We start from the raw sequence: 57,671 nt of genomic DNA, 5'->3' as shown, positions 1-57,671 counted from the left end.
GGCCATAGCGCGCGCGATAGTCGGCCGGGGTCAGGCCATGGGTGGCCAGATGGCGCTTGAGCGTCTTGTACGGCCGCCCGTCGATCAGGCTCAAAATATGCTCGCGCGATGCGATACTCTTGCGCACGCTCACGGCGGGGACATGCTCGACCGTCTCCGGCTCCGCCGGCGCAGTCTCCGCGATCAGTGCGGCGCGGGTCGACTGGATCAATGTGGCCAGATCTTCGCTGGCGACTGTGTTGTTGGCGACATAGGCGCTCAGCAACTGGACGGTCAGGCTCGTATAATCGGGCTGTTCGGTGTCGGCCATGATGATATCCTATCCAGATGGTCGGCCCGTTGAGGTGGGACATGGGAATGGGCCATATGGCTTTGTGCCGTCATCCGGCGCAATTGTCAAAGCGGCATGGAAAAGGCGGGTCGCTGACAAGGAAGGATGCCGCGCTCTGCTCCAAGATTTTGCAGTGCAACAATTGATCGTTCCGATCAATCGTCATGGTTAATCGAAGCATATCATCTTGCGCTTCGAAAATGGAGGCGTGGCAATATTGAGGAGGAGGCGGATGGCGACAGGCTTCGCATCGTCCGCCTCCTGTTCGATCAGGCCGGGTCGACCGATCCGCCCAAAGCCTTGACCAGCGCGATGCTGGCGCGCATTCGCGCAAATTCCGCATTCAGCAGCGCGCTTTGCGCATCGAGCGCATCGGTCTGCGCGGTGACGACTTCCAGATAGTCCGACGCACCGTCGCGATAGCGGGTGAAGGCAAGGTCGCTCGTCCGCTGCGCCGCCTGTGCCGCGTCGCGCTGATCGACCAGTTGCACCGACAGGTGACGCAGTGCAGCGATACCGTCCTCCACGTCGCGAAAGGCGCCCAGCACCGTGGCGCGATAGCTGGCGGCCTGCTCATCATACTCCGCACGCGATAATTTGACCTGCGCCTTGCGCCGGCCGCCGTCGAACAGGGTCAGCGCCGCCGCCAGCGGCCCCAGGCCCCAGACGCTATTGGGCGTGGACAGTAATTGGCCGTGCGTGGTCTGCCACCCGCCGCTCAGTCCCAGCGTCAACGATGGAAAGAAAGCCGCGCGCGCCACGCCGATCCGGGCGTTCATGGCGAACATGCGCCGCTCGGCCGCCGCGACATCGGGCCGACGCTGCAACAGCGCGGATGGTGCCCCCGTCGGCACTGCGGGCGCCTTGAGCGCCTGAACCTGCGGCGCGATCGCAAAGCCGGATGCCACGGCACCGGTCAGCGCTGCCAGTTCATGTTCGGTCGCCGCCCGCTCATTGGCGACCGCCGAAATCCGAGCCTTGGCATTGCTCAGCGTCGTACGCGCGCGATTGACGTCGATCCCCGACGCGATGCCGCCTTCATGGCGCGTGTCGGTCAACCGATAGGCGCGATCGAACGCCTCGACCGTGCGATGCAGCAGGTCAGCCTGCGCATCCAGCCCGCGCAATCGTGCATAGGCATCGGCCACCGACGCCTGAAGGCTGAGGCGCGCTGCGGCCAGATCGGCTTCGCTTGCCTGCGCGTCGGCGTTCGCGGCCTTCACGCTGTTGCGGATGCGCCCCCACAAATCCAGCTCATAATCCAGCGTCGCGCCGACCGAATAGTCATTATAGGTCTGCGCATTGCCATTGCCCTGGAACCGGTTGCCGGACACGCGCCGGCGACTGCCATCTGCGCCCACGCCCACGGTCGGGATCAGGTCCGATGTTTCGACCCGCGCCACGGCGCGCGCCTGATCGTAGCGCGCCAGCGCCGCCGCCAAGGTTGGACTGGCGGCCTCGGCGCGTGTCTCCAGATCGTCGAGCACCGGATCGCCGAACGCGCTCCACCACGCACCGCGTGGCGCGACGTCCATCGGCGTCGCCTGGGTCCAGCCCTCCATTTCCTTGTAGCTTTCGGGCGCGGCGATCTGCGGTGGCTGATAGGCCGGCGCCATCGAACAGGCGCCCAGCAGACTCAGCCCCAAGGCCGGCAGCGCCCGCTGCACCATCTTACCCCGCATGCGCCGTGCCCTTGCCGCCCGACGCGACGCTCACCTTGTCGCCCGACTGGATCGAATCCGGTGGGGAATCGATCACCTTGTCGCCTGGCCTGATCGCGCCGGAAATCAGCACGGTCGCGCCTTCGTCGCGGGTGATGGTGACGGGGCGTACGGTCACGCGATTGTCGCTGCCGACCACCGCGACGGTCGGACCGTCATTGCCATAGAGAATGGCGCTGCCCGGCAGGGACATGCCATTGCCGCCACCTTGTCCGACATTGAAGCTGACCTGCGCAAAGGCGCCCGGCTTCAATGCCCGATCGGGATTTTCGGCCTGCAACTGCACCAGAACCGCGCCCGATTGCGCATCGACTGCGCCGGCACTGCTGGTCAGCGTGGCGGTGAACGTCCGGCCCGGATATTCGGGCAGCATCAGCGTGGCGGCCATGCCCGGCTTCACCTGCGCCGAATAGCCCTGCGGCACGCGGACATAGATGCGCATGCGATGCACGTCGGACACGGTGAAGAGCGGCTGCGACGCGGCATTGCCCGCCACCACCAGCGCACCGATCTGCGCCGCGCGGCTGGTCACGACCCCATCGAAGGGCGCGGCCAGTCGGGTAAAGCCCTGCAACGCACGCAGCCGCTTCACATTGGCCATTGCCGCGTTGGTGACCGCCGATCGCGCGGCCAGATCGCCATTCTTCTCGTCCGATTCCTGTTTGGATACGGCATCCTTGGCCAGCATCACGGCCCAGCGCTTGGCCGTCGTTTCGGCAAGGCGTTGCTGGGCCAGCGCGGTCTGATAATCGGCCTGCGCGGCGGCCAGCTGCTGGTCGACTTCCGGCGCGTCCAGCACGGCCAGCGACTGTCCGGCCCGCACATTGTCGCCGATATCGGCCAGCCACCGGCTGACATAGCCATTGGTCCGGGCATAGATGGCCGCGCTGTTATAGGCCTGGACATTGCCCGGCAGCACCAGCGCGCCGCCCTTGCCATCCTGCTTGGGCGATACGACCGCGACGGAGGGAATGGCCGCCTTTTCCGCCGTGCCGCGCAACTCGTTGGTTGCGCTGATCCGGGTCGCCACGCCAAAGCCCACGACGGCGATGGCGATCACGGCGGCGCCGATGCCCACGCGCTTGAGCGTTCGGCTGTCCGGGCCGGTGACGGGCTGATTCTGTTCCGGGGTGATATCAGACATGGCTGGGCTGCATTTCCATCTGGGGGTCGGCGGCCTTGTGGCGGCGGTGGACGAAGCTGAAGATGACGGGGACGAAGAAGAGGGTGGCGATGGTGGCGCAGACCAGACCGCCGATCACCGCGCGGCCCAGCGGCGCATTCTGCTCGCCGCCTTCGCCCAGGCCCAGCGCCATCGGACCCATGCCGATGATCATGGCCAATGCGGTCATCAGCACCGGGCGGAAACGGACCATGCCCGCCTCCATCGCGGCGGCGGTCGCGTCGCCCAGTTCGGCCAGCTTCTCTCGCGCGAAGCTGACGACCAGGATCGAGTTGGCGGTCGCGACGCCCATGCACATGATCGCGCCGGTCAGCGCCGGGACCGACAAGGTGGTACCGGTCACGAACAGCATCCACACGATGCCGGCCAGCGCCGCGGGCAGGGCGGTGATGATGACGAAGGGATCGACCCAGCTCTGGAAATTGACGACGATCAACAGGTAGATCAGCACGATCGCGCCGGCCAGGCCAAAGCCCAGACCCGAAAAGGCGGTGTTCATCGTCGCATATTGGCCGCGCATGGTGATGGTCGCGCCCTTGGGCTCTTCCTTCTCCAGCGATTTGATGGCGGCGTTGATGTCGCCCGCCACCGCACCCAGGTCGCGGCTCTGTACCGTGGCATAGATGTCCAGCACCGGCGCGATATTATAATGCGACACCACCGGCACCGTGTTCGACCGCTCGATCGTGGCAAGGCCGCCCAAAGGCTGCACCGCGCCATTCGATCCCGCCGCGGCGGACACCGGCACGTTGGACAGGTCGCTGATCGACCCGACCAGATATTCGGGCGCCTGCGCCACGACCGGATAGGACACGCCCGTCTTGGGATCGACGAAGAAGACGGGCGCGGTCTGCGCGGTGCCCGCCAGCGAACTGGCCAGGCTGGTCGTCACGTCACGCTCGGTCAGGCCATATTGGCCCGCCCGGCTGCGATCGACATCGACGTCCAGCTGCGGCGATCGGCCCGGCTGCTGGATGCGCGCATCGGCAAGCCCCGGAATGGTCGCGACCTTCGCCAGCAGCTTTTGCGCATAGGCGCGGTTGGCGGCGGCATTCTTGCCGGAAATCTGAATGTCGATCGGGGCCGGCGCGCCGAAATTCAAGATCTGGCTGGTGATGTCGGCCGGCAGGAAGGCGAAATTGGTGCCGGGGAAGCGGCGGGGCAGTTCCTCGCGCAGCTTGCCGACGATCTCGTCGGTCGGGCGATGGCCATGCTTCAGGGCGATCATCATGTCGCCATCCTGCGGGCCGATCGTGCCGCTATTATTATAGACCGTGTTGATGGAGCTGACCGGCAGGCCGATATTGTCGGTGATCGACGCCAGTTCCCCGGCCGGCACCATATCCTTGACCGCGGCGGAAATCCGCTCGAACCGTGCCGCCGTATCCTCGATCCGGCTGCCCACCGGCACGCGGATATGCATGGCGATCTGCCCTGAATCCACCGCCGGGAAGAAATTGCTGCCCAGCAGCGGGAGCAGGCCGAAGGACAGGATCACCACAGCCATGAAGCCCAGCAGGAAGGGCTTGCGCGCATTCAATGCGCCGCGCAGCAGCCCGACATAGCTGTCACGGACCGTCTCGAACCGCCTTTCGAAGCCGCGCTGGAACCGCACGAGCGGATTACGCGACTGCGCATCGCCCGACATATGGGCGTCGCCATGCTCGACATGGGGTTTGAGCAGATACATGGCCATCGTCGGCACCAGCGTGCGCGACAGGATGAAGGACGCGATCATCGCGAACACCACCGACAGCGCCATCGGCACGAACAGGAAGCCCGCAACGCCCGGCAGGAAGAACATCGGCACGAACACGATACAGATGCACAGCAGCGACACGAAAGCCGGCGTCACGATCTGCGCCGCGCCGTCCAGGATGGATTCCACCACCCCCTTGCCCTGTTCCAGATGCCAGTTGATATTCTCGATCGTCACCGTCGCGTCGTCGACCAGGATGCCGACCGCCAGCGCCAACCCGCCCAGCGTCATGACGTTCAGCGTCTGGCCGAACATCGCCAGCGCCGCCACCGCCGCTAGAATGGCGAGCGGAATGGACAGTGCGATGATGACCGTCGACCGCCAGCTGCCCAGGAACAGCAGGATCATCAGCGACGTCAGCGCCGCTGCCAGCGCGCCTTCGTGGATCACGCCCTCGACCGCAGCCTTCACGAACAGCGACTGGTCGCCGATCACCAGGATCTTCAGATTGTCGGGCAATGTGGCACTGATCTTGGGCAGCGCTTCCTTCACGCCGTCGACGATCGCCAGCGTCGATGTCGCGCCATTTTTCAGCGCGGTCAGCAGCGCCGACCGGCGTCCTTCGACATGCACCACATTGGTCTGCGGCCCGCTGCCGTCGCGGACATAGGCGATATCGCGCATGTAGATGGTCGCGCCGTTCACTACCTTGACCGGCAGGTCGTTCAGCGCCTCGATCGTGCCGGGCGCGTTGTTCAGGCGCACGCTATACTGGGTCGCGCCGATCTTCACGAAGCCGGCGGGATTGATCTGGTTCTGCGCGGCGATCGCGGTGCCGACATCCTGCGCGGTCAGTCCCTTGGACTGGAGGGCGACCGGATTGAGGTCGATCTGGATCTGCCGCTGCTTGCCGCCCGACGGGAAGGGCATGGCAAGGCCGGGAATGGTGACGAGGGACGGCCGGATCTGATTCTGGCCGAGGTCGAACAATTGCTGTTCGGACAGGCCCTGACCGGACAAGGCCAGTTGCAGGATCGGTACCGTCGACGCGCTATAGTTCAGGATCAGCGGCGGCGTGACGCCCGGCGGCATCTGGCGCAACACCGTCTGCGATACCGACGTCACCTGCGCAGTGGCGGTGCGGATGTCGGCGCCGGGCTGGAAATAGATTTTCACCACGCCGATGCCCTGCATCGACTGGCTTTCGATATGTTCGATATCGTTGACGGTGGTGGTCAGCACCCGCTCATAGGGGGTGACGATGCGGTTCGCCATGTCTTCGGGCGGCAGGCCGGCATATTGCCAGGCCACGGCGATCACCGGGATGCGGATATTGGGGAAGATATCGACCGGGGTGCGCACCGCTGCCATGATGCCGACGATCGCGATCAGGATCGCCATGACGATGAAGGTCAACGGCCTGTGCAGCGCAACCTTGACGATACCGATCAAACCAGGACTCCCGCACGCATCACGCCGGCCCGAACCGCCGGTAGTGAATATTCGCCTCTCCGTTCAATCATGGCCGCAATGGAGAACAACGCATCGAGCCGGTGGACCCGCTATCTCCTGCGTCATGCTTTGCGAAGGCGCCCATTATGGTTTCAAAACGCCACCCTTGGCAGGCGCTATGGGCAGTTGTCTATTTCGTGTCCAATATCTAATAAAGCATGATTGATATCTATGGCGACCTGATCCGATGGACCTAAGACATTTGCGGTATTTCCTGTGCGTGGCGGAGGAGATGCACTTTGGCCGCGCCGCCCGGCGCCTGGGCATGTCGCAACCGCCGCTCAGCCAGCAAATCCGCGCGCTGGAGGAGGAACTGGGCGCCCGCCTGTTCGACCGGACCAGCCGCCGCGTGGCGCTGACGGAGGTTGGCCGGCTGTTCCTGCCCGAAGCGCGCAAGACGCTGGCGCAGGCGGACCATGCCGCGCATGTCGCCCGCCGGACCCAGAGCGGCCATCTGGGGCGGCTTGCGCTGGGTTTCACCGCCTCTGCCCCCTTCGTGCCGCAGATTGCCGATGCGCTCTATGATTTCCGTCAGGGCTTTCCCCATGTCGACCTGCGCGTGCAGGAATTGGGGCGCGACGATCAGGTCGCGCTGATCGAGCGGGGCGATCTCGACATCGGTATCATTCGCGGCGTCGCGCCACCGACCCTGCCCGACGGCCTCAGCGCCACCTGGTTGCTGGAGGAAGATATGCTGCTCGCCCTGCGACAGGACCATGTTCTTGCCCGGCGCGCGGCCGAACCGTCCATCGCGGACCTCGTCGGGGTGCCGTTCGTCCTCTACGCCACCGCCAGCAGCGCGGACTTTAACGACCATTTCTTCACGCTGTGCGAACAGGCCGGATTCCGGCCCAGCATCACGCTGGAGGTCGGCAGTTTCGCGACCTTGCTGGGGCTGGTGGCCGCCGGTTTCGGCGCGACCATATTGTCGCGCTCGCTCTCGCGCCTGCATGTGGACAAGGTGATCCTGCGTCCGCTCTTTCCCACCGTGCGTACCCGGCTATGGATGATCCACAAAAATGACCTGCCTCCCACGGCGCGCGCCTTTCAGGACGCGATCCTGCGGGCGGGCGCCGTCGTGCATCCGGCCTAAGTTCTGGAAAAATAGGGACAATAGGATGGAACGTCGATCGATGGGACGGCGATTTTTCAAAAATCTTCGTTATTCAATGACTTGGATTTAAACGCGCTGCCTGAACAGCCGCTTTGGCCTGTCCAACTCGCTGTCGCATCAGCGCAGCCGAGCGGCCTCCAGCGCATCCATCGCCAGCGCCACCGCGCCCAGCGGCCCGGCCTGATCGCCCAGCGCCGGCGGGCGAACGATGCTGCCGATCGTTGCCTCGGTAACGAAGGGCAGATAGCCCGCCAGCTGCGCCACCACCTTTGCCCGCACCCGCTCCAGCAGGTCGGTCCGCCCCATGCCCACGCCACCGCCGATCAGCACCTGGCGGGCCGCCGTGGTCAGCAATATCGTACCGACCATCTGTGCGATATCATGGGCGACATCATCCCAGCGCGGATCGTCGGCCGCGATCCGGTTGCCTGCCACGCCGAACCGCTTCGCCAGCGCCGGCCCGGATACCAGCCCCTCGATACAGTCGCTATGGAAGGGGCAGGCCCCTTCAAAGCTGTCGTCCGGCGCCCGGCGCGTCATGATATGCCCCAGTTCCGGATGCATCGCGCCATGGAGCGGCCGGCCATGCAGCGCGAAGCCCGCGCCCAGGCCCGTGCCGATGGTGATGTAACACAGGCAATCGGATGGCCCATCGCCCTCCGCCCCCGCACCCCAGCGGACCTCGGCCAGCGCCGCGCCATTGACGTCGGTGTCGATCGCGGCGGGGCAGGGCAGCACCCCCGCCAGCGCGCCATAAATATCGGCGCCGGTCCAGCCCGGCTTGGGCGTCGGCAACATATGGCCGAAATCGGCCGCCGCCCGGTCCAACCGCAGCGGCCCGAACGATCCGATACCCAGCGCTTCGAACGGCCCCGCCTCATGCCAGCGCCGCAACAGCGCCGCCGCCGCGCTCAGCGTCTCCTGCGGCGTCGTGGTCGGGATCATCACCCGCTCCTCGATCGTCCGCCCCCGCGCCCGCAAAACGAAAACCTTCGTCCCCCCCAGTTCGACACCGGCCAGATAGGGCAGCGTACTCATGCGACGAGGCCTGAAAGGAGGGTAAGGAAGGACATGATGCTTGGCGCCCGAAAATGGAAATTCCGGCCCCTCATAGGCAAATGCAAGCGCCCCCGCCAGTTCCCGTCAGACGATGCGCCGCCAAACTGCCGATCGGCATATCCGCTACCCAAATGCCGCCGCCAGCGCGCGTAGTAGGCCATGGTCGGCCAGTCCTTCATCCGCCAGCGTGAAGCCCAATGTCCGGCGATGATCGAAGCCGGCCAGCGGCACATGGGCGACATCAGGGCTGCGATAGCAATCGGGCATTACCGTCACGCCCATGCCCGCCCCCACCATCTGCAACGCACGCTCGTCATTGGTGGTGCGTAGCGAGAAATGCGGCCGCACGCCGCGCTCCAGAAAATGCCGGCTGGTCTGCGATAGCAATTCGCAATGCCGTCGCACGATCATCGTCTCCTGCCGCAGATCCTCCGCATCCAGTTGCGTCCGGCCGGCCAGGGGATGGTCGGCCGCCATAACCATGGCATAGGCTTCCTCCGCCACCACCTGCTGTGCCATCGACTGTGCGCCCGGCCGCAGAATGCTGAAGGTCGCGTCGATCCGGTCGCGCGCCAGCATCGCGGTCAATTCGCGTTCGCTGGCGAAGGCGATTTCCACCGGCCCGCCGCCCTCCGCCCGATAGGCCCGCGCCGCCTGCGCGACGATCGTGCCGGCTATGCTGCTCAGCACGCCGATCCGCACCGGCCGCGCCTGCGCGATATCGGCCATCGCGCCCAGCGCCATGTTGAACTCCCGTTCGATCCGCCGGGCATGGGTCAGGAAGCGCGTGCCGGCCTGGGTCAATTGCACTCGCTGGTTGGTGCGGGTGAACAGTTGCCGTTGCAGCGCGTTCTCCAGCTTGGATATGCCTGCCGACAGGGTCGGCTGCGACACATTGCAATGCACCGCCGCGCGGGAGAAATTGCCCTGATCGACCACGGCCAGGAAATAGCGGAGAAGATAGCGTTCGATCATAGGTTCCATCTATACACTGATATGGGACTGTCAATTTTCCAGCCGGCGCCGGCTGCGCTAAGAAGGTGGCAATAGGAGAGAGACGCCGATGACCGATTTCGATTTTGCGCTGGGCGACAATGCCGACATGATCCGCGACAGCGCGGCCCGTTTCGCGACCGACCGTATCGCCCCGTTGGCGGCCGAGATCGACGCGAAGGACTGGTTCCCGGTCGAACTATGGCCGGCCATGGGCGAGCTTGGCTTGCACGGCATCACCGTGGCGGAGGAAGATGGCGGCCTGGGCCTGGGCTATCTGGAACATGTCGTCGCGCAGGAGGAAGTCGCCCGCGCCTCCGCCTCCATAGGTCTAAGCTATGGCGCGCACTCCAATCTGTGCGTCAATCAGATCCGCCGCTGGGCCAATGCCGAGCAGAAGGCGAAATATCTCCCCAAGCTGATTTCCGGTGAGCATGTCGGCAGCCTTGCCATGTCGGAAGCGGGCGCGGGCTCCGACGTCGTCTCGATGAAGCTGAAGGCGGAGAAGAAGGGCGACCACTATATCCTGAACGGCACCAAATTCTGGATCACCAACGCGGCCTATGCCGACACTTTGGTCGTCTATGCCAAGACGGGCGAGGGGTCGAAAGGCATCACCACCTTCCTCATCGAAAAGGGGATGAAGGGCTTCTCCATCGGCCAGAAGATCGACAAGATGGGCATGCGCGGATCGCCGACCGCCGAACTGGTGTTCGACGATTGCGAAGTGCCGGAGGAGAATATCATGGGTCCGCTCAACGGCGGCGTCGGCATCCTGATGAGCGGCCTCGATTATGAGCGCACCGTATTGGCGGGGATCCAGCTTGGCATCATGCAGGCCTGCCTCGACACCGTCCTGCCCTATATTCGCGAGCGCAAGCAGTTCGGTAAGCCCATCGGCGCCTTTCAACTGATGCAGGCCAAGGTCGCCGACATGTATGTCGCGCTCAACAGTGCCCGCGCCTATGTCTATGCCGTCGCCCGCGCCTGCGATTCCGGCAAGACCACCCGCTTCGACGCGGCCGGCGCGATCCTGCTGGCCAGCGAGAATGCGATGAAGGTCGCGCTGGAAGCGGTGCAGGCCTTGGGCGGCGCGGGCTATACCAAGGACTGGCCGGTCGAACGCTATATGCGCGATGCCAAATTGCTGGATATCGGCGCTGGCACCAATGAAATCCGCCGCATGCTGATCGGTCGGGAGTTGATCGGAGCATGAGCGCCCCCGTGCTCGACAGCAAGCTGTCGCCCGACAGTGAGGCCTTCCGCAGCAACGCCGCGCAAAACCGCGCGCTGGCGCAGGAACTGCGCGAGCGGGTCGCGACCGCCGCGCAGGGCGGCTCGTCCAACGCCCGCGAGAAACATGTCGCCCGCGGCAAGCTGCTCCCCCGCGATCGTGTCGAGCGGCTGCTCGATCCCGGCTCGCCCTTCCTGGAAATCGGCCAACTTGCCGCCAACGGCCTCTATGGCGACGAAGTGCCCGGCGCCGGCCTCATTGCCGGCATCGGCCGCGTGTCCGGTCGGCAGGTGATGATCGGCTGCAACGACGCCACGGTGAAGGGCGGCACCTATTATCCGCTGACCGTGAAGAAGCATCTGCGCGCGCAGGAAATCGCGCTCGAAAACCGTCTGCCCTGCATCTATCTGGTCGACAGCGGTGGCGCGAACCTGCCCAATCAGGCGGAGGTCTTCCCGGATCGCGACCATTTCGGCCGCATCTTCTACAACCAGGCAAACCTGTCCGCGCGCGGCATCCCGCAAATCGCCTGCGTCATGGGCAGCTGCACGGCGGGCGGCGCCTATGTGCCCGCCATGTCGGACGAAACGGTGATCGTCCGCAATCAGGGCACCATCTTCCTCGCCGGCCCGCCGCTGGTGCAGGCCGCGACCGGCGAAGTGATCAGCGCAGAAGACCTTGGCGGCGGCGACCTGCATGGCCGCAAGTCCGGCGTAGTCGATCATGTCGCCGAAAATGACGATCATGCGCTCACCATCGTGCGCGACATCGTCTCGACGCTCCAGCCCGATCGTCAGCCCGACCTCAACCTGCGCGATCCCCGCCCGCCGAAATTCGACGCCGCCGACCTTTATGGCATCATTCCCGACGACGTCCGCGCGCCCTATGATGTGCGCGAAATCATCGCCCGCATCGTCGACGGCAGCGAATTTCATGAGTTTAAGCCGCTCTACGGCACTACGCTCATCTGCGGTTTTGCCCATATCTGGGGCATGCCGGTCGCGATCCTTGCCAATAACGGCGTCCTGTTCAGCGAAAGCGCCCTTAAGGGCGCGCATTTCATAGAACTCGCCTGCCAGCGCCGCATCCCTTTGCTCTTTCTCCAGAATATCTCCGGCTTCATGGTCGGCGGCAAATATGAAGCGGAGGGGATCGCCAAAAATGGTGCGAAACTCGTCACCGCCGTCGCCACCGCGCAAGTGCCCAAGATCACCGTGCTGATCGGCGGCAGCTTCGGCGCGGGCAATTACGGCATGTGCGGCCGCGCCTATGGCCCGCGCTTCCTCTTCACCTGGCCCAACGCCCGGATCAGCGTGATGGGCGGCGAACAGGCCGCGAGCGTTCTGGCGACCGTCCACCGCGACGCTGCCGTATGGAGCGCTGAGGAGGCCGAAGCCTTCAAGGCGCCGATCCGCCGCAAATATGAGGATGAAGGCAATCCTTATTATGCGACCGCGCGGCTGTGGGACGATGGCGTGATCGACCCGGCTCAGACTCGCAACGTCCTCGGCCTCGCCTTCGCCGCCGCGCTGAACGCCCCGGTCGAAGACCGCGCGCAATTCGGCATTTTCAGGATGTAATGACGATGATTCAGTCCCTCCTCATCGCCAATCGCGGCGAAATCGCCTGTCGCATCATCCGCACCGCGCGTGCCATGGGCATCCGCACCGTCGCGGTCTATTCCGATGCGGACGCCAACGCCCTGCATGTCCGCTCCGCCGACGAAGCCGTGCATATCGGCCCCTCGCCGGTGCGTGAATCCTATCTGCTGGGTGACCGCATCATCGCCGCCGCGCAGCAGACCGGCGCGCAGGCCATTCATCCGGGCTATGGCTTCTTGTCCGAAAACGCCCAGTTCGCGCAGGCGGTGCAGGATGCCGGCCTCATCTGGGTCGGCCCCAATCCCGCCAGCATCACCGCCATGGGCCTGAAGGACGCGGCCAAGCAATTGATGCAGCAAGCGGGCGTCCCCACCACGCCCGGTTATCTCGGAGAAGACCAGTCACCCGACCGGCTGAAGGCGGAGGCCGACGCGATCGGCTATCCCGTCCTGATCAAGGCGGTCGCCGGTGGCGGCGGCAAGGGCATGCGCAAGGTGGATGATGCCGCCGACTTCGCCGACGCCCTGCTCTCCTGCCAGCGCGAAGCCGCCTCCAGCTTCGGCAATGACCAGGTGCTGCTGGAAAAGTGGATCACCAACCCGCGCCATATCGAAGTGCAGGTCTTCGGCGACAGCCATGGCAATGTCGTCCATCTGTTCGAACGCGACTGCTCGCTCCAGCGCCGTCATCAAAAGGTGATAGAGGAAGCGCCTGCGCCGGGCATGGACCCGGAAACCCGCGCGGCTGTCTGTCAGGCGGCGGTCAATGCGGCGAAGGCGGTGGATTATGTCGGCGCCGGCACGATCGAATTCATCGCTGATGGCGGCGACGGTCTGCGCCCCGACCGCATCTGGTTCATGGAAATGAACACAAGGCTTCAGGTCGAACATCCCGTGACGGAAGAGATTACCGGGCAGGATCTGGTCGAATGGCAATTGCGCGTCGCATCGGGTGAACCATTGCCGAAAAAACAGGAAGAACTGTCGATTAACGGCTGGGCGATGGAAGCGCGCCTCTATGCCGAAGACCCGGCCAAGGGTTTCCTGCCGTCGATCGGGCGGCTCGACACGTTCGAACTGGGTCACGGGTGCCGCATCGATACCGGTGTCGAACAGGGCGCGGAAATCTCGCCCTTCTACGACCCGATGATTGCCAAGGTGATCGCCCATGGCCCCAGCCGTGATGCAGCGCGCCGTTCGCTGGCCGCGTCGCTGGACGATACGGCTATCTGGCCGCTGCGCACCAATGCGGGATTCCTCGTCAAGGCGTTGGAGCATCCGACTTTCGTCGCGGCGCAGCTGGATACGGGCCTGATCGGGCGAGAGGGAGACGCGCTGCTCCCGCCGCACCATCCGTCCGACGAGGCGCTGGCCGACGCGGCAACGGTATTGGTGTCGGGAGACGGCTTGTCGGGTTTCCGCCTCAACGCCCCGATCAGGGCGGAGGCGGCCTTCTTGCTCGATGGCGAAGCCGTGACGATCCGCTTTGATCCGCGCGATGGAACGGATGATGGCGAAGCCCTGGAAGATGTGCTGATCGCCGAAGGTGGGCAGGTCTGGCACCTGACGCCTTGGCGCGCGAGCGGCGGCGCCGGCGGCGCGGCATCCGATGGCGCCATCCTTTCGCCCATGCCCGGCCGCATCATTGCCGTTGCCGTGACGGCGGGGGACAAGGTCGCCAAGGGGCAGAAACTGCTGACCTTGGAAGCGATGAAGATGGAGCATAGCCTGGTCGCGCCATTCGATGGCATCGTCGCCGAATTCAATGCAGCGCAAGGCGGTCAGGTCAGCGAAGGCGCTTTGCTCGCCCGGATCGAAAAGGACGAATGATCCTGTCCTACAGCGGGCGCTCCGGCCTATGGTGGTCGCCGCCAGCTCTGGTGGAAGGGTAGTTCGATAATGTCCTGTTTTCGACATAAAATGTCGAAATTGGCGGGAAATGTGCGAAGTTAAGGGACGACGATATGGCAGGCAGATATTTCGACCAGTGGCAGGTGGGCGACCGGATCGTCCATGACATCCGTCGTACCGTGACGGAGACGGACAATCTCCTCTTCACGACGATGACCCATAATCCGCAGCCCCTGCATCTGGACGCCGAAGCGGCCAAGGCCAGCGAATTCGGCCAGATCCTCGTCAACGGCACCTTCACCTTCGCGCTGATGGTGGGCCTGTCGGTGGGCGATACGACGCTTGGCACGCTGGTCGCTAACCTTGGCTATGACAAGCTCGTCATGCCCAACCCCGTCTTCATCGGCGACACGATGCGCTGCGAAACGGAAGTGACCGATCTCAAGCCCAGCAAGTCGCGCCCCGGCGCGGGCATCGTCACCTTCACCCACCGCCTCTATAATCAACGGGATGAGGTCGTGTGCCAATGTCTGCGCATGGCGCTGCTCAAAAAGTCCGACGCATGACGTTGCGCTCGCTGCTCTTCGTGCCGGGCGACCGGCCCGATCGCTTCGCCAAGGCAGCGGCCAGCGGTGCGGACGCGCTGATCCTCGACCTGGAAGATTCGGTCGCTTTTGAGAGCAAGGGAGAGGCGCGCGGGGCCGTGGCCGAATGGCTCGCAGGGGATCGGCCGGTCCCGACCTTCGTGCGCGTCAATCCGCTGGACGGCGACCAGACGCAAGCCGATCTGGCCGCCATACTGCCGGGCCGTCCCGATGGCTTGTTGCTGCCCAAGGCGGAGGGTGCGGCCAGCGTAGAGGCGTTGCTTGGGCTGCTGGGCGACGTGCGATTGCCGATCCTGCCGATCGCGACGGAAACGCCCGCCGCCATCTTTCAGTTAGGCAGCTATGCGACGGTTCGCGATCATCTGGCCGGCCTCACCTGGGGCGCGGAAGACCTGCCTGCCGCGATCGGCGCAGCAACGTCTCGCGAGGAGGACGGCCGCTATACGCCGCCCTATGAAATGGTCCGATCGCTCACCCTGTTCGGCGCCCATGCAGCCGCAACCGCCGCGATCGAGACGGTCTTCCCCCGCATCGACGCGCCGGACGCCTTGGCCGCCTATGTCGCCCGTGCCCGCCGCGACGGCTTTACCGGCATGATGGCGATCCACCCGGTTCAGGTCGCCACGATCAATGCCGGCTTCACGCCAACACCTGCCGAACTGGCCCATGCCCGCGCCATCGTCGACGCCTTCGCCGCCCATCCCGGCGCAGGCGCATTGAAGCTGGACGGCAAGATGATCGACCGCCCGCATCTGGTGCAGGCGCGTCGCATCCTCGACCGGGCGGGGGCTTGACCCCGAGAAGCTATGAAGCTGAGGCATATAATGCGTTCCCCGGCGTAGGCCGGGGTCCAGTTCCAAGCTCTGAACTGGACCCCGGCCTACGCCGGGGAACGGAAGGATATAGATTTACATCAATGCCCGCCGATATCAGTCCCGGCTAACCACGACCTCGACCCCCGCCAGCCCGCGCGTCAGGGCGAAAGGCTTGTCGACATTGACGCAGGCCTCCACCACGCCCGGCCAACTGAGGCATTCCTCGCCCAGTCGCTGGGCAAATGTCTCGATCAGCGGGATATGCACTTCCGACATGGCTTCGGCGGCGCGGACGATCCGGCGATAGTCGATCGTTTCGCCGATCCCCTCGACCGCACCGCCATCCAGCAACAATTGGACGGTGATGACCAGCGGTTGGCGCCGGCCGATCTCGTCCGGATTGATGCCGATATCGGCCAGTAAAGGCAGATCCTTCACTCGAACTCTGGTGGTGACGGATGCCATCAGCCTATGCTCCTCTGCGCGGCGGTGACGGTATTGCTGAGCAGGCAGGCGATCGTCATCGGGCCGACGCCGCCGGGCACCGGCGTCACCGCCTTGGCATGATCCAGTTCATGGGTCGCGCAATCGCCCACGATCCGGCTGTTGCCGTCATGATCGACAACGCGCGTGATGCCGACGTCGATCACGACCGCGCCCGGCTTCACCCAATAGCCGCGCACCAGATGCGGCGCGCCCGCCGCCGCCACGATCACATCGGCGGCGCGGGCGATATCGGGCAGGTTGCGCGTCTCGATATGGGTAACGGTGACGGTCGCTTCCCGCTCGAGCAACAGCATGGCGACGGGCTTGCCGACGATATTGGATTTGCCGATCACCACGACGTTGAGGCCGCGATAATCGTCGATCACGCTGTCCAGCAGCAGCATGATGCCCAGCGGCGTGCAGGGCACCAGGCTTTGCGAACCGGTCGATAGCCGCCCGACATTGACCGGGTGGAATCCATCGACATCCTTGGCCGGGGATATCCGGTCCAGCACCCGGGCCGCGTCGATTCCGGCCGGCAGCGGCAACTGCACCAATATGCCATGCACCGCCGGATCGGCGTTCAACCCGTCGATCAGGTCCAGCAGCGCCTGCTCCCCGCAATCGGCCGCCAGTCGCTTTTCGATGGAGCCGATGCCCGCCTTGCGACATTCGCCGATCTTGCGCCGGACATAGATTTCGCTGGCGGGATCATGTCCCACCAGTACCACGGCCAGCGCCGGATCGATGCCGTCGGCCTTCAGCCCGGCGACGGCATCGGCGGTCCGCTCGCCCAGCGCGCGCGCCATCGCGCGCCCGTCGATAAGCGTGGCCATGGATCAGCCCCGGAAGACGACGGTGCGCGACTCGTTCATGAATACCCGGTCCTGCAGATGCAGCCGCACCGCTTCGGCCAGCACGCGCCGTTCGATGTCGCGGCCACGGCGCACCAGTTCGTCGGGTACGTCGGCATGGCCGATCATCTCGACATCCTGATGGATGATCGGACCTTCGTCCAGGTCGGCGGTGACATAATGGGCGGTCGCACCGATCATCTTCACGCCCCGCTCATAGGCCTGATGATAGGGCTTGGCGCCCTTGAAGCCGGGCAGGAAGCTGTGATGGATGTTGATGCAGCGGCCCGACAGGAAAGCGGCCAGATCGTCGCTCAAAATCTGCATATAGCGGGCAAGGACGATCAGGTCCGCGCCGGTTTCGGTCACGACCTGCTTGATCTGCGCCTCTTGGCTGGCCTTCGTGTCCTTCGTGATCGGGAAGTGGAAGAAGGGCATGTTGCCGATCATCGAGGTGTGCAGCACCTCGCGCGGATGGTTGGAAATGATGCCGACCACATCCATCGGCAGTTCGCCGATCCGCTGGCGATAGAGAAGGTCGCCCAGGCAATGGTCGAACTTGCTGACCATCAGCACGACCTTCTTGGGCGCGGCCTGATCGGTCAGCGACCAGTCCATGTCCGCGTCCTGCGCGATCGGCGCGAACCCGTCGCGCAGGCCGTCCAGCGTCTCGCCCGCGCCGGGCTTGAACGCGACGCGCATGAAGAAGGTGTTGTTCATCGCATCGTCGAATTGCTGCGCATCGACGATATTGCAGCCCCGCGCCGCCAGATAACCGGCGACCTTCGCCACCAGGCCCGGCTTGTCGTCGCACTGAAGCCGCAGCGTATAGATAGTCGTCACGTCAATCTCCTCCCGCTCACCCATCTGCGTCAGTGCGCGCGGGCATAGTCGTTGATCCAGGCCACCGTCTTTTCCAGGCCGCCAAAGGGATAGAAGTGCAACCGCACCTTGCCATGTTCATCCCCCAGTGCCCGCTCGAACCGATCGACCAGCTTGTCAGGGCCGGCCGATCCGATCAGCTTCGTAATCGAAATTCCGTATTTTGCGAGCACGGAAGCGGATGCCCCGACACCGCAACGGGCGGCGAAGCGCATCAGCGTCTTGATGCCGGCGGGGCCGGGCACGCCGATGCGGACCGGTGCGCTGATACCACGGGCACGCAATTCGGTGAGCCAGGCGAGCACCGCGTCGGCATCGAACACGAACTGGGTGACGATCAGCGGGGCCATGCCGCGTGCTTCGATCTCGCTGCACTTGCTGGTCAGCACCGACCAGCATTGCTCCGGGGACATGTTCGGATGACCCTCCGGATGGCCACCAATGCCGATGGCGCGGATGCCGGCCCGTTCGAACGCGCCGCTGGCGATCAACGCGCTGCTGTCGAAATAGGGGCCTTCGGGTTCGGACGGGTCGCCGGCAATCACGAAGCAGCGCTGCACATCCGCTTCCGCCACCGCGGCGGCCAGATAATCCTCGAACTCCGTTGTGGAGGTGATCCGACGCGCGGAAAAATGCGGCATGGGTTCAAAACCCAGGCTGCGGACCAGCTTCGTCGCGGCGATGCGGGCGGCAAAATCCTCGCCGGGCAGGAAGGTGACGGCAACGGGCGTGTCGCGCGCGATGGCCGGCGCTGCCTCCCGCAGCGATTCCACATCCTTCGCCGTCATCTCCAGCGAATAGCCATCGACCATGTTGACGGGCGGACGTTCCCAATTCGGGTGAATGACCGGCATATTATCCCTCCAGCCTTTTTGCTTCTTGTACCTCCCTCTAAAGCATCGGATTAAATTCGCATAGACGAAAAATTCATAGATACGAAGTTATCCGTAATGGAGTGAGGCGAGTGGGTTTTCCGCCAGCCGCGCCGGGGGTTTGCCTGTCGCCTCGCTGAGCGAGTTGCACGCCCGCCGCGTCATGAACTTGTGGATTAGCCGATCGGGATGGTTGGATGGGGTCGAAGCACCATATGTTGCCACGCCGGGAGACGGCTCCGTCTAAACGACGCTTCGCGTAACCGCCCGTCACGTAAAACGCCGGCAGGACTTGTGATCCGCCGGCGTTCTTTCAGACTTTAAATGGACGGATTATTCCGCGCCGGGCGCGGCTTTTGCCGGGGTGGCGATCGGCCCGCCCTTTACCGCGGGCGCACCCTTCAGATAATGGGCCAGCCAAGCTTGGACCTCACGATAAAATTGGCGGCTGTCTTCGGGCTTGGTGATCCAATGCCAGGCATCGGGGAAGATGAGCAGGCGGCTGGGCACCTGCATCCGCTGCAACGTCGACCAGGTTTCCAGCGTATTCGACATGGGGACGCGATAGTCGCGCTCGCCAGCCGTCAGCAGCATCGGTGTCTTCCAGTCCTTGGCATAGGTGATCGGACTCTGGTCGCGCCACACCTTGCTGTCGCCCCAGGGCGGGCCGCCGCTCGCCACTTCGCGCCCATAGTTGAAGTCGCTGGTGCCCCATTGGGTCAGCAGATCGACTTCGCCCGCATGGCTGACGATACATTTATAGCGGCTGGTCGTGGCTTCCATCCAATTGGCAAGATGCCCGCCATAGCTGGCCCCACCGATGCAGGCATTAGCGGTGTCGATGAAGCTGTACCGCTTGCCCGCTTCGTCCACGGCGCGATTGATTTCCTCGGCCGGGCCACGCAGCGGGTCCAGCTTGATCGCGCGGGAGAAGGCTTCGCCATAGCCGGTCGATCCGGTATAATCGGTCATCAACACGACATAGCCCGCGCTCGCCAGCAGGTGATAGTTCCAGCGCAGGCCGATCTGGTCGGCGTTGGACGATGCCGGGCCGCCATGCATCAGCACCATCAGCGGATAGGACTTTGCCGGGTCGAACGCAGGCGGCGTCACGATCATATTATGGATGCGCCGCCCCTTGTCGCTGGTGAACCAGAAATGCTGTGGGCTGGACCAGTCGATCGTCGCGGCGAGCGCCGTATTGACGTTGGTCAGGTTGGTATGGCGCCCGGTTTTCGGATCGATCCGTACGATTTCGGCCGGGTTCACCGCGCTGCCATAGCTGGCGATCAGTTCGGTCGACTTGGCGTCCGACGGAATGTCGATCGCGCTATAGCCGCCGAACTTGGGCGCGACCACCAGTGCGGGTTTTCCGCCGGCAACGGGCAGGCGATAGAGATTTTCCATGCCTGCGTCCGGCACCGTCAGATACAGGGTACGACTGTCAGGCGTCACGGCAAAGCCGTCCACTTCGCGATCGAACGCGCCGGTCAGCAGCGTCGCGGCCCCGCCTGCGGGCCAGGCGATGCGATGCAGCCGCGCCAGATCATAGACATCCTCACCCTGACTGTTGAACTTGACGATCAGGCTCTTGCCATCGGGCGTGAATTTGGGATCGCCATATTCGCCCTGAACCGGCGTAGCCAGGGTCGGTTCGCCGCCATCGGCCGGCATTCGGTACAGGCCGTAATTGACCCGCGCATGCGCCGCATCCCATCGCTGTGTGGTGGCGATGAACAGGATTTCCTTGCCGTCGGGGCTCCAGAGCGGGGACAGGGTCATGCCACCGTCATTTTGCGGGCTGCCGCCAAAGCCTTCCGTTTGGGCCAGTTTCGTCGCGGACATCAGGTCGCGCGCCATCGCACCTTCGGTCAGAGGCTGCACCCAAAAGCTGGGCCGGCGATCGTCCAGCCAGTCGTTCCAGTAGCGGATCGGGAAATGTTCATAGACGCGCATGGAAAATTTGCGCGCCTTGCGCTCGTCCGCCGCCTTCTTGTTCGTCGCGGAATCCATCGCGCCGGGATAGACCAGAGTTTCGAACAGGATCGCTTGTCCGTCCGGGCGCCATTGCGGTCGGGCTGCGCCGGTAGGCACATCGGTCGCGCGCCGGGCCTCGCCACCTGCAAGGTCGAGGATGTAGATCTGCGCGACATCGTCACCTTCGCGCTTGGCCGAAAAAGCGATGCGGCGGCTGTCGGGTGCCCAGGCCGGGTCGCTCTCTCCCGCCTTGGTCGACGTCAACCGGCGTGGCGCCGCGCTGCCATCTGCCGGCACGATCCACAGATCGCTGACCGTTTCATCCTTCGCATAGGATGGCTCGCTCAGCGCATAGACGACCCATTTGCCGTCCGGGCTGGTCAGTGGCGCGCCGACCCGCTTCATCATCCACAGCGTTTCATGCGTCAGCACTTGCTTGGACTGCGCAAGCGCGGGTGCGGCGCCCAGGCCCGCGACCATCGCCGCGGACATTAGAAGATGTACGATCTTTCCCATCATCGACCCCATTTATAATGTCGGTGCAGCATCCAGGGGCCGCGCCGTTCCATGTGCTTTACCTTGAGGAAGAGGGGACGCGAGATGTCAACCCATTCGACCCGCGATCGCCGGGATTCCGTCGCAGCTTCTACTTCGCAATCGGCGATCGCGGCCGCGATATCCGACAGACGCTTCAGAAACTCAAAAAATCAGATCCGGTGTAGCCGGGGGGCATCCGGTTGCACTTCATAACGGACCAGTGATCGGATCGTCCCGCCCGGCCGTTCCACGACATCCATGACCTTCACGTCGGTCACCCACCGTTCGGGCGTAATATCGAACAGCTGATATCCCCGATAATCGGTATATAGGTCCAGATTGGGATTGTTGCGGAGCAAATGATCGAAGCCTTGATCGCCATGGCCATTGCCGCCCGATGAGATGGAGGTCGCCAGAAATTCCACGGCGACCGGCTTTTCATCCGGCGCATCATCGCGTTCGGGGACGACGCCGGCAGCATGTTTATGATGATCGCCGGTCGCGATCACGACATTGGTAAGGTTATGGCGGCGGATACTGTCCACAAGCCGTGCCTTGGCCGGCCGATAGCCGTCCCACAGATCCGTTTCGAACACAGGGCGCGATTGGCCGGGTGCGCGCACGTCGAATGGCATGACTATCACCTGTTGCGCCAACAGATTCCATTTGTGAACATTGTCCAGTCCCTGATCCAGCCATGCTTCTTGCGCACGGCCCAGCATGTCGGGGCTGTTATGCGCTTCCACCGTACAATTGTCGGCGCGGGCTATGTCGTTGCAGGACTGGTCGGTGCGATAGCTGCGCGTGTCCAGCACATGCGTACGCAGCAGCTGTCCATAATCGAGCCGTCGATAGGCGGTAATCCCCTGCGCGCCGGGCATCTGGGCGCGGCGGACGGGCATATTCTCATACCAGGCCTGATAGCCCGCCATGCGGCGGAGCAGGAAGATGTCGGGCGGCGTGCCGTCCTGATCATAGTCGCCCGCCCAATTATTGTCGACTTCATGATCGTCGAAGGAGGCGGCGAAGGCGCAGCTTTGATGGGCGGCGCGCAGATGCGGGTCGCTCTTATATTGCGCGTAGCGGCGGCGATAATCGTCGAGGCTGTAGATTTCGTCGCCGGCATGGTGGCGCACAGCCTTCGTATCTTCGGGGCGCCCGGCGCCTTCGTAGATATAGTCGCCATAGTGGAAGATGAGGTCGAGATCAGCTTCGCGCGCGAGCGCGCCCCAGACGTCGAACAGGCCCGCTTCCCAATGCTGGCAGCCCGCAACGGCGATGCGGGCACGATCGATGGCCGCGTCGGTGGCGGGCGCGGTGCGGGCCATGCCAACCGGGCTGACGTCGCTGCCCGCGACGCTGAAGCGATACCAATAATGGCGATGCGGACGCAGGCCGAACAGTTCGACATGAACGCTATGGCCCAGCTCCGGCCGGGCGAGCGCTTCGCCGCGGCGGATGATATGGGTAAAGCCCTGATCCTCCGCCACTTCCCATGCCACGGGCACGATCGCCTGCGGCATGCCGCCATGTTCGTCCAACGGCTTGGGCGCGAGACGCGTCCAGATGACGAACCCGTCGGGCCACGGATCGCCCGCCGCAACGCCCAGCGTGAACGGGTTTGCGCCCAGCGGACGGGTGAGCGTCGCTGCGCGAGCGGGCAGGCTGTTCAGGAGCAGCAGGCCAGCGCCCGATTGCAGGAGCGTGCGGCGGTCTATGGTCATGATGGTCTGTCCTGCGTGGAAGAGAGTTACTTGTCTTTTTTCCAGCCGAGCGCCGACATCATGATGTCGAACAGGCGGGTGTTGGGCATGAAGCCATGCACCTGATCCGAGCCGGGGCCGGAGGCGGCGACGATGACTTCTTCACCGGTATGGCTGTCTTCCACGCTGATGACGCCCGGCTTGGCCGGATCATATTGCTGGGCGAGCGGGGTGTCGCGCTTGCCGCCGGTCATGCGCAGGCCGAAACTATGGTCGGCGGTGAAGAGGATCAGCGTGTCCGGACCGGCCATGGCGCTGACACGGCGGATCATGTCGTCCATTTCGATGACATGGCGCATGCCGCCGAGCGGATCGTCGGTGTGCATGTCCCATTCGACCATCAGGAAATAGCCCTTGGGGTTGCGGGCGAGCTGGCCGATGGTCGCTTCGACGGCGGGCGTGGGCGCGAAGTCGCTGTCGCGCAGCACCGCCGTGCGCGGCGACGTGGCGATCAGGGCGGGGTCTTCGCCGAATGCGTAACCGGCCGTAGCGAAGGCCTTTTCCGGGGTGGTGCCCGCAGCGTTGAAGGCGGCTACGGCGTCCTTGCGACCCTTGCCCAGGATGATGTCGACGCCGTTGCCGAAGCGGGGTTTGAGCATCTGCGCGAAGATGTCGCCCTTGTTCGAGCGGGCGGCGACATGGGCGTAGTTGGCAGCGGGCGTCGCGTCCCAGATCGGCTTGTTGGTGACCACGCCGGTCGAAAGGCCACGCTGTTCGGCATATTCGAGCAGGCTCTTGACCGGCGTCAGCGCGCCGTCGGGGCCGGGGACCATCGACACCATGGCATTGTTGGTCTTGTGGCCCGTGACGATGGCGGTCATGCCGGCCGCGCTGTCCGTCACCCATTTGTCGAGCGCCGATGTGTCCGACAGAGCAACATGCGGCATCGACTGGATGAAGAGCGATTGCGGCTTGTCATGGGCGAGGATGCCCGCCGCGTTGATGGTCGATACGCCGCCTGCGTCACCCAGGAAGAGAATAATGTTGCGGGCCTTGGGCGCCTGCTTCGCCTCTTTCGCTTGTGCGGGGGCGGCCATGGTCGCGATCGCAGCAGCGGCGGTGAGCAGCATGGAGCGCAGGGAAAAAGCAGGGAAGGCAGGCATTGTCATCAAGTCCTTGGTTTTCAGGGCAGCGGCGCCGGGGCGGTGCCGGTTTCTGGGTCGTAATGGGCGTTGCCGGGATCTTGCGGGCGGGGATCGCCCTTGCCCGGTTTGGCGCTTTCGGCCCAAGCGCGGACCAGCAGGTCACGCAGCATGGCCGAACCTGCGGCGGCGCGGCGATAGACGAAATCGCGGCCTTCGCGGCTTTTGGGATCGGAGAGGATGCCGCGCTTTTCGAGCGCGAAGATGGTTTCGACGTCGGCGTTGCTGTCGGCGAGGAACTGCAACACATGGGTGAAGAGATCGCCATCCTGTCGGCCGGGCGCGCCGATGCGCTTGGTAAAATCGGCCGGTTGCAGGTCGATGGCGTCGGCATAGCCGATTTCGAACCCGCCATGGATGCCACCGGTGGTGACATAGCCCTTGGGATTGTCGCCGAACCAGCCTTCGCAATGGATGCTGGCATGGTGGGGGTTCGCGCCGTCGCCGATATAGTGCGACATCCATGCGGTGTAGAAGGCGAGCGTCCGTTCGATATTGGCCGTGGGTTCGCCGCGCGAGCGTTTGGCGCGTAGCGAGCGCATGCCCGCGACGATGCGGCCATAGCCTTCCATCACCGCATAAGGGAGCGTGCCGGTCCAGCGGACGTTGAGCCGTTCGGCGGCCTTGGGATCGGTGGCCTTCACCCGTTCATGCTCGCGGTAGAGGGCGAGGATGAAGGCGTGGCGCGAACGGGGGACGTCGGACCCGAAGAAGCGGAGACGCTCAAGGAACCAGGTGTGGTTGGGGTCTTCGTCGATCTTCGAAAAAGGTTCGGAGGAGGAGCGCCATGTGTCGGGCGCGCCCGCTTCTTCGCCGATATAGTCGGCATAGTTGCGCAGGAAGACGGGGCCGTCCGCGGGCAGGGTGTCGAGCGCGGCGAAATCGATCACCGCATGGCCGCGGCCGCCCCAGGCGAGGGCATCCGTGGCGGGAACGGTCGCGAGCAGCGACAGGGCGATAAGAGCAATTTTACGCATGGAAGGATCGTTTCCGTCAGGCAGGCAGAAACCGGCCGGGCACATGCTGCGCCCGGCCGGTCGGAAGATCAGAAATTATACGAGATGCCGACATAGGCGCGGCGACCCGCATAGATCGATCCGACGAAACGATCCTTGGTGTCATTGCCCAGATATTGCCACTCCTGCGACTTGGTAAGGTTGATGACCGAGGCCGTGAGCATTAGCCCGTTCATCAGTTCGTAGGAGGCGTTGAGATCCACCTGTTCATAGGGTGCGGTATAAGTGTTCAATCCTGATGACAGTCCGCCGACCACCGTGCCGCGCCGGTTGTAGGAGGCGCGCAGCAGCAGGCGCTTGGTTTCGTAGAAGACCGAGGCGTTGAACTGCGTCTTGGCGCTGCCCACCAGCGGCGAGGTGCCGACCTTCTGCCCGTCGAGCGTCACGTCCGCCGTCGAGGTGTCGTTCCAGGTGAAGTTGACCTGCGCGCCAAGCCCGAAGGGCAGGGTGTGCTGGGCGTAAAGTTCGACGCCCTGCGACACGGCGCTGGAGCCGTTGGCCACCGTCGAATAAGATTCGATCAGCACCTGCTGCCCCGCCACATCGCGGGTGACGTCCATCACCAGCGGCACGATGAAGTTCGACACATCCTTGCGGAAGGCGGTGGCGCCGATCACCGAACCGGGGCTGAAATACCATTCCAGGCCGATGTCATATTGCCATGCGCGGAAGGGTTTCAGCTGCGAATTGCCGCCGCTGCCCGACCAGCCCGCAAATTCCCCGAACTGGTCGCGGTCGAACGCATATTCGGGCGAGCGGTAGGTGAGCGAACGGGCACCCGCCAGATCGGAGATCGAAGGGCGCGCCACTACCTTCGCCACCGCGCCGCGCAGCAGCAGATTGGATGTGACGTCGTAGGACGCGTTCAGGCTGGGCAGGAAATCGGTGTAGGTCTTGCGTTCGTTGAGGCGGATATTTTCGATCACTTCGCGCTGGGTCAGCGGAAGCACCTGACAATTGCCGTCCGCGCCCAGCGGACGGTTGGGGTCGAACGGGCCGCCCGGACCATTGACGCAATAATCGATCAGGCGTTGCAGGCGGTCCGACGTTTCGTCTCGCTGCTTGGTGCGCACAACGCGCAGGCCGATATTGCCGCGCAGGCCGCCGGTGCCGAAATTGGCCTGGGCATAGCCGCCCAGCGCCTCTTCGCTGAGATAATAGACGTTGTTGGGTTCAGGCTCGCGGACCGATGGTCCATAGCGTTCGTTGATGATTTCCAGATAGCGCTTGAAATTGATGCCGGGATAGAGGTTTGCGCTGAAGCCGCCATTGATGTTGCCGATCGGCTGGCTGTAGAAATATTCCGGCTGCGCCACCGCGCCCTGCGGCGTGTTCTGATAGCGAATCTTGTTGGCGGCATCGGCATACCATTCGTTGCGGCCGGTTTCGCGATGCACTTCCAGCTTGCGCCATTTGCCGCCGAGCTGGATCGAGCGGAAGAAGCCGCCGTCATCGAAGCTGCGCGTCATGTCCAACTGCACATAGGGCTGGTCGATGGCGCTGTTGGTGAAGCTGCTGTTGGTGCCGCCGATGTCGATCTGGGCGATGCCGTTCATCAGGTTTTCCTGAAGGTTGGGCGAGAATTCCATCGCCACGCCCTTGCTGCCCAATGTCCATGCGCTCAGGAAATTGCCGTTCTTCTCCTGACCCGGCACGGTGATGCGCGGCTTTGCGGCGGCCTGGAAACGCAGCGATGGGCCGCCCTGCGACGCGGTCTTGCCGACCTTCAGCAGCGCGTCGAACCGGTCGCGCTTGTAGCGGGCTTCAGCTTCGAAGGTCTGGCTGTGCTGCTTTTCCTCGCTGTAAGAGCCGGTGAGGCGCGGGGTTTCCATCGTGCACATCGGCGTGCTGCCAAGGCAGGGCGATCCGGGCACCGCGAAGGTGGCGGACTTCATGACCGTACCGCTCTTGTCGAACACAGCGTCGCTGAAGAATTTGCCGTAACCCCATTCAGGGATCGTCAACTGATTATAGGTGAAGTCGCTGCTATATTGAAATCGGAAATAGTTGGCGGTGATGGTCAGGCTGTCGGTCGGGCGGAACTGGGCCGTCGCCTGAATGCCGAAGCGTTCGCGGTCCTGATCGAATATTTCGGTGCGGACCGATTGAGGTGCCCAGTAACCGGTATAATGGGTGCCATCATTGGTGCTTTGCCCGCCGCCGGTCCAGTAGGACACCGCCGCGTCATTGGCGATCGGCTTGCCGTTGACGTCGGTCGCGCGTTCCAGCACCTGACCGTTCGCGCCGCGGTCGCTCCACCAGCGCCATGTGCCTGCGGTCGAGCGCATTTCGCGGTTGGTGCGCTTCTGATAGACGCCGCCGATCAGGAAGCCGATGGTTTCATCGGCATTCTTCCACGAATATTGAGCGCCGATCTGCGGCTCGAACTTTTCGCTATTGTCCGAATAGGTACCCTCGGCCGAAATGAAGCCGGAGCCGGAAGGCACGTCGAAGGGACGGCGGGTGTTGAGGATGATCGTGCCGCCGATGCCGCCTTCCTCCAGCCGCGCTTCGGAGGACTTATAGACTTCGGTGCTGGCGATGAAATTGGCGGGCAGCATCACATAGTTGAAGGAACGCTGCGGATCGCCGCTATCGGCACCGGCCAGGAAATTGCCGTTGAGCAGGGTTTGCGTCAGGCCCGGCTGAAGGCCACGGATGCTGACGCGCGATCCTTCGCCGCCGTCGCGGGTGATGACGACGCCGGGCATCCGTTGCAGCGCGTCGGCGACGTTCTTGTCCGGGAATTTGCCGATGTCCTGCGCCGTGATGACGTCGACGAAGGCATTGGCCTGCCGCTTCTGCTCCAGGCTCTCCTCGATCGACCGGCGATAGCCAGTGACGACTATGGCGTCGTCGGCGGACTGTTCATTCGCGGCAGCAGGCGCGTTTCCCATATTGGTCTGCGCCAGGGCGACCAGCTGACCGTCATCACCCACCACGCGCAGGCCCGAGCCGGCGATCAGCAGCGACAGGGCAGCCTGACGGGTCATCGTGCCGCGGACGGCAGGGGCGGCCATGCCGCGAATTTCAGCCGCAGGATAGACGATCTTGATCTTGGCCTGCTTTGAGAAAGTGATCAGTGAAGCGCCCAGATCCTGCGCGGGTACATCGAAATAGACCGAAGCGGCCTGCGCCGGGCTGGCGACCAGCGCTGTTGTGGTCGCAAGGGCGGCAAGAAGCGAATGGGACATACGGAACGACATGAAAGATCAACCCCCGAAGAGCGCCATATTTGCGCGGTTCGGTGTGATGACGGGATTGGAAGGCACTGCCTCCAAGCCGGAGGAAAATAAATCTCCCGATCATTTGGTGGCGTGAAGACGCGGTCGTTTCGCGCTGCGTTTGCGACTGTTTGGAAATGCGCCCTTTGCCGTGCCGCATCGAAAATGCGCTCTTTCGCGCATTTTACGAACGGTGTCTTATCGCGCCAGGCGATAGCCGTTGGGGGTGGTCGTGACCTGTGCGTTCAGGCTGAGCGATACGGCTTTCAGAAACTGGTCGGGGCGTGACAGGTCGAAGCGGCCGCCGATTTTTTCCTGCGCGAGTGCGGCGTCGACGACGATGATTTTCCGCGGAAGGTAGCGATTGAAATCTGCCGCTGCGTCGGCGACCGATTGATCGATGAAGATGATCTCACCCGCGCGCCAGGCCATGAGCGAGGCGACTTGTTCGCTGCTGTGGGTTTCGACCCGATGCATGCCGTCGCCTTCGACGATGATCGACTGGTTGGGCTTCAACGCCTCGGCGTCTGCGGTGTCGCGCAGGGGCATGGCGGGGCCGTCCACCAGGGTTACTTTCACCCGGTCGTCCGTAACGCGGGCATCGAACAGGCCGGGTGTGAGCGACAGCGATCCCGCATCCGCGTGAAAGATGGCGCTGTCGCGGCCGCGCAGGTCGAGCGCCACTTCACCGCGCTCCAGGCGCAGCGCCCGCTGCTTTTTCGAGAACTGCCATGACAAGGACGTGTCGGTGTTGAGGTAGGCGATGCTGCCGTCCGGCAGGTTGACGCGCCGGGTTTCGCCCACGCCCGTCGTTGCATTGTCCCAGGCATAGGCGCGCTGCGCGACGAAGCCGGATCCGATGACGGCGAGCGGCACGCCGACAGCGGCGATCCGGAGCCATTGACGACGGGTGAACGCGGGCGCTTCATCCGTGCGCGGGTGAAGCGCTGCCGGGGATGCGGTGGCGATCCGCTCCCAATTGGCAACGACGCGCGCGTAAGCGACGGCGCGAGCCGGATCGCCGCGTCGCCATTTTTCGAAATCATCTGCATGTGCCGTGCCCGCCTCCAGCGCAGCGAACCATCGCGACGCTTCGGCAATGAGGGCGTCCTGACCCAGCGGATCCTTAGAAATCGTCATCTGTCGTTCGTTATATTCGCCAATCGGGCCAATCCATGAGGGGGATCAATCCCTTCCTTCTATCTAACAGGCGCTTGCCGGTCAGAGAAGCATCTTCTCCTGCGACTGTTCCGATACGTCGTCCATGGCCGGTTCGTAAGGGGTGAGGGCATGGGTCAACAGTTGGACGGCGCGGGCCAGACGCTTTTCGAATGTGGAGATACTGATGCCCAGATCGTCGGCTATGGCGCGCGGACTTTCTTCGCCGAAACGGCGACGGACAAGGGCGATGCGACAGCGGTCGGGGAGTGCGGCGATCGCCTGATGCACGCGGGCCATTTGCGTGCGGGCGGCGACGATGCGGAAACTGTCAGGCATGTCGTCGGCGACATCGGTTATGGCTGGAGCAGGCATGGGTTGCATGGTGACGACACGGGCCTGTCGGATACGGTCGATAGAATGGCTGTAGATCATGCGCATCACATAGCCGGGCGGATTGGCGATGGCGGTCCAGCCGTCGAGCGTGAACAGCTTGGCATAGACTTCCTGCACGATGTCGCCCGCTTCGTCTTCGTCACGCACGGTGCGGCGCGCATAGGCGATATAGGCGCTTTCGTGCGGCAGGACTTCGTCCACGAACCAGCGGTCAATAGGGCGAACATGAAGCGCAGTCACGACTGTGAACTCGGAATATCATGGGAGGGCGGCTGGTGAGTAGGTCGATAAAATGTAAGTTTTGCGACATCCCAGAGAGATTATTCCGCTTGCGATATCAGGCGTCGGCCTGTCCTGCCCCGATCCGATGCGCCTTAAATCCGCCGGATTGACGCGCCGCCCGCCCGTCCTTTGGCGGTAAGGACGATGCTCCGCAGGGATGGCGGTATCGTCATCCATGTGACCTCGATCAACGACGACTCCCGCTGCTGGCACCGAATATGTCATCGACGGCGGAACCGTACCGACGGCGTTATGAGGGAGGCAATATTATAGAAGCCGATCAGTCCGCTGAAGAACAATGCGGAAGTCTCTTGCGCCGGCAACATGAGAATCATAGATGGGTGTGTCGATGCGGCGCCTTTGGGAGCCGAGGAGACAAAGATCGCGTCGGTTCCCCGGAAACGGGGATTAAAATGGGAACATGGTGAGGATGGTGCGAGCCGTCCAAATCCAGGGCTGTCCCTGCAACTGTAAGTGGCGAGCGCGATATACATGAGCAGACGGCATTGCGACCGATCTGCCAGCCACTGGGCCGGACGCTAAATCATGCGAGGCCTGGGAAGGCCGTATATCAAGCGATGACCCATGAGCCAGGAGACCTGCCGGCGTCTGGTCGCTCTTGCCTTGGTCCAGGGGATGGCCGCGGCACGGTAACTCCGTCTGAGCGACGAACGAGCGGCTGGGGCCGCATCGGACGCTGTGTGTCGGCCGCCCCTGGCGTCCGGCCGATGCCGGCTGCCGACCGTTCGTGAACGGCACGCCCCCGCCCGATTGTCGTGCGATGCCGAACGGGGGTTGAATATGTTGAAATGTGCACCGGCTGCGATTGCGGCCTTCTCTCTTGTTGCGCCTGGCGCTTTTGCCCAACCGTCTGCCGAAGACACGGACGAGGCGGCCATCATCGTCACCGGCGTCGTCGATCCGCTGCGCCTCAACCAGAAAAATGACGGGGCGAGCCGGCTTGGCCTTACCGCGCTGGAAATGCCGGCCAGTGTCGAAACGCTGGATGGCGACGCCATTCGCCTGCGCGGCGACCTTACCATTCAGGATGCTGCCGCGCGCGCGACGGGCATCGTCAACACGTCGGGCGTGTTCGGTTTCGGCCTCTCTGCGCGGGGCTTTACCGGGCAGAATTCGGTCATGACCCTGTATGACGGCATGCGCATGTACAATAATACGCTGACCTTCCCCGCCGATCCGTGGATGGCGCAAAGCGTGGAGATTTTGCGCGGCCCGGCTTCAGTCCTTTATGGCGAAGGCGCGATCGGTGGCGCGGTCAACGTCGTGCGCAAGCAGCCGTCGGACAATATGCAGGTCAGCGGGCGCGTAGGCGTGTCGTCCTATGACAGCTTCAATATCGGGGTCGGCGCAGGCGGCCCGGTTACGGACGGTGTCGCTTTCCGCGCGGATGCCAGCGTTCGCCGGTCCGAAGGGTGGATGACGCGGGGCGACGCCGATGCAGTGGCGCTGGCCGGCGCTATCCGGCTGAAGCCCGCCGCGAATCTGAGCATCACTCTGTCCCATGACTATAGCGAACAAAATCCCCGCACCTGGTTTGGCGTGCCGCTCGTCAATGGCGCGCTTGATCGCTCGATCAGGAAGAACAACTATAATGTCGCCGATGCCCGGCTGCGCTTCCGCGACAATTGGAGCCAGGCGAAAATGGAGTGGCAACCGTCGGACGCATTGACCATCCGGAGCATATTCTATCATTTGTGGGCGAACAAATATTGGAAAAATGCCGAAACCGTCACCTATGTGCCGGCGACGGCCAGCAATGCCGCGCAGGTCCGCCAATCCAGTTTCCTGGAACTGTACCATATACAAAAACAGACCGGCAACCGTACCAGTGCGACGTTGAACCATGGCGTCGGCGGACTGGACAATAGTCTGGTGATCGGCTTCGACGTCAATCGCATCAGTTACAAGAATGTCAGTAACAGCGGCAATAATGCAACGCGCTTGGTCGATGCCGCCAATCCCGATCCGGGGCTGTTCCTTCATCAGCCTGGCGCACCGACCAAGCCGCGCTACACCAATCGCATCCGCCAATATGCGCTGTTTGCCGAGGATCGACTGAAGTTCAGCGAGCAATTCTCGCTGGTGGGGGGCCTGCGCTACGATCGGCCGGAAATTACCAAGACCGACTATGTGAACGCGGCCAACAACTTCGTCGCCACCCCCGATGCGGTGACATGGCGCATGGGCGCGGTCTATAATCCGGTGCCGTCGCTGGCGCTCTATGGCCAATATGCCACGGCGGCCGATCCGGTCGGCGCGCTGGTGTCCACCAGCATGGCGCAAAGCGATTTCGACCTGTCGACCGGCCGGCAATATGAGGCAGGGATAAAGCATATCTTCTGGGGGTCGCGCGGGCAGTGGACCTTGGCCGCCTATGATATCGTCAAGCGCAAGCTGCTGACATCCGACCCGTTGATTCCCACTATTCAGGTACAGGTGGGCCAGCAAAGCTCACGCGGCGTGGAGGCTTCGCTCTTCCTTGAGCCGATCGACCGTCTCAGCATCATGCTCAATGGTGCGCTGGTCCGGGCGCGCTATGACGATTTTGCGGAGTCGGTAGGCGGCGTGCTGTTCCAGCGGGCCGGTAACCGCCCTAGCAATGTGGCGGCAAAGACCGCTAACGCGTTCGTCAGTTGGGAGTTTGCCGATAATTGGGTGATGGACGGTGGCGTCAGCCATGTCGGCAAACGGTATCAGGACGCGGCGAACAGCCGGATCGTCCCGGCCTACACGCTCACCGATGCAGGGGTGCGCTGGCAATTTGTCGAGGGGGCGAGTGCCGCGCTGCGCGTGCGCAACATCTTCAATGAGACTTATGCCCGTGCCACTTATGGCAGCAGCCAGTGGGTGCTGGGCGACCCGCGCACGGTCGAGGCGACGCTGCATCTCGCTTTCTGATGTAACGCGCATGACGCGGCGGGGGCCATCGGCTCCCGCCGCGTCATCTGCACCATGTCCTTCCTGACGGACGTGATGGCGGCCGACGCACGTCCTGCATCCTCCCTTGGTATAAGGGACGTTGCGCGAGCCATGATCTAGCCTTTCGCCAAGCCCTGCAGAGGCTGGGGACTGGAGAGGATATGTGGTGACTCTGGTGGGATTTCGGGGTCTGTTCCTAACCGGTGCCATCGCCGTCGCGATGGGCCTTGGCGCTTTGCTGGGCACTATAATCTACCTGCAAGGATCGACGCATCAATTCGCGCGGCGAGCAGATATGGCGCAGCAGCAGGCTTTGCTGCTGGCACATATCGACGCGGAGTCGGCCCAGCTCTTGCTGAACCGTTCCACCACTGCCCAGACCGAATTGGGTGTGGCGGTCAAAGCCTATTTTGCCAGCATCGCCGAGGAAACGACGCTGATGGGCGATGATGCGTCGGACCTTGGCTATCAGGCGCGGGAGGAAGCCAATGCCAGGCATCTGCTCCAGCTGCTTCAGTCCGGCCCGGGTGCATTGCCTGCAATCAGACAATTGGTTCGCAGCATAGCGGCGCAGGAGAATAGTGAAGCGCAGGTCGCAACGCAGCAGGCGCAGCAAGCGCAGATCGGTGCATGGCGACTGATATCGGTCATCATCTGCCTATTGTTGGCCCTGCCATTCGGTGGGGCTTTCTTCCTGTGGCGGCATCTGGTGGTTCCGCTTGCGGCTCTGGCCAACGCGACCCGTTCCATCGCGCAAGAGGATGATCGCAAGCCGTTGCCCGGCAGCAGATTGCGGGAAGTCCGGCAATTGATCGCGCATTTCGAGGATATGGCGCTGGCGGTCGAAGACAAGGTGATCGCGCGGACACGCGAGCTGCAAAGATTGAACCAGCAGCTGGGCGAAACCGATCGCCGCCGCCGCCTTTTCCTGTCCAAAGTCAGTCATGAACTGCGCACGCCCGTCACCGTCATGCGGGGTGAGGCAGAGGTGGCGCTGCGCATGGATGGCGACGTGTCGGTTCTGCGCGATGCATTGCAGCAGATATTGGACAGCAATCTCTTTCTGGAACGGCGGCTGGACGACCTGTTGACCCTGGCCCGTGCAGAGGACGGGGCGTTGCCGATACGGCAGGATCGGGTCGATCTTGCACAATTGGCGCGTGAGGTCGGGCAGAGTGCTTTTTCCTTTGCCCATGCCAGCGGCATCCGGCTGGAACTGGAGGCGCTGGATCGACCCATGCCCATCATGGGCGACGCAGACCGTTTGCGGCAGGCGATGCTGGCGCTGGTGGATAATGGGGTCAAATTCTCTCCCCCCGGCAGCACGATCCGATTGCACGGAACCCATACAGATGGGGAGGTCGGGATCGTCATCGCCGATGAGGGGCCGGGCGTCGCGGATGGCGAACTGGACCGCATCTTCGACCCCTATGTGCAAGGGAAAGCGGGCCGATCGCTGGGCGGCACCGGGCTCGGCCTGTCGCTGGCCCGCTGGATTGCCCAGGCTCATCAGGGCCGGATCAGCGCCTATAACAGGGATGAGGGAGAAGGATTATGCGTGTCGCTCAGGCTGCCGGCGCGGGTTTGAGGATATTACTTGTGGAGGATGATCCGGGCATTGGCCGGTTCGTCCATCGCGGCCTGACGGCGGAAGGCTATGCCGTGGAATGGCAGACATTGGGGCGCCGCGCGCAGTCACGGCTGGCATCGGGTCAATTTCATGCGGCCATTCTGGATCTGGGCCTGCCCGATGCGGATGGTGCCGACCTCTGCCGAGAGGCGCGCGCTAAGGGCAACGACCTTCCCATCTGCATGCTGACCGCGCGCGCGGAACTGGAGGACAGGCTGGACGGCTTTCGCTGCGGCGCGGACGATTATCTGACCAAGCCCTTTTCGTTCGACGAGTTGCTGGCGCGGTTGAACGTAATGATCCGGCGCAGCGCCGTCCAATCTCAGGACCGGATCGTGCTGGATGGATTGGTGGTCGATGTGCGCGGCAGGGCCGCGCGGGTGGAAGAAGTATCGCTCCCCCTCAGCCGTCGCGAGTTCGACCTGCTCCACTGCCTGGCGCGTCAGGCGGGGCAGGTCGTCACCAGAGGGCAGATATTGGATGAGGTGTGGGGACAGGATGCGGAGGTCACCGAAAATGCGGTGGACGTCTATGTCGGCTATCTGCGCAAGCATCTTATCCGCCATGACGGGGCGCCCGACCTTTCGACCGTGCGCGGGGTCGGGTTCCTGCTGCGGCATCGGACCAAAGCATAAGTCAGTCTGAGCGCTTTCTCATAAAGCCATCAGGACCATCTCATAAAACGCCGCCTACTCTTGGCTTCGACAAGCGGGAATGACCGCAGTCTGGCTTTAGGAGGATGCGATGATGGGAAGACGGGGGCGTCTGATGGCGTGCGCCATGGCGGTGCTGGGTGCGGCACCGGTGGTCGGCCAGCCGGCGGCGCAGAAGCATGATTTCAAGCTGCCCGGCGTGACCTGGGAAGACATATTGGCGGATGATAAAAGCAACGACAATGTGTTGATGTATGGCTTGGGCGTGAAAGCGCAGCGCTATAGCGAGTTGACCCAGATCAACAGTGAAAACGCGAAGAAGGTCGTGCCCAAATGGGTCTTCTCCTTCGGCGACGAACGGCAGCGGGGACAGGAAAGTCAGGCGCTGGTCTATGACGGCGTCATCTATGTCACCGGTTCCTACAGCCGCGTGTTCGCGCTGGATGTGAAGACCGGCAAGAAGATATGGTCCTACACCGCCCGCCTGCCCGACGATATCCGTCCCTGCTGCGACGTCGTCAATCGCGGCGCGGCCATTTATGGCGACAAGATCTTCTTCGGCACGCTGGACGCGGGGATGGTGGCGCTGGACCGCAAGACCGGCAAGGTCGTGTGGAACAAGAAGTTTCAGGATCACAAGGCCGGTTACACCATGACCGGCGCGCCCACGATCGTGAAGGACAAGAAGACCGGCCGGATCATGCTGATCCACGGATCGTCGGGCGACGAATTCGGCGTGGTGGGCGAACTATACGCCCGCGATCCCGACACGGGCGAGGAAATTTGGATGCGCCCGATGGTGGAAGGGCATCAGGGTCGCCTGAACGGCAAGCCGTCGAGCTTCACCGGCGATCCCAAGGCGCCCAGTTGGCCCAATGACAAGGACGGCAAGAAGGTCGAGGCCTGGAATCACGGCGGCGGCGCACCGTGGCAGTCTGCCACCTATGACGAAAAGACCAACACCATCGTCATCGGCACCGGCAACCCCGCGCCGTGGAATACGTGGAAACGCTCGCCGGGCGACAGCCTCTATACGTCGGGTCAGGTCTATATCGAGCCTTCGACGGGCGAGCCGGTCGGCTTCTTCCAGCATACGCCCAACGACGCCTGGGATTTTTCGGGCAACAACCCGATCGTGCTGTTCGATCTGGAGAAGGACGGCAAGACGATCCGGGCGGGCGCCCATGCCGACCGCAACGGCTATTTCTTCCTGACCGACCTCGACAAGCTGACCAAGCGCGACGGGAGGATCAGCAAGCAGAAGGGCAGCGCGCTCGGCATTTATCCCTTCGTCCCCAATATCAGTTGGGCCAGCAAATGGGATGTCGCCAACGGGCGGCCGATCGAAAATCCGGGCCAGCGCCCGCCGCCGCCAGCGCCGGGCAAGGACAAGGGCGAGAGCATCCGCGTCACGCCCAATTTCCTCGGCGGTACCAACTGGATGCCCATGTCCTACAATCCCGGCACCGGCCTGTTCTACATCCCGTCCAACGACTGGTCGGAAGATTACTGGACCGAAAATGTCACCTATAACAAGGGGGCCGCCTATCTGGGGCAGGGTTTCCGCATCAGGAAGCAGTTTGACGACCATGTCGGCGTGCTGCGCGCGATGGACCCCAAGACCGGTAAGATCGCCTGGGAAGCCAAGGAACATTTGCCGCTGTGGGGCGGGAACGTCACCACCAAAGGCAATATCGTCATCCAGGGCACCAGCGATGGCTATGTGAAGATCTTCAACGCGAAGACCGGCGAGGAGCTTTGGAAGTTCCAGACGGGGTCCGGCGTGGTGTCCGTGCCGATCGTCTGGGAAGAGGATGGCAAGCAATATATCGGCCTCGCCTCCGGCTATGGCGGCGCGGTGCCGCTATGGGGCGGCGACATGGCAGACCTGACCCGCACGGTCAGCCAGGGCGGCTCCTTCTGGGTGTTCGAACTGCCCGACGCCTGAATTATCTTGGCGCGGCGCCGACACGCCGCGTGAAGCGCCCGGCCGGACATGCGACCTCCCTCGCGTCTTCGGCCGGGCACCCTCTTTCGCCCATGGATCGGAATATCCCATGCGCCTGATTGTCCTTTCACTGCTGGCCGTCTCGGCTGTCACGCCTGCCCATGCTCAGCAAAAGATCGTCAATATAGAAGAGCGTCCGTCCCCTTGGGTCGTGAACGGATGTACCATCGCCCCGCACACCGCCTGTCCGGGGGCGGACCTGCGGTTTGCCGATCTGGCGAACGCCGATTTGACGGGCGCCGACCTGAATGGCGCCAAATTGTCGCGCGCCGATCTGCGGCATGCGAACCTGACCGGCACCAATTTGGAAGGCGCGGATCTGGAAGGGGCAGACCTGTCCATGACATTCCTCAATGGTGCGCGGCTGACTGGCGCATCGCTGCGTGGCGCCAATCTGGCCTTTGCCCGGGCCGGTCATGCGACGTTCGACGGCGTCGATTTTACGGCGGCGACTTTGGAAAAAGCGCTGCTGAAAGGCGCGTCATTCAAAAGCGCAAAACTGATCCATGCAGATTTGCTGGAAGCGAAATTCTACGAAGCCAATCTGGAAGGGGCTATCATGGATGCGTCACGCATCCGCTTTGCGGTGTTCCAGGACGCCTGGATGAAGGATTGCTCCGGATGTCCGGCCAATTGGCAAAGTGGCGACACGGTCTGGCAGACGGAGGAAAAGGAACGGCTACGCAATCAGGTACGCTGAACGGCGATGCCTGCGCTGCTGATGCAGCGGAGGCAGTCCAGTGCGAATGAAGGGGCGCCACGATCATGCGCTTACAAGCTGCCCCTGAGCGTGAAGATCAGGCTGCGGGGCGCGGCATAGCGCGCGCTGCCAGTGGATAGGCCCGAATAATAGGTCTTGTCGAAGACATTATCCAGATGTGCGGCCAGCGTCAGATGGTCGGAGAAACGATATTGCGCCATCAGGTCCAGTGTCGCCAGGCTGCCCTGTGTGTAGAATACGCCATTTGGCCCCGCATATTCGGTGCGCCCCTTGCCCTGCCATTGCAGGTTGCCGCCGATCGTCAGCCCATCCAGATCGCCGGGCAGCCGATAGGTGGTGAACATCTTGAAACTGTCCTTGGGGGTTTGTGGCAATTGGCGCACGCCATCGCGATCTTCCGATCGCGCATTGGCAAAGCCGCCCGCAACGCGCCATCCGGGCAGAATCTCGCCATTCACTTCCAGTTCGAAACCGGACGATTTCATGCCTGATACGGCGTGATATGCGGTGCTGCCGTCGGGGGCGAAGATGCCATCGCCATCGGCAATCGCATAATTGTCCTGCTTCATGCGGAAAACTGCGGCGCTCGCAGCCAGGCGCCCGTCGAAGAAATCGGCCTTCAGGCCAGCTTCATAGGTATTCCCTTCCAGCGGTGCCAACATGTCGCCGTTCACGGTACGCGCCGTCTGCGGCTCGAACACGCTGGCATAGCTGACATAGGCCGAAAGGGTCTTGGTGATGTCGAGCACGGCACCGACATAGGGGGTCAGCACGGCCTTTTCCCGAGTGCCGGGGGTCCATGTCCGGGGACCGGTCACGCCCTGCGCATAGCTGTCCTGTTTCCACCATGTCAGTCGGCCGCCGATGATGATGGACAGGGGCGAAATCGGCTTCAGGCGCGCGACACCGGCGGCCGCGCTGGTTTTGACGCGATTGCCGGCCAGGCTGCCGGTTGCCGACAGGTCGGGTTTCAGCACGTCGCCGGTCTTGAAATATGTCAGCGCGTCGATCGACTTCATATAGTCTGGGCCGTCCCACCAGCCGGGATAGGGGGTCTGGTCGTCGTTGAACTGGGCATGGCTCAGCGTCAGCGCGATATGCTGTTCCTGTCCCAATGCGTCGAAGCTGCCGCGCAAATTGGCATAGACGGCATCCAGCTTGAGGTCGGATGCCCAGCGGGTGGCGTAGAACGTACCGCCAAGGCCCGTATTCTTGTCGATCGCCGTGCCGAAGAAATAGCCGATCGTCTCGTCATAGGAGCCAGATTTATGTTCGGCGTCGATCTGCAGATGCCATCTCGGATCGAAATCATGCGCGATGGAGGCGAAGATGTTGGTGCTCTTGCGGCTGAAGTCCGACCAATTCGCCCCGCCATTGGTCGATCGCGCGAAATGGGTCTCGCTACCGTCGGTGAAATAGAGCGGCACGCCGCCGCGCGATGCGCCGGTGCTGCGGAAATTCTGATATTCCACGCCGGCGGTCAGCAACGTATTGGGGGCCAGGTCCGCTTCGATCACGCCGTACAGCGCCTTGCGCTTGATATGCTCGCGATCGATGAAGGTGTCATTATCCTGCCAGGCACCTGCGACGCGTGCGCGCACCCGGCCGTCGGATGTCAATGCACCGCCCACATCGCCCTCGATCCGGTACATGTCCCATGATCCGACCCGGGCCGATACGCTGGCGCGCAGATCGGTGCCTGGGCGCTTGCGGATCATGTTGATCGCGGCGGCGGGATTGCCGGTGCCGGTGATCATGCCTGCCGATCCGCGGATGACCTCGACCCGTTCATAGGCGACTAGATCGGCCGTATCCTCGGTAAAGCCATAAAGATTGGTCGGGCGTGCGACGCCATCGACCAGATAGTTTTTGACCGCCACGCCGCGCGCCGTGTAGGCGGTGCCGTCCGTGCCGAGGGCGCTCGTCCGATTGGACTGGATGCCCACGACCTGATCCATCACGTCGGAAATTTCGTACAGCCCTTGCTCCTGCATGCGCAGGCTGTCGATGGCGGTCACCGATTGCGGCGTTTCGCGCGACGAAAGGTGGAGGCCGGTCGTTTCCGTCTTGCCCGTGACGATGATGGAATCGGCATCGATGTCACCTGCCGGAGCCTGCGCATAGGCATGGGCGGCGCTCAGCAGGGCCAGGGCGACGGCCGAGGCGCCGGAATTGCGGGCAAGAAGCTTGACGGTAACGGACATGGCATGGCCCCCCAAATTGATCATTTGCATTGCGATCGACTGTCTGTGCGAATCTCTCATCCGCTTGCTGCGGGCCATTAATGAGATTGACTCTCATATGCAATGTAACATTATAGAAATAATATTTCGGTCGGATTGTGAAGATGGCCAGCGGGCCATGCTGCAGCGGCAAAGGATTTGAAGGCGTTAGGTGCCAAAAAACGGGTTGGCCTTGGAAGGATGACGAGATTGATAGTATATGCTATTGCGAATCCATCGCAATTAATCTAGGCGCCGCACATCATTTTTAGGGGCGGACGATGGCAGCGCAACTCATTGCCGGTTTCCAGAATTATCAGACCGATCTGGACCGCTGTCCGGTCCGGCGGACCGGTGGTTTCGCGCTGGTGACCGACATTGCGCAGGCAGCCGATGTCCGCATAGCGCCTTCTCCCGAACCGATACGGGACGTGCCGCCCCGTCCGGAAAAGGGACAGAAGGAAGCGGCCAAAGCCGCTATCGATCAGCCCACGGTCGAGCCGCCGAAACGCGCGCAGCCGCTGCCCAAGCCACCTAAGGATGTCATTGGCGACACGATCGAACGGATCGTCCCGGTAGAGTTTTTCATGCGATGAATCTGACCCTGTTCTTTTCCAGCTTCGCCGCCGTGGCGGTAACGCCCTCCGACGATCAAGTGCGGCCGGATATGGCCACACAGCATCCCACGCACCCGCCGGTGATACCAGCCGGTCCCAATCCGGTATATCCGGCAGACTTTTACGCGCCTTTCCAGCCCCAGACGGCGCTCGACATGCTGGAACGGACACCGGGCTTTTTGCTGTCGGAAGGGTCGAGCCTGCGTGGCTTCGGCGGCGCGGCGGGCAACGTCCTGATCGACGGCCAGCGTCCCACGGTAAAGGCTGGCGGGATCAGCCAGGTGCTGCGCCGGATCAGCGCCTCGCGCGTGGAACGCATCCTGCTCTTGCGCGGCACGGACGCGGCCGAGGCGCAGGGGCAGACGCTGGTGGCCAATGTCATCCTGCGCACCGATGCCGGGGGCTCGGGCAATGCGTCCGTCACGGTGCGCCATACGTCCGATGGGCGCTTGTCCCCCTCCGCACAGATCAGCCATGCCCGCCGCATCGCCGGCTGGCAGACCAATGTCGAACTGTCCGGGGAAGTGGCGCGCTTCCCGGCCAAGGGCCTCTATTATAATCGGGATGCGGCAGGTCAATTGACGCAGACCCGGTTCGAAAAGACGACGGCCAAGGCACCCGAATGGGGGCTGGCCGCCTCCACGTCCGGCGCGGTTGCGGGCGGCGCGCTGACCGTCAATCTGCGACTGAACAAGGATGGTTTCCGCTCCCGCCGCGCCATCGACATTTTTGCGGGCGAGCGGGACGGCGCGCCCCGGGCGATGCGTGATATCGTCTACGAAGAAAAGGGGAAAAGCGCCGAATTGGGCCTCGATTGGACCCGCGCGATTGGATCGGGCTGGACCACCAAATTGGTCGGCCTCGCCCGGCTGGAGGACGGCGCCACGGATGAAAATTATGCCGAGCCGGGCTATCAGGGCGTCTCCTCGCTTCGACAAAAGCCGCTCGAACTCGTCGGCCGCAGCACGCTGACGCAGGAGGGCGACCATGTGATCCGCCCGGAACTGGGCATGGAAATCGCCTATAACCGCTTGTCGAGCCGGCTGGATTATGCGGAGGATGTGGGCGGCGGTCTGTTGCCGGTCAATCTTGCCAATGCCGATACGCGCGTGTCCGAATTGCGCGGCGAAGCCTTTGCCAATCTTACCGTCAAACTGGCCGGCACGCTCAATCTGGAAAGCGGCATGGCCTTTGAGATGTCGCGCATCCGCGTCGTCGGCGACTTTCCGAACGAACAGAGTCTGTCCTACTGGAAGCCCTCGGCCGCGCTCGTCTGGTCGCCAACGGGACGCACGCAACTGCGCGTCGGTGTTCGCCGGACGGTGGATCAACTCGACTTCGGCGATTTTGCCGCATCGGTGAACCAGGCCGATGGCAGGCCGCTTGGCGGCAATGCCGGCCTGCGTCCCGCTCGCGTGACCCGCGGGCTGGCCCGGATCGATCATCGCTGGGGCAAGGGCGGCGCGATCGCGGTCGAGGGCTATCATCAATGGCATCAGGGGTTGCTTGGCTATCTGTTGCTGCCGTCGGGGGACGAGGCTTTGGGCACGATCGGCAATGCGCGCCAATGGGGTGTCACGGCGCAGGCGACCTTGCCGCTCGACGATGCGATACGCGGCGCGCGGCTGACGCTGGACGGCACGCTGCGCGGCTCGCGCTTGCGGGATCCGGTGACGGGCGGGGCTCGGCACATGGACGATATCTCGCCGCGCAGCCTGACCGCCGAATTTCGCCATGATGTGCCCGCACTGCGATCCTCCTGGGGGATAAACTATGCGGCGGCCGAGCGCGGGTCGGTCTATTATACAGGCGAATGGCTGGCCTGGCGCGACGACGCCTTGTGGGGCGCCTATGTCGAAACGAGCGCGCTGGCCGGGTTCAAGACGACCCTGAAAGCCAGTGCCATCAACGGGCAGGATACGCACCGCCTTCGCCGCTTCTACACGCCCAGCCGCGCGGGTACGGCGTCGGGACTGGAACAGCGCGATCAATGGCAGGGCGCAATCCTGTCGCTGACTGTGGCGCGCGCCTTATGAAGCGGACCACCCTGCCGCTGCATCGCCGCACCCGGGTAGAACGCCGGGTGCTGGCCTTCATACGCGGCGAATGGTCCAGCCATCCGGACCCGCGCGCCGTCCGCTGTTTCGCCATTCTGCATCGTCTGGCAGAGCGGCGGGGCCTGGGCATCCAGCCGCCCGGCACATCCTATGTCAGCGAAGGCGAACTGGCGTTATTGTCTTGGATCGCGAGCAGCCAGCGGACAAGCGCGACCAGGCAGCCAGCAAATGATTGGCGACTGGCCGTGGTGACGGCCCGGTGCGGTCAATGGCTAAACCGGATGCGGCTTCGATTGTCGCCATTGACCCTGCACAGCGGACCGGACGGCACCGTCGCGTCGGGCCGGTGATGTGACGCCGAGGCTTGGTGCGGCCAGCCACTCCTATCCATGGGGCAAAGCGGCGACCGGATGCCGCACGCACAGCAACGTCCCTGTCAGCACGATGAAGCCTGACAACAGCAACGGCAGGGCCAGCCCCAGATGGATCACCATCACCGCGCCCAGGGCCGCACCGGCGAAGATGGCGACGATCGCCCCGACCCGGCGGGCAAGATTGGGATTCCCGCCCCCCGCCAGGCTGGAGTCCGCCGCGATTCCCGTGACTGTCAACGTCAGGACGGTGGTGGTCAGGTCGGGCACCTTCAACTGGCGGATGGTCGCATTGCGAAATCCCATGGCGATGGCGGTCAGGGTGATGATGGCGAACAGGGCAGCGGTGGGTTTCAGCGTCGGCACGTCAAAGCCCAGCGCAACGCCCGCCGCGATCCACAACAATGCCGCCTCGATCAGCGCCGCGATGGTCAGCCACTGGCGCAGCGGTCGCTTGCCAAAGCGCTGCCCCACGCGCCCGGCGACAAGAGCGCCGAGAAAGAAGGTGAAAAGCGCGACCAGATAGGGCGCGACCTGAAATCCCGGCGCCTGCGCTGCGGCAAAGCCCAGAAAGACGACATTGCCCGTCATGTTGGCCGTGAACACCTTGCCCAGGCCCAGAACGCTCACGGCGTCGATCAGGCCGGTCGTGACCGACAGCAACAGCAGCAGGCCGGGCAGGGGAGAGGGGGAAGAAGGCGAAGTCGGCATGGCGATGCTCCTGAAGTTCAAAAACGGAAATTGGCTTCGAAACCGGTCATGGCGATGGTTTTCGCCGGGCCGGTCTGGCGGATGAAGGCGCCGGGCGCAAAGAGCGACAGCGACGTGGACAGTTCCAGTTCGGGCGTGGCCTGCCATGCCAGCGTCGCTTCGGCTTCCTTGCCGATGAAGCGGGCGCGGCTGTGGTCGGCGGCGCGAATGAGATTGCCGGGAATATCGTACAGGCCGTCGTTCCAGGCATAGCGCCAATAGGCCATGGCAGCGATGCTGGCGGAAAAACCATTGCCCAGCGGCGCGCTGATCCGGGGATTGACGCTGATGATGTTGGTCGGGCCGACAGGTGACAATTCGCCGAAATATTTGCCCTTTGGAAATAGCGCGTTGAACGTGCCCAGCGTGCCGTCACCGCGATGCCGATCGCCGCTCACGATGTTGAAACGCAATGTCGCATCGGGTGACAGGGGCAGGGCGTCCAATGTCCGGCCGACTTCGGTGCCCAGCGTCCAGGCGGCAATGCGCTGCTCCTCATGATGGCCGAACTGCCCGACGGCCTCCACATTCCAGTGCCATTGGTCCCGTGCGCCATGGAAGCGCAAGCCGATGCTGTGACGCACCTCGCGCCCGATCCGTCCGCCAAAGCGCGCGGCGCGGTTGCGATAGCCCAGATAATAGAGGTCGAATTGCGGCAATGTCGCATAGGCGCCCCATAATCTGCGCGTGTCGGAGGTGCGATCGTCGAAGCTGTCGGGACCAGCCTGCACCGGATTGAGCAGGAACAGATCGATCGCGCGTCCTTTGCCCAGCGACAGGCTGCCGCGCACGCCGTCGAACGCCAGCGGCATATTGGGACCATAGCGGGTGCCGACCAGCCTCTCGGTGCCTAGCGATAGCATCTGACGTCCGCCCCGCAGCATGACCGGGCCAACGGCGACCTCCGCAAAGCCCTGAAGCATGTCGACCCGGCTCTGATCGATCGGACTGGCCGATGGCGCGACGCCCATGGCATAGCTGATGATCGGCTGGGCGAAGGCGCGCACATGCACGCCATCCGCCGCGCCGACATGCAGGTCCGCGTAGGGCATGGCTCGCGCCCAGACATAGCTGTCGTCCGGCGCTTCGGCCCCACCCCACAGATTGTCGGCATAATTTTCGTTGCGCACCCGCACTTCCACGCCGGTGGAAAGCCAGGCGTCCGGCCCAAGCGGGATATATTTGAATGGACCGGTCCAATGGCGGCGCCGTTTTTCCGCATCGGCCAGGTCCGACCAGTCTTCGTCATAGCGGGGGATCGACAGGGTCGGCGCCTGCCAGGCTTCGGTCGTCTGCGCGGCCAGCGGGCCGGACGCACAAAGCGAAAGGAGGAGGCAGGCGCGATATTTAGGCATCGCGCCGCGCCCGCCCGGCCACCAGCGCGATCAGGATAAACCCGCCGATCAGGCCCAGATGTTCGAAAAAGGCGTTGGTGGCCATGAAACGGTCCTGCCCCGCCGGCATCGTCCAGAAGGCGTTGGCCGTGAAGGCGGCCAGCAAGGTGAAGATGCCCAGCATGCCGGCGCCCAGCCAGACCAGCCGCCCGGTCAGGATCAGCAGCGGGCCGACCAGTTCTATCCCGATGGTCAACGCGGCCCATAGCGCGGGCGGGTTCATCCCGAAATGCGCCTGTTCCGCGACGGCGCCTGACCAGTCGGCCAGTTTCACGCCGCCTCCAAGCATATAGGCGCCGACCAGCAGCAACCGCGCGACGAACCAGGTCGGCCGCCAGTCCAGGATCGTCGCGACGAAGCGGGGGCTATGCTCGCTACGCATCTTATTGCGCCGCCGGGCTGTGGATTTCGGCGATGTAGCCGCCGGGAAAGCGCAGGATCGCGCTTAGCCGGCCGGCAACGGCCTTGGGCGTGACCAGCGTTTCCACGCCTGCGGCGGATGCCTTTGCCAGTGTGGCGTCAATATCGGCAACGGCATAGCCGGTCATGTCTCGGCCATAGGGCCAGGGCAATTGCCCGTCCGATACGAACAGGGTCATCTTGCCATAGCCGCTCTGGATCGCGACGCGGCGGATCGTCTTGCCGGTCTGTCCGATTTCCTCGCCCTTTGCGGCATGATCGTCGGAAAGGATCTTGCCATGGGCAAAGCCGGTCCAGCCCTTGATGAAGCGGTCGGCCGCATCGGCGGTCAGGTAGACGCGGTTTTCCGGCACGCTGGCGAGCGCTGGATAGTTGGGCTTGGCGGTGTGCCAGTATAGCTGCATGTTCACGCCGCCGGGCCACTGCACCACCGCGTCGCGGCCGATCGGATCGGGGAAGGTGGTGATGCGGCGCACGGCGCCATGGGCGACCGCCGATGCGACCGCCGCGTCCATGTCGCTCACCAGATAGCCTGTACGCTCGTCGCCGAAGGGATAGGGGATGGGCGTCTTGAAACCGAAGACGGACACGGTGCCGGCGGGGGTGAGCGCCAGTTGCGACTTGGTCAGGCTGGGCGTGGGCGTAACCTGAAATTCGCCCTGTTTCGACGTGGTGCCGCCGAATGTCGCGACGAAGCTGGTGACGAAGGCATCGAACTGGCCTTCGGGCACATAGACATGGGTCGTGTCATATTGCGGCCCGACGGCATAATCGGCGCTTCCGACGGGCTTGGCCGATAACGGCGTGGCGATAGGGGCGGCGGCGACCATCAGGGTCGCCATGATCATGGACAAGCGTGTCATGCCTGTTGCTCCGACAAGAAAGGGCGGGGTTGCCCGGTGAGGACTTGTCTAGGGGCAGCAACAAAAGCAAAAAATCCGAATAATATCGACCGTGATGTTCTATATTATCGAATAGTAGGGTGGTGCCTAACTTGAGGGCGGACGGCGGGTCTCGCCGGATCGATATGATTTCCCGTTATCGGTGATTGCGAGCGAAGCGAAGAAGTCCGAGGATGGCTTGGCCTTCGCCTGCTTTTAGCTCGACAGTCTCGCAGTGCCGGTGCGGGCCATTCTATGCCAACAGGCACCGACATAAAGCCATGCCCCTGTTCCCCGGCGTAGGCCGGGGCCAGTTCCATGCTCTCTTCTCGATAGGCGTAACATGCCTCCCATCAACCGCGCCGGGGCGCGGAGAGGCATAGATGCCGGTCTTACAGGGTCGCTTCAATCTCGCGCGCGGCCAGATCCGGATCCTCCGCCTGGCTGATCGGACGGCCGATCACCAGCATCGATGCGCCCCGATCCAGCGCTTCGCGCGGGGTCACGGCGCGCTTCTGGTCGCCCATCGCGCCGCCGATGGGGCGCACGCCGGGCACCACGAAATAACCATCATGCCAGGCCGCCTTGGCGATCGCCACTTCCGCGCCGGAACAGACGATCCCGTCCAGCCCCGCGCTCTGCGCCAGATCGGCCAGGCGGCGGACCTGATCCTCCGCTTTCCCACCGACGCCGATGTCCAGCAGGTCGCCATCGTCCAGGCTGGTCAGCACTGTCACGGCCACCACCTTGGTATTGATCCCGGCTGCGGCCTTCGCATCCTCCAGCATGGCGCGGCCGCCGGCGGCATGGACGGTCAGCACCGCCGGCTCCAGCATATGCAGCGCCTGCACGGCCTTGGCCACCGTATTGGGAATGTCGTGGAGCTTGAGGTCCAGGAAGATCGGCAGCCCGAACTTCATCATTTCATGCACGCCATGATGCCCATTGGCGCAGAAGAATTCGAGGCCCAGCTTCAACCCGCCGACATGATGCCGTACCTGACCGGCCAGCGTCTGGGCCTTGGTCAGGTCGGGCGTGTCGATGGCGACATAGATGGGGCTGCTCATGCTGGTCCTGTAACGATTGGAGTTGGAGTGGGCGAATCCGCCATGCCGGTCAGGCTGGGGGCGTCGGAAAAGGCGGGCGATGGCGGCGGCGCGGCGGTGGCCGTGGCGACCACCAGCGCACGTTCCGTGCTGTCGAGCCGACGCTTCAAGCGCCAGCGCGTCGCTCGCGCCATGATCCAGAAGGGCAGGGCGCCGAGCAGAAATGCGCCGATCAGCAGGACGGGCAGTTTGGTTTCCATCACCATGTCGCCCCACAGGCGCACGGTCACGGGCACGTAGTTCGCCATGCAGAAGAAGGCGAGCGCTACGGCGATGACCACCCAAAAGGCTGTCCGCAAAAATTGCATAGGCTAGACCCTCTTTCCGTTGCTGAAGGGCAGCTTAGGCGATTGCGGCGGATTTCGGAAGCGCTTGCTCGATTTTGTCGATGGCGATGGTCATGGACAGGCACGCCGTCTCGCCGGGCGCCAGGATCGGCATGCCGTCCCGGTTGATCGCGTCGGGCATGTGGCTCACCGGCTCCAGACAGAAAAACGCCTCGCCGGGCGGGCGATAGACATGCAGCCAGTCCGCGCCGGTGGCCGTCATCGTCAGCCGCACCCCGTCGCTGCGCTGGACGATCGCCGTCCCGTCCCAACCGGCATAGGCATTGTCGACTAGGCTGGTGCCGCGCACGATGGCGGGACGCGACCAGTCACCCAGCATGTCGGCGGGGGCCTCTCGGTCGGGTAGCATGCCGGGCGTGGACAGCCACAGGCCATGCGCGCCGAAAGTCAGCATAGCGGCCTCATCCGCCAGAAAATAGGGGTGGAAGCCCAGCCCGATCGGCATCGCCACATCGCCGATATTGGTGGCGGACAACGAGATGGACAGCTGTGATGGCGTCAGCGCCACTTTCTGTTCGGCCCGATAGGCAGACGGCCAATGGTCGTTGCCGCGATGCTCATGGATCAGCCGCGTGGACGATTTACCTGTCTCACTCGCTGTCCAACTTGCCTGCCAGCCAAAGCCATGGATGCTGTGCGGATGGTCGCCGAAATTGAGCGGCAGTTGATAATCCGCGCCTTCGAAGGCGAAGCGCCCGTCCGCGATCCGGTTGGCGTAGGGCACCAGCGGGAAACTCGCCATGGCGAGCGGATCGCCGGCCCCCTCCGGCGCGCGGCGCAGGAGATCGACGCCGTCCAGCGACAGTCCCAGCAGTGAACCGCCGACAGCGGGCGAAAAGGCCGCTTCCAGCCCTCCCGCCCGCAGGATGATGGCATCCTTGCTCAGCCTTCCATATCCTCAAGCTCGCGACCCTTTGTTTCATGCACCATGGCACGGACGAAGAAGAAGCTGATCAGCGCGAAGAAGGCGTAGCCGGTGTATGTGACGACCAGCCCCGGCGATACGGCCAGCGCCGGGAAGCTGACGGAGATGGCGGCGTTCGCGATCCACTGGGCGAAGCCGGCGACGGCCAGCCCCGATCCTCGGATCTGGTTCGGGAACATCTCGCCCAGCATCACCCACATGATCGGACCCCAGCTGAGGTTGAAGAAGATCACATAGAGGTTGGCCGCGATCAGCGCCATCAGGCCGTTATGACCGGGCAGCGATACTGCGCCGTTCGCGCCGGTGACGGCAGTGGAGAAGGCATAGGCGACGATCGCCAGCGTCACGGCCATGCCGGCCGATCCGATCAGCAGCAACGGTTTGCGACCGATCCGGTCCACCAGCATGATCGTGCCCAGGCACGCGCCGATCGACAATACGCCAGACAGGATGTTGATCTGAAGCGCATTATCTTCCGAGAAGCCGACGGCCTCCCACAAGGTCGCGCCATAATAGAAGACGACGTTGATGCCGACCAGCTGCTGGAATACGGCCAGGCCAATGCCAGTCCATACGATCGGGCGGATCTTGCCGGTGGTCTTGCTGATCAGGTCGCTCAGTTTGGGGCGATGATGATCGGCGGAGAGGCTGGCCCGGATTTCGGCGACCTTGCGCGCGGCTTCCTGCGGTCCGAACAGGCGGGTCAGCACGGCCAGCGCGCGATCGTCATGCCCGCGCGCGACGAGATAGCGGGGGCTTTCCGGGATGACGAGCAGCGCCAGGAAATAGATGGCGGCCGGGATCGCCTGCAACCAGAACATCCAGCGCCAGGCCGGGAAGTCCAGCCATAGCGGCGCGGTGGACCCGCCAGCGTAGCGGGCCAGCACGAAATTGGCGACGAACGCGCCAGTAAGGCCCGAAATGATCATCACCTGCTGCACCGACGACAGCCGACCGCGCACATTGGCGGGGGTGACTTCGGAGATATAGACAGGCGAAATGACGCTTGCTGCGCCCACGCCCAGCCCGCCGATGATGCGCGCGATGATGAAGATGGCGGAGGAACCGGCGGCACCGGCGACCAGCGCGCTGACCAGGAACAGGATCGCCGCCAGCATCATCACGCCGCGACGGCCGATGATGTCGGCCATGCGCCCCGCGCCGAACGCACCGATGGACGACCCAACCAGAATCGCGCCGACATTGATGCCGATGCCCAGCTTGCCCAGGTCGAAGGCGCTTTCCAGCCCCTTTTGCGTGCCGTTGATGACGCCACTGTCATAGCCGAACATGAACCCGCCGATCGTGGCCACCGCCACGATCGCGGCGATAAAGGCCATGTTGACCTTTTCCGCGCTCCCCTCACTCATCCGTCTTCGTCCTTCCAATTCTTATATCGTTGCGACTTACAATGCTGCGATATGGCCCGGCAACCCGGCCACGCCGGGATCGAAGGCGAAGAGATCGCCTGCCAGAGGCTGCTCTGTCAACGCTGTCATGTCCAGCCCCTTGCGCGCCGTCGTCGCATAGGCCGTGGTCAGCCCTTCGCCGCCAAAGGCGATCTTGGTGATGTTGGCGACGGGGAAGCGCACTTCGCGCATCAGCTTGCCGGCCGGATCGTAACGGCGCACCGCCCATCCACCGAACAGGCCGGTCCACAAACAGCCTTCGGCATCCACCGTCGGTCCGTCGGGATAGCCTGCATCCTCCTCGATCTTCGCGAACAGGCCGGTATTACCGACGGTGCCGTCCTCACGCAATTCGGTGCGCCAGATGCGCTTGCCCAACGTGTCGGTATGATAGAGCGTCCGCCCATCGGGCGAAACAGCCGGCCCGTTGGTGATCGACACGGCGGGCAGGCCGCTTTCGACGCATACGCCCTTGTGGAAACGGTAGAAATAACCGCTATCGGCTTCCTCCGCATCGTCCATCGACCCGAACCACAGCGCGCCATCGGGCGCGACGCAGGCGTCATTCTGCCGGTTGCCGGGCAGATGCGTTTCGGGTGCGTGGAGCAGGGCGAAGCTGCCCTGCGCCGGGTCGAAGCGATGCACGCCGGTCTGGAGGCCGACCGCAAACAGCCCGTCGTCGGTCGGGACGATCCAACCCACCTGACAGGGCGCCGCCCAGCTACGCCCGACGTCGGTCGCCGGGTCGTAACGGTGGATGCGATGCCCCTTGATATCGACGAACCACAGGGCGGCGTCGCGCGCTACCCAGATCGGCCCTTCGCCCAGCGTCGCGCCGACAGACAGCACGCTCTGCGGATCGGCACTCATGACGTCAGCGCCAGCCGGCATCGATGAAATAATCATGCGCGGTGCAATAGCGCGCATCGTCCGACGCCAGGAACATGGCCAGCGCGGCAACGTCTTCGGGCAGGATACGGCCATCCAGACATTGCGCCGCGACGATCTCCGCTTCGCCTTCGGGCGTGTACCATTTTTCCTGGCGCAACGTCTTCACATTGCCGGGGATGATGGTGTTGACGCGGATATTGTCCCGGCCAAGATCGCGGGCGAGGCTGCGGGTCAGCCCCTCGATCGCGGCCTTAGCGGTCTGGTACAGCGTCAGTTCCGGCAGAGCGAGGTGCCAGCTGATCGATCCGAAATTCAGGATCACACCGCCACCGGCGCGCTTCAACGCCGGCACCGCCGCCTGCGCCGCGAAGAAGAGGTGGCGCAGATTGACCGCCATCCGCTCGTCCCAATAGGCGGGCGTCACTTCCGCGATCGTGTGGCGATCGTCATTGGCGGCATTGTTGATCAGGATGTCGATCCCGCCCAACTGCTGCTCGACCGTGCCGATCATCGCCTGCACGGCGTCGATGTCGCGCAGATCCACGGCATGGAAGATCGGCGTGAAGGCTGCGTCGCCGGACAGGCGGGCGACCAGCGCTTCGCTCTGTTCCACGGCGATATCGCAAAAGGCGACATGCGCGCCCTGCGCCACGAACCCTTCGACCAGCCCTTCGCCAATGCCGCTGCCGCCGCCACTGATAAAGACCCGCTTGCCCTCCAGGCTGGGGTAGATGGCGCGGCTCATGCGGTTTCTTTCAGCAGGCCGCGTGCGGCCAGATTGGTGAACAGGGCGGTCAGGCCAAAGCTCCAGGGTGCGGCGTCCTTCGACGTCACGACGGTGTTGACCAGCTTGCCGAGGCGCGGGGTGGAGATGGCGACGACATCGCCGACCTTGTGGGTAAAGCCACGGCCCGGCTCGTCCCGATCCTGCACGGGCGCGAACAACGTGCCCAGGAACAGGGTGAATCCATCGGGATATTGATGTTCGGACAGCGTCTGGCGCACCAGTTCCAGCGGATCGCGGCTGATCTGGTTCATGCTGCTATGGCCTTCCAGACGATAGCCTTCCGGCCCATCAATGGTCAGTTCCAATTCGGCATTGCGCACGTCGTCGATGGTGAAATCCTCGTCGAACAGGCGGACGAGCGGGCCGAGCGAGCAGGAGGCGTTATTGTCCTTCGCCTTGCCCAGCAGCAGGGCGGAGCGCCCTTCGAAATCGCGCAGATTGACGTCATTGCCCAGCGTCGCGCCGATAGCGCTCCCAGCGGCATTGACCAGCAGCACGACTTCCGGTTCCGGGTTGTTCCAGGTGGAGTCCGACCGGATGCCGATCTCAGCACCCAGGCCCACGGTCGACAACACTGGCGACTTGGTGAAGACTTCCGCGTCCGGACCGATCGCGACTTCCAGATATTGCGACCACAGGCCATCCTCGATCAGCGCGGCCTTGAGCGCTGCGGCCTCGGCCGATCCGGGCACCACGGCGCGGATGGAGCCGCCGACCCGTTCTTCCAGACGGCCGCGAATCTCGGCGGCGGCGCTGGCGTCGCCACGCGCGCGCTCCTCGATCACGCGCTCGATCGCCGACAGGGCGAAGGTCACGCCGCACGCCTTGACGCATTGCAGATCGACCGGGCTGAGCAGCGGCAAAGCGAGCGTGTCGAGCGGCCCCAATTCTTCACCGGAGGCTGCAGCCAGCGGCAGCTTTTCGGCCAGTTGCGCCACTGTCGGCGCAACTTGGCTCATGTCGTAGGCGATGCCTTTATCTACAAGGATCGGGCTGGGGCCCGCGGCAGTCAGGACACGGCCAATAAACAGACCTTCGCGCCAGTCGGCGGGCAAGCAATCCGTCAAATTCACGGCGAGCAAGGAGTTTTCCCCCGGCATCATCAACTCCTAAAAAGGTGGTTCTAAATTGATAGCGCTACCAACATCGAACCGCCAGCGAAGTCAAGAGGTGTTGCGCAAAAGGCGCGCGGGGGAAAAGTCGTAGGTTCGATCGCGTGTTACGGCTTTTCCCCACGTCCGCTTTACGGCATAGCTGGAAGGACCATGAGCAAGACCGAAGACTCGGCGCCAGAGACTGGCGCAGCCGCCGTTCCCGAAACTCCCGCTGCCGACAAGGCGAAGGACAGGAACAGGGTCGACCTCGCCACCGCGGCGATCAAATCGGCCGGCAAGGGCGTATGGGCCGGTGCAGCCGTCGGCATCGGGTCCGCTGCGATCGTCGCGGCGTTGCTCTATACCCGCAAAAAGGGCTGATCGAACCCCAATTTTCCATGACATCGCCGTGATGATGTCTGCAGTTTCGTAATCTCGATCGAGCCATCAGGCGATCGCGCGACCGTTGCCCATAAAAAAGAGGCGGCATGGCCTTCGTACCATGCCGCCTCCCGGTGCGACCCTTTAGGCTCTTATGTCCCCGCCTTCGTGACAGGGGGGATCGGTTATGCCTTATGCAGCGCCGCCGCTCAGATAGCTGACCAACTCGGTCTTGCTGATGGACGTGCTCTTATCCTTGTCGGCCGTGGTAAAGGCGCCATTGGCCCAAGCGGTGACCTGCTCTGCGGGAAGCGCGGAACCGGTCGCCTTCATCTCCTGACTCTTCAGCGCAACCATCCAGCGCGTAAATTCGGACTGGTCCAGTTGGCCGTCATTGTTGGCGTCATAAGCTGGGAATTCCGCGTCCACGATCGACGCGACCGATGCCGCCGGGTTGGCAGGCGCGGCCGGGGTGGCGGCTTGTGGCGCAGCAGGGGTGGCGGGCGCCGCCGGAGTCGCTGGCGTAGCGCCGTCGGCCGGTGCGGGGGCCATCTGCGCCATCGCAGGCGCGGTTATCGCCAGGGCGGCGGTCAATAGGAATGTGCGGACCATGGTAATCTCCTGCCACCTTATATTGAATCGAAACAGATCATGTTTCGGAAAATCTCGTTATGCTGGAGTAATAATGAACGGGGACTGGCGAATGTTCCTGAACAGCCATTCAGGCGGGGTCATTCGTCTTGAAAATATACTCGACTCGTCGGTCTTTTCTGATCGGATCATGGAAACGCCCCGGTTGTTGCCGTCCTGTCTTTCCCGATTTGCCCCGATGGGCCGACACTGCTAGGCGCGCGGCACGTTTTCCTCCTTTCAAGACGCTAAGGATTCGCGCCATGGTCCCTCGCTACGCCCGCCCCGCAATGACCGCCCTCTGGGAACCGGAAGCCCGCTTCAAAATCTGGTTCGAGATCGAGGCTCATGCGACCGAGAAGCTGGGCGAGCTGGGCGTCGTCCCGCCGTCCGCTGCCAAGGCGCTCTGGGACTGGTGGGCGACCAACCCCGCGATCGACGTGCCCGCGATCGACGCGATCGAGGCCGTGACCAAGCATGACGTCATCGCCTTCCTGACCTGGGTTGCCGAACAGGTCGGCGACGAAGCCCGCTTCATGCATCAGGGCATGACGTCGTCGGACGTTCTGGACACCTGCCTCGCTGTGCAGCTTGCCCGCGCCGCGGACATCCTGATCGAGGATATCGACAAGTTGCTGGAGGTGATCAAGCGCCGCGCCTTCGAACATAAGCTGACGCCCACCATCGGCCGCAGCCATGGCATCCATGCCGAGCCAGTCACTTTCGGCCTGAAAATGGCCGAAGCCTATGCCGAATTTTCGCGCTGCAAGACCCGCCTGATCGCGGCGCGCGAAGAAGTCGCGACCTGCGCCATTTCCGGCGCGGTCGGCACCTTCGCCAATATCGACCCGCGCGTTGAGGAACATGTCGCGGAAAAGCTGGGCCTCGCCATCGAGCCCGTGTCCACGCAGGTAATCCCGCGCGATCGCCATGCGATGTTTTTCGCCACTCTGGGCGTGATCGCCAGCTCGATTGAACGTCTGGCCGTCGAGGTCCGCCACCTCCAGCGCACAGAAGTGCTGGAAGCGGAAGAATATTTCTCGCCCGGCCAGAAGGGTTCGTCAGCCATGCCGCACAAGCGCAACCCGGTGCTGACCGAAAACCTCACCGGCCTCGCCCGCGTGGTGCGTGCTGCGGTCGTGCCGGCACTGGAAAATGTGGCGCTCTGGCATGAGCGCGACATCAGCCATTCGTCGGTCGAGCGTTTCTTCGGTCCCGACGCCACCATCACGCTCGATTTCGCGCTGGCGCGCCTGACAGGCGTCATCGACAAGCTGCTCATCTACCCTGAGCGGATGATGAAGAATCTCGACAAGATGGGCGGCCTCGTCCACTCGCAGCGCGTGTTGCTGGCCCTGACCCAGGCGGGCGTCAGCCGCGAGGACAGCTATCGTTACGTCCAGCGCAACGCCATGAAGGTGTGGGAATCGGACGGCCAGCTGTCGCTGCTCGAGTTGCTGAAGGCTGACGAGGACGTCACGGCTGCCCTGTCGGCGCAGGAGATCGAGGACAAGTTCAACCTCGACTATCATTTCCGTCAAGTCGATACGATCTTCGCCCGCGTTTTCGGCGAGGCGTAACTATTCTTGTAAACTCCGTTCGTTTCGAATCCAGCGGCGTCGCTGGGGTAGAAACGAACGGAGGTTGGGTTTTAACGCCCGCCCAGTCGCGGCCGCATTCTCGGCGCGGCGTCGGATTGTCGCCGGATCAGCGCATGGTCCAGCACCAGATGCTCGACCTCCTCCGCGTCACCCCCGCGCCGGCTCTTCAACTGTCGCACCAGCACCTCCACCGCCGCGCGTGCCATGGCGCTGATCGGCTGGCGAATGGTGGTCAGTTCCGGCCAGATGGTGGTCGCGAGCGACGTATCGTCGAACCCGCACACCGTCAGGTCGCCCGGCACGTCCAGTCCGGTGCGATGCGCGATCGCCACGGTCGCGGCGGCCATATCGTCATTGCTGGCAAAAATGGCGGTCGGTGGATCGAGCAGCGACAGGATATGTTCGGCCGCGTCCAGTCCGGATCGGTAGGTGAAGAAGCCCTGCGCGATCAGTTCGTCCTGCACCGGCAGGCCGGATTCACCCAGTGCCTCGACATAACCCTCGAACCGTCTGGCGCTCGCGCTCTGATTGGGGTTGCCCTTGATGAAGCCGATGCGGCTATGGCCCAGCGCGATCAGATGGCGCGTCATTTCATAGGCCGCCAGCCTGTCGTCGATGCTGACGGCGTGCAGTTCTCCTGGCGCGCGCCCGGTCGCCACGGCCACAGCGGGAATGCCCGCCTCGTCCAGCGCATCGACCAGTTCAGGCAGGTCGCAGAGCGGCGGCGGCAGGATCACCCCGTCGATCCGCCCGCGCTTCAGATGCGCGACGACCGATGCGACGGACGTTTCCTCATCCCATTTTTCCACGACCAGATCGACGCTGCTGCGGCTGGCCTGATCCAGGCTGCCGACCAGAAATTCGCTGAGATAGGAGGATGACGGGTTGGAATAGAGCAAACCGATCCGCGTTTCGTCGCCCCCCGCCAAGGTCCGCGCGGCGGCGCTGGGCGCATAGTTGAGCGCGGCGATCGCCGCTTCCACTTTTTCCCGCGTAACGGGGCGCACCACCTGCTCGCCATTGATGACGCGCGACACCGTCATGGGCGACACGCCGGCATGGACGGCGACGTCGTTGATGGTGGGCGCGTTGCGCTGTCGGCGGGAGCTTCTGGTATCGGTCAAATGCGGCGCCCTTCCCCTTGGGAGCGGATGATGTCGTCAGCGTAATGGTAACGGCATCATCCGCTATATTTAAAGCGAAATATCAATTGTGCCCCGGCGCATAGGGGAATTTGAGCGCCTTGTACCAATTGAGATCATGGGCGGGTTCAGCCGATCCGGCGGGCAGGGGGCGTTTGGACACCGACTGGAAATAGGCGATGCTGGCGTCGCGCCACCACTGCGCTTCGCGATGCTGGATCGTCAGAAACGCCTCCGTCTCCGCAAAGCGCTCCGCATCGACATAGGGTTTCAGCGACGTCCAAGTCGTCTGCATGTCCGCAACATAGGTCACGCCGCGGTCATAGCTGTGGACCAGTCCGTCCCACAGATTGTCGCCCGATTTCAGACGATAATCCCATGGCACATG

General features: G+C 63.5%; 48 protein-coding genes and 1 riboswitch (2 of these 49 only partly in view). Of the genes, 16 read left to right on the top strand and 32 right to left on the bottom strand.

Annotation, left to right across the window (positions count from 1 at the left end; all coding sequences use genetic code 11):
* The 4 genes from F4U95_RS01075 to F4U95_RS01060 all read right to left on the bottom strand — a co-directional run.
* On the bottom strand, positions 1-310 hold the 5' portion of the coding sequence (locus tag F4U95_RS01075) for a Ros/MucR family transcriptional regulator (protein ID WP_120253155.1). 467 nt of this gene lie to the left of the window's left edge; 310 of the gene's 777 nt are visible here — the first part of the coding sequence; its start codon is at positions 308-310; its stop codon lies beyond the left edge, outside the window.
* 290 nt (positions 311-600) lie between these two features.
* Positions 601-2,013, bottom strand: coding sequence for an efflux transporter outer membrane subunit (locus F4U95_RS01070; RefSeq protein ID WP_120253154.1), 1,413 nt, complete (start codon positions 2,011-2,013; stop codon positions 601-603).
* A complete protein-coding gene (locus F4U95_RS01065) occupies positions 2,003-3,196 on the bottom strand; it encodes an efflux RND transporter periplasmic adaptor subunit (protein WP_120253153.1) in 1,194 nt (397 codons plus the stop codon). The genes F4U95_RS01070 and F4U95_RS01065 overlap by 11 nt, the downstream gene beginning before the upstream one ends.
* On the bottom strand, positions 3,189-6,386 hold the full coding sequence (locus F4U95_RS01060) for an efflux RND transporter permease subunit (RefSeq protein WP_150411812.1): 3,198 nt from the start codon (positions 6,384-6,386) through the stop codon (positions 3,189-3,191). The genes F4U95_RS01065 and F4U95_RS01060 overlap by 8 nt, the downstream gene beginning before the upstream one ends.
* Positions 6,387-6,633: 247 nt before the next feature.
* Between F4U95_RS01060 and F4U95_RS01055 the strand changes: the two genes are divergently transcribed.
* On the top strand, positions 6,634-7,539 hold the full coding sequence (locus F4U95_RS01055; RefSeq protein WP_120253151.1) for a LysR substrate-binding domain-containing protein: 906 nt from the start codon (positions 6,634-6,636) through the stop codon (positions 7,537-7,539).
* 138 nt (positions 7,540-7,677) lie between these two features.
* On the opposite strand, the gene F4U95_RS01050 is transcribed toward F4U95_RS01055, so the two are convergent.
* Together F4U95_RS01050 and F4U95_RS01045 are read right to left on the bottom strand one after the other, a co-directional pair.
* Positions 7,678-8,598, bottom strand: coding sequence for an ROK family protein (locus F4U95_RS01050; RefSeq protein WP_120253150.1), 921 nt, complete (start codon positions 8,596-8,598; stop codon positions 7,678-7,680).
* A 144-nt stretch (positions 8,599-8,742) separates the two neighbouring features.
* Complete coding sequence (locus tag F4U95_RS01045) at positions 8,743-9,594, bottom strand: LysR family transcriptional regulator (RefSeq protein ID WP_120253149.1); 852 nt, start codon at positions 9,592-9,594, stop codon at positions 8,743-8,745.
* Positions 9,595-9,682: 88 nt separating this feature from the next.
* On the opposite strand from F4U95_RS01045, the gene F4U95_RS01040 reads away from it, so the two are divergent.
* The 5 genes from F4U95_RS01040 to F4U95_RS01020 all read left to right on the top strand — a co-directional run bounded on the left by F4U95_RS01040 (position 9,683) and on the right by F4U95_RS01020 (position 15,696).
* Positions 9,683-10,828 (top strand): isovaleryl-CoA dehydrogenase, encoded by a 1,146-nt coding sequence (locus F4U95_RS01040; RefSeq protein ID WP_120253148.1) that lies wholly within the window; start codon positions 9,683-9,685, stop codon positions 10,826-10,828.
* A complete protein-coding gene (locus tag F4U95_RS01035) occupies positions 10,825-12,426 on the top strand; it encodes a carboxyl transferase domain-containing protein (protein ID WP_120253147.1) in 1,602 nt (533 codons plus the stop codon). Before F4U95_RS01040 ends, F4U95_RS01035 begins: the two co-directional genes overlap by 4 nt.
* Positions 12,427-12,431: 5 nt before the next feature.
* A complete protein-coding gene (locus F4U95_RS01030; protein ID WP_120253580.1) occupies positions 12,432-14,276 on the top strand; it encodes an acetyl/propionyl/methylcrotonyl-CoA carboxylase subunit alpha in 1,845 nt (614 codons plus the stop codon).
* A gap of 134 nt (positions 14,277-14,410) precedes the next feature.
* A complete protein-coding gene (locus F4U95_RS01025; RefSeq protein WP_120253146.1) occupies positions 14,411-14,863 on the top strand; it encodes a MaoC family dehydratase in 453 nt (150 codons plus the stop codon).
* Positions 14,860-15,696: an HpcH/HpaI aldolase/citrate lyase family protein gene (locus F4U95_RS01020; RefSeq protein ID WP_120253145.1), complete on the top strand. Its 837-nt coding sequence runs from the start codon at positions 14,860-14,862 to the stop codon at positions 15,694-15,696. The genes F4U95_RS01025 and F4U95_RS01020 overlap by 4 nt, the downstream gene beginning before the upstream one ends.
* Positions 15,697-15,831: 135 nt before the next feature.
* On the opposite strand, the gene F4U95_RS01015 is transcribed toward F4U95_RS01020, so the two are convergent.
* The 11 genes from F4U95_RS01015 to F4U95_RS00965 form a co-directional block, all read right to left on the bottom strand.
* Positions 15,832-16,182: a dihydroneopterin aldolase gene (locus F4U95_RS01015; protein ID WP_120253144.1), complete on the bottom strand. Its 351-nt coding sequence runs from the start codon at positions 16,180-16,182 to the stop codon at positions 15,832-15,834.
* Complete coding sequence (locus F4U95_RS01010) at positions 16,182-17,039, bottom strand: bifunctional 5,10-methylenetetrahydrofolate dehydrogenase/5,10-methenyltetrahydrofolate cyclohydrolase (RefSeq protein WP_120253143.1); 858 nt, start codon at positions 17,037-17,039, stop codon at positions 16,182-16,184. Before F4U95_RS01010 ends, F4U95_RS01015 begins: the two co-directional genes overlap by 1 nt.
* Positions 17,040-17,042: 3 nt before the next feature.
* Positions 17,043-17,900, bottom strand: a complete 858-nt coding sequence (purU, locus tag F4U95_RS01005) for a formyltetrahydrofolate deformylase (RefSeq protein ID WP_120253579.1) — start codon at positions 17,898-17,900, stop codon at positions 17,043-17,045.
* Between the two features lie 29 nt (positions 17,901-17,929).
* Positions 17,930-18,793, bottom strand: a complete 864-nt coding sequence (locus F4U95_RS01000; protein WP_120253142.1) for a methylenetetrahydrofolate reductase — start codon at positions 18,791-18,793, stop codon at positions 17,930-17,932.
* Positions 18,794-19,144: 351 nt separating this feature from the next.
* Positions 19,145-21,304 (bottom strand): dipeptidyl-peptidase 5, encoded by a 2,160-nt coding sequence (locus F4U95_RS00995; RefSeq protein WP_120253578.1) that lies wholly within the window; start codon positions 21,302-21,304, stop codon positions 19,145-19,147.
* A gap of 191 nt (positions 21,305-21,495) precedes the next feature.
* Positions 21,496-23,049, bottom strand: a complete 1,554-nt coding sequence (locus tag F4U95_RS00990; protein WP_120253140.1) for an alkaline phosphatase D family protein — start codon at positions 23,047-23,049, stop codon at positions 21,496-21,498.
* Between the two features lie 26 nt (positions 23,050-23,075).
* Positions 23,076-24,197, bottom strand: coding sequence for an alkaline phosphatase (locus F4U95_RS00985; protein ID WP_232016285.1), 1,122 nt, complete (start codon positions 24,195-24,197; stop codon positions 23,076-23,078).
* Positions 24,198-24,211: 14 nt separating this feature from the next.
* Positions 24,212-25,207 carry a phospholipase C/P1 nuclease family protein gene (locus tag F4U95_RS00980; RefSeq protein ID WP_120253138.1) on the bottom strand — a complete coding sequence of 332 codons (996 nt, stop codon included), beginning with the start codon at positions 25,205-25,207 and terminating at the stop codon, positions 24,212-24,214.
* A gap of 68 nt (positions 25,208-25,275) precedes the next feature.
* Positions 25,276-28,440: a TonB-dependent receptor gene (locus tag F4U95_RS00975; protein ID WP_246171458.1), complete on the bottom strand. Its 3,165-nt coding sequence runs from the start codon at positions 28,438-28,440 to the stop codon at positions 25,276-25,278.
* Positions 28,441-28,668: 228 nt separating this feature from the next.
* Complete coding sequence (locus F4U95_RS00970) at positions 28,669-29,610, bottom strand: FecR family protein (RefSeq protein WP_120253137.1); 942 nt, start codon at positions 29,608-29,610, stop codon at positions 28,669-28,671.
* Between the two features lie 81 nt (positions 29,611-29,691).
* Positions 29,692-30,264 (bottom strand): RNA polymerase sigma factor, encoded by a 573-nt coding sequence (locus tag F4U95_RS00965; RefSeq protein WP_120253136.1) that lies wholly within the window; start codon positions 30,262-30,264, stop codon positions 29,692-29,694.
* Positions 30,265-30,677: 413 nt separating this feature from the next.
* A riboswitch (cobalamin riboswitch) is annotated at positions 30,678-30,927 on the top strand.
* A 180-nt stretch (positions 30,928-31,107) separates the two neighbouring features.
* Here F4U95_RS00965 and F4U95_RS00960 point away from each other — a divergent pair.
* The 5 genes from F4U95_RS00960 (at position 31,108) to F4U95_RS00940 (ending at position 38,237) form a co-directional block, all read left to right on the top strand.
* Entirely contained in the window at positions 31,108-33,225 is a 2,118-nt protein-coding gene (locus F4U95_RS00960; protein ID WP_120253135.1) for a TonB-dependent receptor, read from the top strand.
* A 184-nt stretch (positions 33,226-33,409) separates the two neighbouring features.
* Positions 33,410-34,834: a sensor histidine kinase gene (locus F4U95_RS00955; protein ID WP_232016271.1), complete on the top strand. Its 1,425-nt coding sequence runs from the start codon at positions 33,410-33,412 to the stop codon at positions 34,832-34,834.
* Entirely contained in the window at positions 34,801-35,511 is a 711-nt protein-coding gene (locus F4U95_RS00950) for a response regulator transcription factor (protein ID WP_120253134.1), read from the top strand. Before F4U95_RS00955 ends, F4U95_RS00950 begins: the two co-directional genes overlap by 34 nt.
* 109 nt (positions 35,512-35,620) lie before the next feature.
* On the top strand, positions 35,621-37,477 hold the full coding sequence (locus F4U95_RS00945; RefSeq protein ID WP_120253133.1) for a methanol/ethanol family PQQ-dependent dehydrogenase: 1,857 nt from the start codon (positions 35,621-35,623) through the stop codon (positions 37,475-37,477).
* A gap of 109 nt (positions 37,478-37,586) precedes the next feature.
* On the top strand, positions 37,587-38,237 hold the full coding sequence (locus tag F4U95_RS00940) for a pentapeptide repeat-containing protein (RefSeq protein WP_120253132.1): 651 nt from the start codon (positions 37,587-37,589) through the stop codon (positions 38,235-38,237).
* A 71-nt stretch (positions 38,238-38,308) separates the two neighbouring features.
* Here F4U95_RS00940 and F4U95_RS00935 read toward each other — a convergent pair whose 3' ends face one another.
* Entirely contained in the window at positions 38,309-40,462 is a 2,154-nt protein-coding gene (locus F4U95_RS00935; protein ID WP_120253575.1) for a TonB-dependent siderophore receptor, read from the bottom strand.
* A 299-nt stretch (positions 40,463-40,761) separates the two neighbouring features.
* Here F4U95_RS00935 and F4U95_RS24880 point away from each other — a divergent pair, with 299 nt between their 5' ends.
* From F4U95_RS24880 to F4U95_RS00920, 3 genes are read left to right on the top strand one after another with little or no spacing between them, the layout of a single operon-like run.
* Positions 40,762-41,076 carry a hypothetical protein gene (locus tag F4U95_RS24880; protein WP_197716465.1) on the top strand — a complete coding sequence of 105 codons (315 nt, stop codon included), beginning with the start codon at positions 40,762-40,764 and terminating at the stop codon, positions 41,074-41,076.
* The gene (locus F4U95_RS00925) at positions 41,073-43,133 is read left to right on the top strand and encodes a TonB-dependent receptor domain-containing protein (protein ID WP_232016269.1); all 2,061 of its coding nucleotides are present in this window, start codon (positions 41,073-41,075) and stop codon (positions 43,131-43,133) included. The genes F4U95_RS24880 and F4U95_RS00925 overlap by 4 nt, the downstream gene beginning before the upstream one ends.
* A complete protein-coding gene (locus tag F4U95_RS00920) occupies positions 43,130-43,504 on the top strand; it encodes a hypothetical protein (protein ID WP_232016267.1) in 375 nt (124 codons plus the stop codon). The genes F4U95_RS00925 and F4U95_RS00920 overlap by 4 nt, the downstream gene beginning before the upstream one ends.
* 33 nt (positions 43,505-43,537) lie before the next feature.
* Here F4U95_RS00920 and F4U95_RS00915 read toward each other — a convergent pair whose 3' ends face one another.
* The 11 genes from F4U95_RS00915 to F4U95_RS00865 form a co-directional block, all read right to left on the bottom strand.
* Entirely contained in the window at positions 43,538-44,236 is a 699-nt protein-coding gene (locus F4U95_RS00915; protein ID WP_120253572.1) for a YoaK family protein, read from the bottom strand.
* Positions 44,237-44,253: 17 nt separating this feature from the next.
* Positions 44,254-45,630, bottom strand: coding sequence for an alginate export family protein (locus F4U95_RS00910; protein ID WP_120253131.1), 1,377 nt, complete (start codon positions 45,628-45,630; stop codon positions 44,254-44,256).
* On the bottom strand, positions 45,623-46,051 hold the full coding sequence (locus tag F4U95_RS00905; protein WP_150411813.1) for a DoxX family protein: 429 nt from the start codon (positions 46,049-46,051) through the stop codon (positions 45,623-45,625). Before F4U95_RS00905 ends, F4U95_RS00910 begins: the two co-directional genes overlap by 8 nt.
* Position 46,052: 1 nt before the next feature.
* Complete coding sequence (locus F4U95_RS00900; protein WP_425505027.1) at positions 46,053-46,919, bottom strand: VOC family protein; 867 nt, start codon at positions 46,917-46,919, stop codon at positions 46,053-46,055.
* Positions 46,920-47,362: 443 nt separating this feature from the next.
* Complete coding sequence (pyrF, locus tag F4U95_RS00895) at positions 47,363-48,037, bottom strand: orotidine-5'-phosphate decarboxylase (protein ID WP_120253128.1); 675 nt, start codon at positions 48,035-48,037, stop codon at positions 47,363-47,365.
* Entirely contained in the window at positions 48,034-48,384 is a 351-nt protein-coding gene (locus F4U95_RS00890) for a lipopolysaccharide assembly protein LapA domain-containing protein (RefSeq protein ID WP_120253127.1), read from the bottom strand. The genes pyrF and F4U95_RS00890 overlap by 4 nt, the downstream gene beginning before the upstream one ends.
* A gap of 34 nt (positions 48,385-48,418) precedes the next feature.
* Positions 48,419-49,288 (bottom strand): aldose 1-epimerase, encoded by an 870-nt coding sequence (locus F4U95_RS00885; protein ID WP_120253126.1) that lies wholly within the window; start codon positions 49,286-49,288, stop codon positions 48,419-48,421.
* 17 nt (positions 49,289-49,305) lie between these two features.
* Positions 49,306-50,718, bottom strand: a complete 1,413-nt coding sequence (locus F4U95_RS00880) for a sugar porter family MFS transporter (protein ID WP_120253125.1) — start codon at positions 50,716-50,718, stop codon at positions 49,306-49,308.
* A 36-nt stretch (positions 50,719-50,754) separates the two neighbouring features.
* A complete protein-coding gene (locus tag F4U95_RS00875) occupies positions 50,755-51,627 on the bottom strand; it encodes an SMP-30/gluconolactonase/LRE family protein (RefSeq protein WP_120253571.1) in 873 nt (290 codons plus the stop codon).
* Positions 51,628-51,631: 4 nt separating this feature from the next.
* The gene (gene xylB, locus F4U95_RS00870) at positions 51,632-52,393 is read right to left on the bottom strand and encodes a D-xylose 1-dehydrogenase (protein WP_120253124.1); all 762 of its coding nucleotides are present in this window, start codon (positions 52,391-52,393) and stop codon (positions 51,632-51,634) included.
* Positions 52,390-53,538, bottom strand: a complete 1,149-nt coding sequence (locus tag F4U95_RS00865) for a fumarylacetoacetate hydrolase family protein (protein ID WP_172598875.1) — start codon at positions 53,536-53,538, stop codon at positions 52,390-52,392. The genes xylB and F4U95_RS00865 overlap by 4 nt, the downstream gene beginning before the upstream one ends.
* A gap of 162 nt (positions 53,539-53,700) precedes the next feature.
* Between F4U95_RS00865 and F4U95_RS00860 the strand changes: the two genes are divergently transcribed.
* On the top strand, positions 53,701-53,910 hold the full coding sequence (locus tag F4U95_RS00860; protein ID WP_120253123.1) for a hypothetical protein: 210 nt from the start codon (positions 53,701-53,703) through the stop codon (positions 53,908-53,910).
* 192 nt (positions 53,911-54,102) lie between these two features.
* On the opposite strand, the gene F4U95_RS00855 is transcribed toward F4U95_RS00860, so the two are convergent.
* Positions 54,103-54,522, bottom strand: a complete 420-nt coding sequence (locus F4U95_RS00855; RefSeq protein WP_120253122.1) for an EF-hand domain-containing protein — start codon at positions 54,520-54,522, stop codon at positions 54,103-54,105.
* Positions 54,523-54,803: 281 nt separating this feature from the next.
* On the opposite strand from F4U95_RS00855, the gene purB reads away from it, so the two are divergent.
* The gene (gene purB, locus F4U95_RS00850; RefSeq protein ID WP_120253121.1) at positions 54,804-56,120 is read left to right on the top strand and encodes an adenylosuccinate lyase; all 1,317 of its coding nucleotides are present in this window, start codon (positions 54,804-54,806) and stop codon (positions 56,118-56,120) included.
* 71 nt (positions 56,121-56,191) lie between these two features.
* Here purB and F4U95_RS00845 read toward each other — a convergent pair whose 3' ends face one another.
* Both F4U95_RS00845 and F4U95_RS00840 read right to left on the bottom strand, forming a co-directional pair.
* Positions 56,192-57,265, bottom strand: a complete 1,074-nt coding sequence (locus F4U95_RS00845; protein WP_120253120.1) for a LacI family DNA-binding transcriptional regulator — start codon at positions 57,263-57,265, stop codon at positions 56,192-56,194.
* 82 nt (positions 57,266-57,347) lie between these two features.
* Positions 57,348-57,671, bottom strand: partial view of an alpha-glucuronidase family glycosyl hydrolase gene (locus tag F4U95_RS00840; RefSeq protein ID WP_425505026.1) — the end only. It continues 1,809 nt past the right edge of the window; only the last 324 of its 2,133 coding nucleotides appear in the window; its start codon lies off the right edge, out of view; its stop codon occupies positions 57,348-57,350.

Origin of the sequence: Sphingobium limneticum, assembly GCF_008710165.1 — a bacterium.
Classification (GTDB): Bacteria; Pseudomonadota; Alphaproteobacteria; order Sphingomonadales; family Sphingomonadaceae; genus Sphingobium; species Sphingobium limneticum.
Note: the sequence above shows the minus strand (reverse complement) of the source record. Positions and strands in the feature narration are given on the sequence as shown.

What these genes read in the sequence shown, in the direction of transcription:
- F4U95_RS00855 (WP_120253122.1), bottom strand. Translation starts at nt 54,522, where the DNA reads ATGGTCCGCACATTCCTATTGACCGCCGCCCTGGCGATAACCGCGCCT.
- F4U95_RS00980 (WP_120253138.1), bottom strand. Translation starts at nt 25,207, where the DNA reads ATGCGTAAAATTGCTCTTATCGCCCTGTCGCTGCTCGCGACCGTTCCC.
- F4U95_RS00950 (WP_120253134.1), top strand. Translation starts at nt 34,801, where the DNA reads ATGCGTGTCGCTCAGGCTGCCGGCGCGGGTTTGAGGATATTACTTGTG.
- purB (WP_120253121.1), top strand. Translation starts at nt 54,804, where the DNA reads ATGGTCCCTCGCTACGCCCGCCCCGCAATGACCGCCCTCTGGGAACCG.
- F4U95_RS01015 (WP_120253144.1), bottom strand. Translation starts at nt 16,182, where the DNA reads ATGGCATCCGTCACCACCAGAGTTCGAGTGAAGGATCTGCCTTTACTG.
- F4U95_RS01070 (WP_120253154.1), bottom strand. Translation starts at nt 2,013, where the DNA reads ATGCGGGGTAAGATGGTGCAGCGGGCGCTGCCGGCCTTGGGGCTGAGT.
- F4U95_RS00925 (WP_232016269.1), top strand. Translation starts at nt 41,073, where the DNA reads ATGAATCTGACCCTGTTCTTTTCCAGCTTCGCCGCCGTGGCGGTAACG.
- F4U95_RS00860 (WP_120253123.1), top strand. Translation starts at nt 53,701, where the DNA reads ATGAGCAAGACCGAAGACTCGGCGCCAGAGACTGGCGCAGCCGCCGTT.
- F4U95_RS00985 (WP_232016285.1), bottom strand. Translation starts at nt 24,197, where the DNA reads ATGACAATGCCTGCCTTCCCTGCTTTTTCCCTGCGCTCCATGCTGCTC.
- F4U95_RS01055 (WP_120253151.1), top strand. Translation starts at nt 6,634, where the DNA reads ATGGACCTAAGACATTTGCGGTATTTCCTGTGCGTGGCGGAGGAGATG.
- F4U95_RS01010 (WP_120253143.1), bottom strand. Translation starts at nt 17,039, where the DNA reads ATGGCCACGCTTATCGACGGGCGCGCGATGGCGCGCGCGCTGGGCGAG.
- F4U95_RS01030 (WP_120253580.1), top strand. Translation starts at nt 12,432, where the DNA reads ATGATTCAGTCCCTCCTCATCGCCAATCGCGGCGAAATCGCCTGTCGC.
- F4U95_RS00990 (WP_120253140.1), bottom strand. Translation starts at nt 23,049, where the DNA reads ATGACCATAGACCGCCGCACGCTCCTGCAATCGGGCGCTGGCCTGCTG.
- F4U95_RS00945 (WP_120253133.1), top strand. Translation starts at nt 35,621, where the DNA reads ATGATGGGAAGACGGGGGCGTCTGATGGCGTGCGCCATGGCGGTGCTG.
- F4U95_RS01065 (WP_120253153.1), bottom strand. Translation starts at nt 3,196, where the DNA reads ATGTCTGATATCACCCCGGAACAGAATCAGCCCGTCACCGGCCCGGAC.
- F4U95_RS00915 (WP_120253572.1), bottom strand. Translation starts at nt 44,236, where the DNA reads ATGCCGACTTCGCCTTCTTCCCCCTCTCCCCTGCCCGGCCTGCTGCTG.
- F4U95_RS01000 (WP_120253142.1), bottom strand. Translation starts at nt 18,793, where the DNA reads ATGCCGGTCATTCACCCGAATTGGGAACGTCCGCCCGTCAACATGGTC.
- pyrF (WP_120253128.1), bottom strand. Translation starts at nt 48,037, where the DNA reads ATGAGCAGCCCCATCTATGTCGCCATCGACACGCCCGACCTGACCAAG.
- F4U95_RS00920 (WP_232016267.1), top strand. Translation starts at nt 43,130, where the DNA reads ATGAAGCGGACCACCCTGCCGCTGCATCGCCGCACCCGGGTAGAACGC.
- F4U95_RS01020 (WP_120253145.1), top strand. Translation starts at nt 14,860, where the DNA reads ATGACGTTGCGCTCGCTGCTCTTCGTGCCGGGCGACCGGCCCGATCGC.
- F4U95_RS01050 (WP_120253150.1), bottom strand. Translation starts at nt 8,598, where the DNA reads ATGAGTACGCTGCCCTATCTGGCCGGTGTCGAACTGGGGGGGACGAAG.
- F4U95_RS01040 (WP_120253148.1), top strand. Translation starts at nt 9,683, where the DNA reads ATGACCGATTTCGATTTTGCGCTGGGCGACAATGCCGACATGATCCGC.
- xylB (WP_120253124.1), bottom strand. Translation starts at nt 52,393, where the DNA reads ATGAGCCGCGCCATCTACCCCAGCCTGGAGGGCAAGCGGGTCTTTATC.
- F4U95_RS01025 (WP_120253146.1), top strand. Translation starts at nt 14,411, where the DNA reads ATGGCAGGCAGATATTTCGACCAGTGGCAGGTGGGCGACCGGATCGTC.
- F4U95_RS00940 (WP_120253132.1), top strand. Translation starts at nt 37,587, where the DNA reads ATGCGCCTGATTGTCCTTTCACTGCTGGCCGTCTCGGCTGTCACGCCT.
- F4U95_RS01045 (WP_120253149.1), bottom strand. Translation starts at nt 9,594, where the DNA reads ATGATCGAACGCTATCTTCTCCGCTATTTCCTGGCCGTGGTCGATCAG.
- F4U95_RS00910 (WP_120253131.1), bottom strand. Translation starts at nt 45,630, where the DNA reads ATGCCTAAATATCGCGCCTGCCTCCTCCTTTCGCTTTGTGCGTCCGGC.
- F4U95_RS00975 (WP_246171458.1), bottom strand. Translation starts at nt 28,440, where the DNA reads ATGTCCCATTCGCTTCTTGCCGCCCTTGCGACCACAACAGCGCTGGTC.
- F4U95_RS00995 (WP_120253578.1), bottom strand. Translation starts at nt 21,304, where the DNA reads ATGGGAAAGATCGTACATCTTCTAATGTCCGCGGCGATGGTCGCGGGC.
- F4U95_RS00935 (WP_120253575.1), bottom strand. Translation starts at nt 40,462, where the DNA reads ATGTCCGTTACCGTCAAGCTTCTTGCCCGCAATTCCGGCGCCTCGGCC.
- F4U95_RS00960 (WP_120253135.1), top strand. Translation starts at nt 31,108, where the DNA reads ATGTTGAAATGTGCACCGGCTGCGATTGCGGCCTTCTCTCTTGTTGCG.
- F4U95_RS00880 (WP_120253125.1), bottom strand. Translation starts at nt 50,718, where the DNA reads ATGAGTGAGGGGAGCGCGGAAAAGGTCAACATGGCCTTTATCGCCGCG.
- F4U95_RS00890 (WP_120253127.1), bottom strand. Translation starts at nt 48,384, where the DNA reads ATGCAATTTTTGCGGACAGCCTTTTGGGTGGTCATCGCCGTAGCGCTC.
- F4U95_RS00865 (WP_172598875.1), bottom strand. Translation starts at nt 53,538, where the DNA reads ATGATGCCGGGGGAAAACTCCTTGCTCGCCGTGAATTTGACGGATTGC.
- F4U95_RS24880 (WP_197716465.1), top strand. Translation starts at nt 40,762, where the DNA reads ATGGCAGCGCAACTCATTGCCGGTTTCCAGAATTATCAGACCGATCTG.
- F4U95_RS00970 (WP_120253137.1), bottom strand. Translation starts at nt 29,610, where the DNA reads ATGACGATTTCTAAGGATCCGCTGGGTCAGGACGCCCTCATTGCCGAA.
- F4U95_RS01035 (WP_120253147.1), top strand. Translation starts at nt 10,825, where the DNA reads ATGAGCGCCCCCGTGCTCGACAGCAAGCTGTCGCCCGACAGTGAGGCC.
- F4U95_RS00900 (WP_425505027.1), bottom strand. Translation starts at nt 46,919, where the DNA reads ATGGTCGCCGCCGCCCCTATCGCCACGCCGTTATCGGCCAAGCCCGTC.
- F4U95_RS00905 (WP_150411813.1), bottom strand. Translation starts at nt 46,051, where the DNA reads ATGCGTAGCGAGCATAGCCCCCGCTTCGTCGCGACGATCCTGGACTGG.
- F4U95_RS00875 (WP_120253571.1), bottom strand. Translation starts at nt 51,627, where the DNA reads ATGAGTGCCGATCCGCAGAGCGTGCTGTCTGTCGGCGCGACGCTGGGC.